The sequence below is a fragment of the Streptomyces sp. NPDC012827 genome (assembly GCF_042900905.1).
Lineage (GTDB): Bacteria > Actinomycetota > Actinomycetes > Streptomycetales > Streptomycetaceae > Streptomyces > Streptomyces gulbargensis.
Genome location: NZ_JBIBBY010000014.1, coordinates 111,417 through 167,919 on the forward strand (window position 1 = coordinate 111,417; position 56,503 = coordinate 167,919).

Here is a 56,503-nt window from a genome sequence, read left to right on the forward strand (position 1 = left end):
TCGTCGAGGGCGATCCAGGCCGGGTCGCGGGTGATGGCGAAGCCCGGGTGGGCGGCGAAGGTGTCCGCCGCGTAGCCGGCGTCCAGGAGCCGGTTGATCTCCAGGCCGCGGCGGAGTTCCGTACGGGTCGACTCACGGCGCGAGTTGGTCAGCCGCAGCCCGAGGGAGAGCTTCAGCATCACCTCGGCGCCGGGCCGGTACACGGTCCGCACGCTGGAGGTCGGCCACCACTCCTCGCCCAGCTCGCCGAGCGGCTCCAGGGCGCCGGAGGCGATCAGCGCCTTGACGCGGGGCCGGTGCAGCAGGTCCCCGGCCTGCCACGGGTGGGCGGGGACGAGGACGCGGCCCGGGTCGGGGCGGCGGCCGGCGAGGTCCGCGAGGAGTTCCACGGTGTCGCGGCCCGCGAGGGAGGGGGCGCCGTCGACCGCGTCGTGGGAGACGACGGAGGCGTCGGCGGAGAACCAGTGCAGGCGGAAGGAACCGCGCAGCTCCGGCGAGAAGGCGGCGGCGTCACGGTCGGAGATGCCGTCGCGGCTCTTGGGCGCCGGGTGGTTGAGGTGGCCGAGGAGCAGGGCCTGTTCGGCGTCGAGGAAGCCGTCGGTGCCCTCGGGCGGGAGCGGCCGGGCCCGGCGCTCGGCGAGGAAGGTGGTGACCCGTCGTACGGACTCGGCGGTGCGCTCGACCAGGTCGGCGACCTCTCCGGCGGGAACTCCGCCGGGCCGGCCGCCGCCGCGTACCGCCGCCTCGGTGGAGAGCAGCGCGACGGCCGTCACCGGGTCGGCGGTGGGGCCGAGCGGGCCGCCGGGGCCCTCCAGGCGGGCGGGGCCGAAGCGGTGCCAGCCGGTGGGCGAGCAGTGGGTGACCTCGGTGACCAGGGCCAGGCCCGTGGTGGGGAGTTCGACCCGGAGCGGTCCTGGGGCGACGGGGGTGCCGGTCTCGCGGAGCCAGCAGCGGAGCAGGGCCTCGACGTGGGCGTGCTCGGCGGCGCCGCGGGCGTCGGCGTCGTGCAGCGGGTCCGGCCGGGTGGTCGCGGCCGGGTCCGCGGGGGCGGGCGGGGACGGGGTGGCTGCCGCCGGGGTGCTGGGGCTCATGCGGCGTCCTCCTGGATCTGTCGTGCGCAGGCGCGGCCGGCGTCGAGGACGGCGTCCACGAGGCCGTCGATGTCGTCGGGGGTGGCGTTGGGGTTGAGCAGGGTGAGTTTGAGGCAGACGCGCGAGGGCGAGCCGGGGCCGCCGGTGCGGACCTCGGTCCGCCCGATGAGGGCGGTGCCCGTCTCCAGGAGCCGGCGGCGCAGGGCGCCGTTGAGCTCGTCGGAGGCCTGGAAGGCGGTGTCGGCCGAGGGGGCCGCGGCGCCGTCGGGACCTTCGTCGGTGGAGCCGGGCGCGCCGGTGTCGGCGGAACCGGTGGTACCGGTGGCGGACCCGGTGGAAGCGGTGACCGCGACGTCGGCGCCGACGGAACCGGCGGAACCGGCCGTGCCGAACCCGCCGGAGCCCGCCCGGGCCGCCGCCGGGTCCTCGCCGGTCCCCTCGGGGGGCCGGGCGTCGGTGCCGCCCGCCGGCCGTTCGGCCGCACCGGCCCGGGGCTCCTTCGGGTCCGCCCCCCGGTGGCGGAAGACGACCGTGGTCAGTTCGGCCGGGGCGACCAGTTCCAGTTCGGGTTCGGCGAGGATCCGCCGCTCGGCGTGGCGGGCCAGGTCGTGGCAGGTGTCGACCATGCGGCCGAGGCCGGACCTGCCGTACGTGAGGAGGGTGGCGGCGGCCTTCACGGCGTCGGGGCGCCGGGTGGTCTGGAGGCTGCGTCCGAGCAGGCCGTCGAAGCCGGCCTCCCCGTCGTCCTCGGGGTTGAGGTAGGCGACCTGGCGGTCGAGCGCGGAGAAGGCTGCCGGGTCGGAGACCAGCAGCACGCTGCAGGCCGCCGGCTGCCAGCCGATCTTGTGCAGGTCCAGGGTGATCGAGTCGGCCAGCTCCAGTCCGGCGAGGCGGCCGGCGAGCCGGTCGGAGAACAGCGCGCCGAAACCGTAGGCGGCGTCCACGTGCAGCCAGACGCCGTGGTCGGCGGCGATCCCGGCGATCCGCGGCAGCGGGTCGACGGAGCCGAAGTCGGTGGTCCCGGCGGTGGCGACCACCGCGACCGGGGTCCGGTCGGGGCCGAGGGCTTCGAGGGCGGCGGCCAGGGCCTCGGGCCGCATCCGCCGCCGCTCGTCGACGGGCACGGTCCGTACGGCGGCCTCGCCCAGGCCCAGGGCCGCGCAGGCCCGGTGGGTGGAGAAGTGGGCGAGCTCCGAGCAGAACACCACGGGCCCGGGCAGGGCGGCCACACCGTGCTCGCGGGCGTCGACGCCGCGCCGCAGGGCGGCGGCGTCCCGGGCGAGCAGCAGGCCCATCAGGTTGGAGAGGGACCCGCCGGGGGTGAGGACGCCGTCGGCGCGCTCGCCGAGGCCGGCGAGGCGGGTGAGGACGCCGATGAGCCAGCGTTCGACGGCGATGGCCGAGGGGCCGGAGTCGTACGTGTCGAGGGAGGCGTTGCCGGCGCTCGCCAGGACGTCGGCGGCGACGGCGACCGCGAGGGAGGGTGGCTGCAGATGGGCGGCGGCCCGGGGGTGGGAGAGGTCGATGCCGTGCTCGGTGAGGAGGGTGGCGAGCCGTTCGAGGGCGGCCTTCTGGCCGAGGCCCTCGGCGGGGAGTTCGGCCGGCCCGAGGGCGCGGGACGCGGCGGCCAGGACCTCGGCGGGGGTGCCCGCCGGTATCGGTCCGTCCGGCCTGCGGGCCGCCGAGGCCGCGTCGGCCGCGCCGGCCAGGGCGGTGAGGACCTCCGCGAGGCCGGTACGGGAACCGGCGAGGGGGACGGCGGCCGCGGGGGGCGCGGCGGGGCCGGGCCGGGTGGCCGGCACGGGGCGCGCGCGGGTGAGTGGGGTCACGAGCGGTACTCCTCAGCCTTCGGCGAGCGGGTTGGGGTGCGTGCCGTTCGGGTACAGCGCGTGGCGCAGGGCGCGGTCGCCGTAGCGGGTGACGACGATCCGGTCGCGGTTGAGCCCGTACCGGGGGATCTCGGGGGTCAGCAGGTCGTACTCGGCGAACCGGTCCTCGAGCTCGGGGAAGCGCTTGCGGAAGCGCTTCTGGAAGTCGAGGATCGTCCGCCGCACCAGGCGCCAGAACGTCTTCTCGGGTACGCCGAGCTGCTCGGCGCAGAGCGGGGCGAGGTAGCGGAAGTGGCCGACGAAGACCTGGTCGACCACGTGCTGCTTGATGATCGAGGGGTGCTTGCGCGGCAGGACGTGGTCGTGTCCGTCGGGCTCGGGTCCGCGCTCGGGTACGTCGGTGAAGGAGACGCACACGTCGTCCACGAAGTCCTTGAGGTACAGGCGGACCGGGACGTCGTTCTCGTCGTAGCCGATGAGGGTGTTCTGGCCGTGCGGGTTGAAGGTGACGCCGTACCGGTAGAGCACGTGCATGATCGGCGCGAGGAGGGTGTCGAAGAGGCGCCGGAGCCAGAGTTCGGGGTCGAGGCCGGAGGAGCGGACGAGTTCGGCGACGAAGGCGTCGCCGGCGGCGTCGACGTGGAGCAGTGAGGCGAAGGTGCGGACGCGCTCGCCGGGGTCCTTGCGGGCGGTGACGGAGTCGCGCCAGATGCAGCCGAGGGTCTCCAGGTGCTGGTAGGGCGCCTCGTCCAGGGTGGAGAGGTAGGGGTGGCGGACGGTGACGGAGGCGACCTCGCCGAGGAAGACGGTGCGGCACTCGTCGGTGAGGTAGGGGTCGCGCTCGACCAGGCCGCGCAGCCACTGGGTGACGACGGGGGCGCCCATGGTGCAGTGCGGCGGGATGCCTCGCCAGACCAGGGTGTTGAGGATCTTCAGCGGGAGTTTGACGTCGTGGCGGGAGGGCTCGGTGACGTTGGCCATGGTGCGGATGGACTGGCCGGGCAGGTAGGCGTCGGGGCTCTCGCCGAGCGGGATGATGCGGCGCTGGGCGACATCGGCGGCGTGCAGGGTCTGGACGGCGTGGTCCCACTGCCAGGGGTGCACGGGCATCCAGACGTACGCCTGGGGGTCGACCCCGGCTTCCTGGAGGACGGTGGTGAACCGGGTGCGGGTCTCGTCGTCCAACTCGGCTTCGAGCACGTCGTTTTCGGACAGTTCCGAAGTGCCGCGGAACTCGGCGAGTCCGCGGTGGACGGCCACCCACCGGAGGGTGAGCGTCTGGGCGGACTCGGGGGCGTACCGCCGGACGTCGGTGGCCGAGAAGCCGATCCTGCCCTTGTTGGCGACGAGGAGGTTGTGTCCGGTCATCCGGCACTCCAGCTCCGTGTGCCCGAGGGCGCGGAGTTCGGCGACGGTCTCGCCGCCGTGGGTGAGGCGGGCCGCGTCGACGGCGAGGGTGGCGGAGAGTTCGGTGAAGTAGGTGGCGACGGTCGAGGCGTCGCTGTCGATCGTGGAGGCGGCCTCCATGAGGAATTTCAGCGCGTCCCACGCGGGTTGGGCGATGCTGTTGCCGAGCATGCTGGTGGCGGTGCGGGTGATCGAGTCGGGGTCGACGCGCAGCCAGCCGAAGGCTCCGGGGGTGGCCCTGAAGGCGTAGGTCGTGCCGCTGTCGAGGTCGATCCGGTAGTCGCCGTCGCCGGTTCCGGTCGCCTTGAGCATGTCCTCGAAGCACCACTCGCCGATGGCCTTGGCGAGAAGGCGCCGGTTGGCTTCGCGCCAGGCCGCGGGGTCCACGTCGGACAGCGCGGGCACGGGGTGGTCGGTGGGGTGGGGCATCAGGCGGCTCCGCAGTCTGTCTGGAATCGATGTGCTCGAACGCCTGGACGCCCAAGCGGGCGCTACATTAGGTTAGCCTTACCTAATGATCAAGGTCAACTTTCAGACAGAGAAGGCCAGTTGTCGACGTCGGCCCGGTGCGAGGTGGACATTCGCCCTCGTCAGCGCGGGGGGCGTGATGATGACCCTCGACGTGACCGTGGTGAACGTCGCCCTCTCCGACGTCGCCCGCGATCTCGACGCCGGGCTGGGCCGGGTGCAGTGGACGGTCTCGGCGTACTCGCTGGCGTTCGGGGCCCTGCTGCTCACCGCCGGCGCGCTCTCCGACCGCATCGGGCGGCGGTTCGTCTTCACGGCCGGAATGGCCCTGTTCACGCTCGCCTCCGCCGCCTGCGGCCTCGCCCCGGACGCGGCCACCCTCATCGCCGCGCGGGCCGCCCAGGGGCTCGGCGGGGCCATGGTGTTCGCGCCGACGCTGGCGCTGATCGCCGCCGCCTACGAGGGCGCCCGCCGCCAGGCGGCCATCGCCTCGTACGCGCTCGTGGCCTCGGCGGCCGGCGCCCTCGGCCCCGTCGTGGGAGGCCTGTTCGCCGAGGCGCTGGGCTGGCGCTGGATCTTTCTGGTCAACGTGCCCATCGGCCTCCTGGTGGTGGCCGGCGCGCTGACCCGGATGCCGGAGTCCGCGGCCACCGGCACCGGCGCGCGGCGGCGTCTCGACCCCCGCGGCTCGCTGCTCGCCGTCGGCGCCCTGCTCGCCCTGCACTACCCGCTCGTCACCGGCCCGGAGACCGGCTGGACCGCGCCGCCGGTCCTCGGCTCGGCGGCGCTCGGCGTGCTCCTCACCGCCGCCCTGGTGGCCGACCAGCGGCGCGGCGGCGGGCTCATCGACATGACGCTGCTGCGGATACGGGCCTTCTCGGGCGCCGCCGTGCTCGGCTTCCTCGCGCGCCTGTCCAGCCTCGGCATGCTGGCCTTCCTCACGCTCTGGCTGCAGAGCACGTACGCCTCCACGCCCCTCGAGGCCGGGCTGTGGCTGCTCCCGCTGACGGGCAGTCTGCTGCTGGCGGGCCTGTTCGTGAACCGGCTGCAGAAACTGTTCCCGCCGGACGCCCTGGTGGCCGCCGGCTTCGCCGCGCAGGGCATCGGCCTGCTGGCCCTGGCCGGCGCGGGGGCGGGCGCGGGAGCGGCGGTCCTGGTGGCCGGACTGGTGCTCCTCGGCGCGGGCGGGGCCGTGATCTTCCCGCCGCTCATGGGGGTGGCGGTCGGAACCGTGCCCGAGGAGCGGGCCGGAATGGCCTCCGGGCTCACCAACGCCTGCTACCCGCTGGGCACCGCGACCGGTGTGGCCCTCTTCGGGGCCGTGTTCGCCGCCCGCCTCGACAGCGCCCTCGCGGCCGGCCCGGCCGGCGCGCCCCCCGTGCGCGAGGCCGTCGAGACCGGCCGCTTCGAGCTCCTCTCCCCCGCCCTCCGGCCCCTCGCCCACGCGGCCTTCTCGGACGCCTTCACCACGGTCTGCCTGGCGGCGGCCGCCCTCTGCGCCCTGGGCGTCGCGACGGCCCGCACCCTGAAGCCCGGCCCCGCCCCCGCCGCAGGCCCGGCACCGGTCGCCCCCGTACGGGCGGCGGAGGCGTCCTGAGCACACGGCCTCGTACGCCGCCGGGCCCGGGCGCTCTCCGGCGTACGCCGCGGGGCGCCCGGGCCCGGTGAGGGGGCCGGGCGCCCCGGCGGAGGGTCCGCGCTTCCCCGTCACGTCCGGCGCAGGAGCCACACCAGGTACGGTGCCCCCAGCAGGGCCGTGACGATGCCCACCGGGATCTCCGTGGGGGCCAGCAGCCAGCGTCCGAGGGCGTCGGCGGAGACGACCAGGACCGCGCCGAGGACCGCGGCCATCGGGATCACGCGGGCGGTGCTGTTGCCGACCACCCGGCGCGCCAGGTGGGGAGCGACCAGACCCACGAAGCCGACCGCGCCGACGGCCGCCGCCGTGCCGGCCGCGAGCACCGCCCCCGCGCCGAGGACCAGGAGCCGGGCGCGGCCGAGGTCGAGGCCGAGGGCGCGGGGCAGTTCGTCGCCGAGCGACAGGAGGTTCACCGGGCGAGCGGCGGCGACCAGCAGGACCGCGACGACCGCCGGGACGGCGAGCCAGCCCAGTGCGGTGAAGTCCCGCCCGTACGTGCTGCCGGCGAGCCAGCCGAGCGCGGACGCGAGGTTCATCTGCGCGCCGACCACCAGGATGTTGACCAGCGCCATGGAGGTGGCGGCGGCGCCGATGCCGACGAGGACGACCCGGGTCGGGTCGATCCCGCCGCGTCCGCCGCTCCGGGTGCCCCGCGCCACGAGGACGACGAGGATCAGCATCAGCACACCGCCGACGGCGGCCGCCGCGGGCAGGGCGGCCAGCGGCGCGGCGGGGACGGCCAGGATGACCGTGATCGCGCCGAGGGAGGCACCGCCGGTGACGCCGACGAGTCCCGGTTCGGCGAGCGGGTTGCGGACGACGGCCTGGACGGCGACGCCCGCAACGGCGAGGCACGCCCCGGCGAGGGCGGCCACGAGGACGCGCGGCAGCCGGAAGGAGATCACCGCTTCGGTGATCTGCTCGGCGGAGCCGGTGAGGGCCGCGCCGAGCTGGCCCCAGCTGACCGGTACGTCTCCGACGCGCAGGGACAGGGCCATGGCGGCGGCGAGGGCGAGCAGCCCGGCGCCGAGCGCGACGGTGTAGCCGGGCGCGCGCCGCCGGTCGGAGACGACGACGGCCGCTCCGGTGTCGGCGTCGCCGGTGCTGACGCGCCGGGCCAGCGCCATGAAGACGGGTCCGCCGATGAGTGCGGTGACGACGCCGACGGGGATCTCCGCGGGCTGGGTGGCGGACGGCGTGACGACGATCTGGGCGGCGGCGTCCGCGCCGAGGACCAGGGTGGCCGCCAGCAGGGCCGCCATGGGCAGCAGCGCGGCGTGTTTGCGCAGGCCGAGCTGCCGCACGATGACCGGGCCGATCAGGCCGACGAAGCCGATGGGGCCAGCGAGGGAGACGGCGGCGGCGGACAGCAGCACGGCGAGGAGGAAGGCGGCGGGGCGGATGCGTTCGACGCGTACGCCCATGGCCTGCGCGGTCTCGTCACCGAGGGCGAGGAGGTCCAGCGGGCGGGCCAGGAACGGGGCGGCGACCGCGCCGGCGAGGACGACCGCGCCGAGGACGAGCGGCCGTTCCAGGTCCGACTGGAGCAGGGTGCCGTTGCCCCAGAAGAAGAGTCCTCGGGTGGCCTGCACGTCGAGCATCTGGAGGAACTCGGCCGCCGAGGTGGCGGCGAGCGCGACGGTCGCCCCGGCGAGCAGGACCCGGCCGGGGGTGAGGACACCGCCGCCGGTGAGCAGGTGGACCAGTCCGACGGCGAGGAGTCCGCCGAGGAAGGCGGCCCCTCCGGCGGGGATCGGCCCGAGGCTCACGCCGGTGAACGCGACGAGCACCACGGCGAAGTAGGCGCCGGCGTTCACGCCGAGTGTGTCGGGGGCGGCGAGCGGGTTGCGGGTCGCCCCCTGGACGAGGGCTCCGGAGACACCGAGCGCGATGCCGACGACGAGGCCGGTGAGGGTGCGCGGCAGCCGGCTGCCGAGGAGGACGTCCCGCGTGCGGGCGTCCCCGTGGCCGAGGAGCAGGTCCAGGATGTCGCCGATGCCCACGCCGGAGACGCCGAGGCCGAGGTGGACGACCGCGACCGCGGCCAGGGCGAGGGACAGGCCACCGCCCACGAGCAGGGCTCGTGGGCGGTGGCCGAGCGGACCGGCCGCGGTGGCCGTGAGTCCTTCCGCGGCCATCAGACCTTCAGGGCCTTGCCGGTCTCGTCCAGGACGTGCATCGCGGACAGCGGTCCGCCGAACAGCCAGGTGCCCGGGTCGAGTGCCAGTGCCTTGTCGCTCTTGACGAAGCCGAGGCCCTTCCAGACGGCGTTGCCCGCGAGGGCGCCGGTGAAGGGGTTGTCGTTGTCGGCGGCGACGTACAGGAAGGTGGCGTCCTTCTCGACCTGCGTGAGGCCCTCGACGCCGACGGTGGTCATGCCCCAGGCGTCGGCCTGGCCCTTCCAGCCGTTCTTGAGGCCGGCCAGGTTGAGCACCTGCGGGGCGATGGCGTCGTCGGTGAGCATGCGGATGGAGGCCGCGCCGTTGGCGGTGAAGCCTTGCGCGAGCGCGTACTTGAGGCCGCTCTTGCCGGCCTTGTCGAGGCGGCCCTTGAGGTCGGCGGCCTTGGCGTCGATCCGCGCGTTGACCTCCGCGGCCTTCTCGGCCTTGCCGACGGCCTTCGCCAGCTCGGTGAAGTTCTTCTTCATCGTGGTCAGCTGGGGCTTGGTGGTGTACGTGAAGGAGAGGACCGGCGCGATGGCCTGGAGCTGCTTGAGATTGGCCTTGGAGCGCTCGTTGTCGATGACGATGAGGTCCGGCTGGAGGGCCTTGATCTTCTCCAGGCTGGGCTCGTTGCGGTTGCCGACGTCGGTGACCTGGGCGGGCAGGGCCGCGCCCTCGGCGGTGATCCAGGTGCCGTAGCCCTTGTTGTCGGCGTTGCCGGCGGGGGTGACGCCGAGGGCGACGAGTTCCTCGGCGTAGGTCCACTCCAGGGTGACGACCTTGGTGGCGGGCTTGTCGAGGCTGACCTTGCCCAGCGCGGTCTCGACGGTGATGCCGCCCTTCGCGGAGGCGTCCCCGCCCGGCTTGGTGTCCGCGGTCTCGCCGACCGTGCCGGAGCCGCAGCCGGCGGCGGCCAGCACGACGGCCAGGACGGTGCCGCCCGTGGCGAGGGCGCGCAGCATTCTCTGCATGGTGGGTCTCTCCTTGTGTACGTACGGCCGTGCGGGGACGGGTCGTTCGGGTACGGGTCTGCGGGCGGGTCCGGCGGTGCGCCGGGCGGTCCGGGGTACGCCGCGGCCCGCCACGGGGCGGGGGCGGGGGCGTACGGCGGGCGCCGGGGCGACCGGTGGCCCGCCGGGCCGGCTCTCCGGCGGGGCGGCTCGGGAAGCCGGGTCAGGGCGAGGCGGCGGAGGCTCCGGCGCGCTGCGGGAAGCAGGCGAGGTAGCCGGTCGACGGGTCGCGGACCACGGTGACCCGCAGCCCGAAGGCGCGCTCGATGACGTCGGAGGTGAGGACGGTCTCCGGGGCTCCGGTGGCGGCGACCCCGCCGTCGGCGACCACGACGACCTCGTCGGCGTAGGCGGCGGCCTGGGTCAGGTCGTGGAGGACGACTCCGCAGGCGATGCCGTGTTCGCGGGCGAGGCGCCGGACGACGTCGAGCACGTCGAACTGGTGCCGCATGTCGAGGTAGGTGGTGGGCTCGTCGAGCAGGAGGACACCGGCCCGCTGGGCCAGGACCATGGCGAGCCAGGCGCGTTGGCGTTCGCCGCCGGAGAGTTCGTCAAGTCGGCGGTCGACCAGGGGGGCGGCGTCGGTGACGTCGAGGGCCCAGTCGATGGCCTCGGTGTCCTCGGCGGTGTGCCGGGCGAGGGCGCCGCGGTGGGCGTACCGGCCGTGCCGGACGAGTTCGCGAACGGTGACTCCGGCGGGTGCCTGGGAGGTCTGGGGGAGGAAGGCGAGGCGCTGGGAGAGTTCCCGGCGGGCGAGGGAGCGCAGGGGCTCGCCGTCGATGCGGGTGTCACCGGCGAGGGGTGGCAGGAGGCCGGCCACGGTCCGCAGGAGGGTCGACTTGCCACAGCCGTTGGGGCCGACGAGGACGGTGATCTCACCGGCGCGTAACGCGAGGTCCACCTGCCGGAGCACCGTGCGGCCGCCGTGCCCGACGTCGAGGCCGTTCGCCACCAGGCGGACGTCGCCCATGGACATCACGCTCCTTCCCCTTCGGCCGAACTGACCGCGCCACCATACAACTTAGGTAAGGCAGACCTTAGGGCTGGTTCCGTGTTCGTCCCGGCTTGTGACCATGTCGAGATCTCCCGCACGACCGCGCGCCCCGCACGCGTCCGCGCGACCCCTTGTCCCCGGTACGGCGGAAGGGGTAGGGCGCGGCGGAGCGTACGGGGCGGTGGTACCCGGTCGGTGTGCTGCGCTCAACTGCGGCGTACGGCCCCGGAGATGAGCTCACCGCCCGGCGCGTGGGCGGGCGCCGCCGCGTGGACGGCCTCCGGAACGGGCGCCGTGCCGTCGCCGGCGACCGGCAGCCGGTAGAGGGCGAAGGCGCGGCCGATCACCGGCTGGGCGACGTTGCGGACGCGTACACCGCCCGCCGTCATGCCGTGTTCGGTGCCGAGGTGGGCGTGGCCGTGGACGGCCAGGTCCGCGCCGGCCCCGTCGATCGCCTCGGCGAGCAGGTAGCTGCCGAGGAAGGGGTGGATCTCCAGGGGTTCACCGGCCAGCGTGTCGGGCACGGGCGCGAAGTGGGTGAGGGCGATGCGGACGGCGCAGCCCGCCGCGGAGAGGTCGCCGAGCGCGAGCGCGAGCCGTTCCGCGCTGAGCCGGGTGGTCCGGACGAAGGCCTTCATCTCCGGTTCGCCGAACTCGCCGGCGCTGCGGCCCACGAAGCCGCCGCAGAATCCCTTGACCCCCGCCACGCCGACCTTGTGCCCGGCGACGGGCAGCACGACGGCGTCCCCCTCCAGGACCGTGATGCCGGCGTCGGTGAGGACCTGGGTGACGGCCGCCTCCTCACCGGAGTGGTAGTCGTGGTTGCCGAGGACGGCGACCACGGGCACACCCGCGTCCGCGACCTCCTCGGCCACCACCCGGGCCTCCTCCACGGTGCCGTGCCGGGTCAGGTCGCCGGCGAGCAGGAGCAGGTCGGCGCGGTCCGGCAGCCCGGCGAAGGCGGGCCGGAGCACCCCGGCGCAGTCGGGCCCCAGGTGGATGTCGCCGACCGCCGCCACCCGGACGACGGCGCCGTGCCCGTCGGAGCGGGCGGTCTCGGACGTGGGGTCCGGGCCGGGGGCGGGATCGTGCGCGGGCCCGGCCCCGTCCGGCGTCGTGGTGAGCGGACGGCCCGGCGTGTCCGGGGTCGTCGGCGGCCTCGTCACGGCAGTTCCTCCCAACGGTCGGGTGCGTCGGCGCAGGCCACGACGAGATCGGCGCGGACCGTGAGGCCCGCCAGCTCCTCGCGGGCCAGGCGCAGGATCTCGTCGCGCCGGGACGCGGTCGGCACGGTTCCGGTCAGCAGCACCGAGGTCCCGCGCTGTTCGACCTGGACGCCGAGCTCGGCCACGTCGTCGGCGGCGAGCCGTTCCCGCAGCCGCGCGATGCGGTACTCGTCCTCGTGGGGCGCGGTGAACTCGATCATCATTCCGGCCCTCCTCCTCCGGCCGGGCGGGGCGCGCCCGGTTCCGCCTGCGCCGCGCCCGCTCCCGGCGCGCCCGCAGGCTCTCCCGCCGCGCCGCCCGCCGGCGGGATGACGTCGAGCAGTTCGAGCAGATAGAGGAAGGCGGCGGCCATCGGCAGGCCCTCCGTCTCCTCGCGCACCCGCTCCCACGTGACCCGCTCGCGCAGGCCGCGGGCGACCGGCAGCAGGGCGCCGAAGTCGCAGTGGTGCTCGGAGAGGGCCGTGAGCCGGCTGATCATGAGATCCGTCGGGTCGATGACGGGCATGTGCACCGAGTCGACGGGCAGCGTCCAGGCGCGTTCGAGCAGTTCGGTGGTGACGGGCCGCCCGGCGAGGGAGAAGATCAGGTCGATCTCCTCGCCGCCGCTGCGCGCCTTCACCAGCCAGTCCTCGGGCGGGTCGATGACCAGGACACCCTTCTCCCGGAGGAGTTCGGTGACCGTGTCGGCGTCCTCGCGGCGCAACACGAAGTCGGTGTCGTGCTGGAGGCGCACGGGGATGCCGTACGCGTACGCGGCCACGCTGCCGACCAGGGCGAAGGGGCAGCCCGAGGTCTTCAGGAGGGCGGCGATCTCCTTGGTCGTCTCCAGGATCGCCTGGGTGTGGTCGGGCGGCAGCACCGGCATGCGGGCCCCCGTCTCCACCACCGCTCCGGCACCGCCGCCGGCGTCGTCCCGCCGGCCGTCGGCGCGTGCCGCGCGGGCGCCGCGACGCCCTGCCGTGAGGTTCATGAGGCCCTCCTCTCGTACCCGGTCACCTTCTGTCGTGGGGGCCGGAGCCCTGCCTGTACCCCGTTCCTCCGGAAGCATCCCCGCGCTCACGCGTCACCCCTCTGTCCCGTCTCGTCCCGGCCCGCGCCGGAAAGGTCGTCGATCGGCACCCGCAGGGCGCTCCTGCCCGCCTCCCAGGCGCCGGTGATGTGCGCGGCCAGATCGTCCTCCAGGAGGCCGGTCGCCTCCACGCCGAAGACGACGTCGCCGGCGAGTTCCGGTTCGTCGGCGAGCAGGCCGCCGACGACCTCGCGCCGAACCAGCTGCTCGTGGACGGCGTCCGCCTCGACGTGCTCGTCGTAGAAGTGCACCGCCGCCTCGCCCGCGCCGATCCGGCGCATCGCGGCGGAGATCCGGGCCGCGGCGGGTGAGGAGGTGATCTCCAGGGCCGCGAAGTGGCCGACCAGGGCGCCGCGGCGGGCCCGGTGGAGCCCGAGGAGGGACATCAGGTTGACCGTGGCCAGCGTCTGGGCGCCCGCCGCCTCCAGGTACCGCCCGTAGGAGGGGTCGAGTCCGAGGTCGCTCATCAGGTCGGCGAAGAGACGGGCGTGCATGGCCTCGGCCCGGCCGCAGCCGAACTCGTCGTACTCGATCGCCACCATGGCCGCCTTGGCCCGTCCCCGCAGCCGGGGCACGACCCACAGGTGGGGGTCGGCCTCCCGGAGCTGGTACACGGAGCGCAGGGCGGCGTACTCGCGCAGCTGCTCCCGCGTGCCGTCGCGCACGAGGTGGTCGGAGACGCCGTGTCCCTCGGCCGGTTCGGTCAGGAGCGCCGCGAAGGCCTCGTCGACATCGGTGAACCGGCCGCAGCGGTCGCGCAGCGCGTCCTCGAAGCGCTCCTCCATGAGGGAGCGCAGCCGCAGCAGGTCCGGGTCCCACTCGACGGCGTCCGGCACCTGGTCGAAGCCCCGGTAGTGCAGTTCGTAGGCGAGGTGCAGCGCCAGCTGCAGGTCCTCCGCGTACGGGTCGGCGCCGACCGTCGACCGGCGGTCCGGCAGGCTCCGGCCGACGCCTCGCAGATAGGCGTGGACGGCCTCGGACAGCTCGCCACGGGGTGGCGGCAGCTGGGGGCGTCCGGTGTCGGCTCGTACTTCCGTCCCTTGTGGGACTGTGATCGTCATGGCAGGCCTCCTCGCCAGGGTGAGGGCGGGTGCCAGGCGGGTGCCCCGTTCCCGGCGGCCTATGCCTGACCGGGGCGGACGGCCTGGCGGGACGGCCGGCATCCGGGCCCCCGGGGGGCCGCCGGTACGGGCGGATCGCGGCCGGGGGCGGTTGCGGGGCGCGACCCCCGGGCAGTCGCTCCGCGTCCGCCGGGCGAGCGGCGGCGTCCGGGAGGCATCCGATGACCGGTGCGAAGGAGAAGGGCCCCGCCGGGCCCGAGGCCTACGACGCGACGCCGTTCCTGCCGGCGCGCGGGGACCTGGAGGCGTACGCGCGGGCGGCGGCCGGGTGCGAGGGATGTCCGCTCCACCGGGAGGCGAGCGGGACGGTGTTCGGCCGGGGAGACCCGCACGCGCGGATGATGCTGGTCGGGGAGCAGCCCGGGGACCGGGAGGACCGGGAGGGGGTGGCGTTCGTCGGACCGGCCGGACGGCTGCTGTCCAGGGCGCTCGGCGAGGCCGGTATCGACGAGGACGGCCTGTACGTCACCAACGCCGTCAAGCACTTCAAGTTCACCCGCGACGAGACGCGCAAGCGGCGGATCCACAAGACGCCCACCGTGCGGGAGACGCTGGCCTGCCGTCCGTGGCTGACGGCCGAGCTGCGGCTGGTCCGCCCGGAACTGGTGGTCGTGCTCGGCGCGACGGCCGGCCGTGCGCTGCTGGGGCCCTCGTTCCGGGTCGGTACGGACCGGGGCGTGCCCCGGCCGCTGCCGGACGGCGACGGCGCGGTCCGGGTCCTGGCGACCGTGCACCCCTCGGCGGTGCTGCGCGCCCGGGACCGCGAGGGGATGTACGCGGGGCTGGTGGCCGACCTGCGGACGGCGGCGGACGCGCTCTGACGTGCCGGGGCACGCACTCCCGCGGCACCCGGGCGGGCGACACTCGCGCCCGTTCGGCCGAGGGTACGCCGCCGGGGCCGCGCGGCCGTGCATGGTGGGGCCGTGACGACCATGTGGAAAACGGCCCCGGAAGGCCGACGGGGCCCGCGCCGTCGCACGGCGTTCACCCGCGCGGCCCTCGGCGCCCTGCTCGTCGCGGCCGTGCTGACCGGCTGCGGGGCCACGGCCCCGCGCGAGGACGGCGCCCGCCGCGCGGCGGGGCGGTTCACGGCCGCGCTCGCCGCCCAGGACTTCGGCGCCGCCTGCGGTCTGCTGGCCCCCGGGAGCCGGGACGAGCTGACCGAGGACGGGAAGGCCCCGTGCGACCGGGCACTGCGCTCCCTGGAGCTGCCGAGCGGCGGCGGGACGCGGGCGGTCGAGGTCCACGGGCGCCAGGCCCTGCTCCGTACCGGCGACGACACGGTGTTCCTGTCCCAGTTCGACGAAGGCTGGCGGATCACGGCCGCCGGCTGCGTACCGCAGCCCGACGACCAGCCCTACCGCTGCGCGCTGAAGGGATCCTGACCATGAAGGCGGTGTTCATCGGCTGTCTGGCCGTCATCCTCGGAGGCCTCGCGTACTTCACCGCGATCGGGGCGATGCAGCGGTGACGCCGGACGGCACGCCCCGCACCGGCCACCACGGCGGCTTCTGGCGGTCGAACAGCCTGACGCTCACCTTCGGCGGCGCCTTCCTGGTCGTCCTCGCCGCACAGGCCGTCGCGGGGCACGCCGAGTTCAACGAGCAGCTCGCCGTCGAGGGGCTCCAGCGGATCGGCCTCGGCCCGTACCTCATGTCCTCGGACTTCGCCGTCGACGTCACCGAGAACTGGCAGTCGGAGTTCCTGCAGTTCTTCCTCTACGTGTACGGGACGGTCCATCTGCTCCAGCGCGGGTCGCCGGAGTCCAAGCCGCTGGACCGGGTGGGTGTCGAGAGCGAACGCGACCAGCGCGTCGGCGAGCACGCGACGCCCGAGTCGCCGCGCTGGGCGGCCGACACGGGCCGGCGCCAGGCGGTGTACGCGCACTCGCTCGGCCTGGTCATGGGCGGCCTGTTCCTGCTGTCCTGGCTGGCCCAGTCCGTCTCCGGGGCCGCCGCGCACAACGGGACGCGGCTGCGGCAGCTCCAGGACCCGGTGAGCTGGTTCTCCTACCTCGGGTCCGCGGACTTCTGGAGCCGGTCCCTGCAGAACTGGCAGTCGGAACTCCTGGCCGTGGCCTCCATGGCGGTGCTCTCCGTCTACCTGCGCCAGCGCGGGTCCCCGGAGTCCAAGCCCGTCGGGTCCCCGCACCACGCCACCGGCGTCGAGGGCTGACGCGCACGGGCGGGGCGGCGTGGAGGCCGCCCGCCCCGCCCGTGTCAGGCGTCGTCGGTACGGCTCGCGTCCGGCGCCCCGGCGGAGGCCTCGGCCCCGTCGGCGTCGTGCGTGCCGCCCGTGTCGTTGCTCTCCTCGTCCTTCGCGTCCTTCCCGGACGTGTGCCGCTTGCCGCGCACCGCCCGCTCCCGGGGGCGGTGGCTCGTGTCGCAGAAGGGCGCGCGGAGGCTGCGCCGGCAGGTGCAGAGGGCGATCACCGGGCGTTCGCACAGGCGCGTCTCGCCGTCGGGGAGCACGATCTCCAGCGGCCCCTCGATGAGGAGCGGCCCTTCGCGCAGGGGGACGGCGCGCGGGACCCCGGGCCGGGACCGCGGCCCGCCGCCGAGGCCCTCGCCCGGCACGGGGCCGGGCGCGGGGGTGCGGGCCCCGTTCACCGCCGTGGGCTCGTCGGGCGCGGTCGTGGGCTCGCCGTCCGCCGACGTGGGCTCCCGGGACGTGTTCATGCCGCCTCCTCGGTCTTCGCCGCCGTGTCCGTCCCGGAGGCCGGTCCGTCGGCATGCGTCCCCCGCCGCGCGGGGTCCCCGTCCCGGGCCGCCTCCGCGAAGCGCTCGGCGCCGACCTCCCGGACGGCCCGGATGACCACCAGTTCCTCGTGGCGCACGCCCGGCGGGACCAGGCCGCGCGCCTCGAACCAGCGCGCGCGGGACGCCATCACGGGCCCGAAGGGCTGATCGCTCCTGGCCGCCACACGGGCCCGCAGCCCCGACCTCTTCAGGGCGTCGAGGCTGGCGTCCACCCCGGACAGGGAGGACTGCACCAGGAGGAGGACGCCGTCGGGGGCCAGAACGGAGGGCGCGGCGCGGCAGATGCGGTCGAGCAGGAGCCGCCCGTCCCGTCCCGCGTCCCAGGCGCGCTCCGGCCCCCGGGCGGGGACGTACGGGGCGTCGGCGGGGACGTACGGCGGATTGACGGTCACCAGGTCGAACCGCTCCCCCGCCACCGGCCGGGTGAGGTCGCCGCGCACGACGCGGACTCGGCACCCGTGGACCCGGGCGTTCAGTCGGGCGGTGGTGACGGCGGCACCGGAGATGTCGACGGCCGTCGTCTCGGCGCCCCTGCGGGCGGCCGCGATGGCGAGGACGCCGGTGCCGGTGCACATGTCGAGCACCTTGTCGCCGGGTCCCACGTCCTCGCGGGCGAGGGTGTCGAGGAGGAGCTCGGTGTCCCCCTGGGGGGCGTACACGCCGGGCGGAGTGATCAGTCGCATCGGGCTCATTCCGCGCGATTACCCGGCGCCGATCGGGACATGCGTGGAGCGACGGGACATGCGTGGTTACGCCGGGAAGGCCCGGGTAGCAGAGTATTCGTCCCGCTACGCCACCGAACGAGGGAGATGAGCACTATGGTGCACGACACGATCCAGGTGGACGCGCCGCTGCGTGAGGTGTACGACCAGTGGACCCAGTTCGAGGAGTTCCCCCGGTTCATGGACGGCGTGGAGTCGGTCCAGCAGATCGACGACCGGCACCTGCACTGGCGGACCAAGATCGCCGGAGTCACCCGGGAGTTCGACGCGGAGATCGTCGACCAGCTGCCGGACGAGCGGATCTCCTGGCGCACCGTCGGAGGTGACGTCAAGCAGAAGGGCGTCGTCACGTTCGAGCCGGTCGACGACACCCACACGCGGGTGACGCTCGCCCTGGACATGGAGCCGGAGGGCTTCGTGGAGAAGGCGGGCAAGGCCCTCGGTGTGGTCGACAGCCGGGTGGAGGGCGACCTCAAGCGGTTCAAGAGCTTCATCGAGGACCGCGACCGGGCGACCGGCGCCTGGCGCGGCCGGCTGCGCCCGGGTGACGCGGACGGCGGTACGGCCGGTGGCGGTACCGCCGCCTCCCCCGGCACCCCGCCGCCGGGCCAGGGCACCCCGCCCGGCTCCTGGCCGGCGTCCTGACGCACGGCCGGGCACGGCGCCGGACGCCCGCCCGCACGAGCCGGCCCGAAGAGGGTCCGGCCACGGGGCCCGGGAGGACACCTGTTCCTCCCGGGCCCCGGGCATGTCCCGAGGCGGGACGGCCCTGGGTGGGGCCGCCGGTCCGGGGTGCGGAGGCGGTCGGTACGGGGTGTGGAGGCGGTCGGTACGGGGCGGCTCCGCGTCCCGGGGCGGCGCGTACGGGCGTTCACGCCGCCCGGCCCTCCCGCGACTCCACCTCCGGCCGGGCCGCAGGTCACGGGGCCGGATGCCGGCCCGGGTCCCGGCGGGACCGGGGACCCGGGGGCCGCCTCGCCGCGCCGCGCGAACCGGCCGCCCGTCGCGTGCGTGTTCCCGTGCCCCCTGGGCAGACGCCGGGCTGAGCCGAGGAGCGTCGCCATGATCCGGTTGTCCGAGGTCTTCTCCTTCCCGCAAGGAGTCCTCACCCTGCGGGCCGTCCGCGCACGCGCCGACACGGGGCCGCGCGGCGGCCCCCGCGAGCCGGTGACGCCGCCGGCCCGGCGGAGGGCGGTGCGTCTCCCGTGAAGGACTTCGAGCTGCTCGGGATCCACCTGCACACGGAGGAGCGCGGCCGGGTGGACGTCCCGTTCGCGGAGACGGGGGAGGCCCCGGCCGTCGAGCTGCCGGAGGGCGCGGTGGTGGGCGTGGGCCTCGTCTTCCGGCTGGGCCGGGACATCGACGGGCTGGCCTTCGAGGACACCCGCGTCCGGGAGGGCAGTGTGCTGGCGCGCACCCACACGGCGCTCGGCGGATTCCGCTCGGGCGGGCCGTACGAGATCCGGCTCTCCGCCGAACGGCTCCCCGTGGGGCGTGCCCACTGCGGCACGTACGAGGTGACGGGCCGCTTCCTGGACGCCGACGGGCAGGAACTCGCGGCCGGGACGTACCGCGTCCGCCTCACCCACGAGCCGGCGGCCGCGGGCGGCGGACATCCGCCCGACGGACCGGTCACGGCGGCCCCGCCCCGCTGACCCACCCCGTCGCCACCCCTTCACCCACCCCGATATACGGGACATATGCATACCGGCGGGGCATCGGGGCACGCGCCTTCATGAGGCGCGAGGGGCGGCGGCCGGATCCGCAGGTGCCACCCCCACGGCCTCGGAAAGGGAGAAAGACATCGTGACGCTCGACGGAAAGAACGTCCTGATCCTCACCACCAACTACGGGACGGAACAGGACGAGCTGACCAAGCCCGCGACCGTGCTCCGCGAGGCGGGGGCCCGGGTGACCGTGGCGGCGCAGAAGGACGAGCCGGTGCGGACGCTGGTCTCCGACCGCGACCCCGGTGAGACCGTCCGGCCGGACACGACCCTGGAGAAGGTCTCGGCGGACGACTTCGACGCCGTGGTGGTGCCGGGCGGCACGCTCAACGCCGACACCCTGCGCACGGACGAGGACGCGCGCCGCATCGTCTCGGCCGTCGCCGGGGCGGGCAAGCCGGTGGCGGCCGTCTGCCACGGCCCCTGGCTGCTGGTGGACAGCGGCCTCGCACGGGACCGCGACCTCACCTCCTACCCCTCGCTCCGGCCGGACCTGGAGAACGCCGGCGCCCGCTGGACGGACCGCGAGGTCGTCGTCGACACCTCCGGCGGCCACACCCTGATCACCTCCCGGAAGCCGGACGACCTGGACGCCTTCTCGGCGGCGATCGTCGACGCGCTGGAGAACGCCGGGAACTGAGACCGGCCGGTCACCCCGGCCGGCACGACACACCGCACGACACACAGCCACCGCAGGCCACGACAGAGGACACGGAAGAGGAGACCCGCCATGGGCAAGGGCGCGATGGACAAGGGCAAGGGCAAGATCAAGGAGACCGTCGGCAAGGCCACCGGCAACGAGAAGATGCAGGCCGAGGGCAAGACCGACCAGATGAAGGGCAAGGCCCGCGAGGCCATGGAGAAGGTGCACCGGGGCGGGACCAAGGCACGTGACGAGATGAAGCGCCGCACGGGCTGACCCCCGCAGAGGCGGACGCCCGGCCGGACCCCTCCCGGCCGGGCGTCCGCCTGTGCGGGGGTCGGCCGCTGCCCGGCCCGCACCCGATGACGAGAGGTTCCCGGCATGCCCGTGGTCGCGGTGCCGGGTGACGGTCTCCGCGAGCCCCCGGCGAAGGAGCGCCGGTCGGCCCCGCCCCTCCCCCGAGGTGGCGCACTTCGCCGCGCGGCCCCGGGTACGGCGGAACGGGGAGGCTCAGGCGGCTCGGTCGTCGTCAACCGCCGCGCCCCGGTTCCTCCGGGAGAGTGCCTCCGATTGCCAGCGGCTTCCGCCGCGCCGTAGGTTCCGACCTGCAACGACACCCCCGATCACCCGACGACACCTCCGGCCCCCGCGACGGGGCCGTCGCCCGCGCGGTCCGCGCGGGGCGGAGCGGAAGGACGTTCCCATGGCTGCCGGCCGGCCCGACGAGGTGCACGAGGAGCAGCAGCCGGCGCGGGCGCTGGGCAGGGCCCTGCGCGACCTCCAGCGGCGCTCCGGCTGCACCTTGCGGTCCCTGGAGACGCGGGTGCGGATCAGCGACTCCTCCCTCTCCCGGTACTTCCGGGGCGCCACCGTCCCCCCGTGGGCGACGGTGCGCGACCTGTGCGTGGCCCTCGGCGGCGATCCCGCCGACTACCGGACGCTGTGGGAGGCGGCCGACCGCGGCCAGCGGATGGCGGCCGGTGCGGGCGGGGCGGCGAGCGCCACGGACGGGGCGGCCACCGGTGCGGGCGGGGCGACGGCGGCGGGTGACGCGGGGCCCTCGGGAGAAGCCCCGCCCCGGGTTCCCGGGCGCCGGGGGCGGCTGTTCGCCGCACTCGCCGGAGGCGTGTGCGGTCTGGTGCTGGGGGCGGCCGGCGCGGTGTGGGTGCTGCCGGTGGATCCGGGAACCGGTGGCGGTGCCACGGCCGCCTTCCACGGGCCCGCGCCCGGCGCGAACCAGCCACGCATCTTCGTCAACCGCGCGACCGGTGCCTGCCTCGACGACAGTCTCGACGTGGGCACCCGGTCGTACGGGTGCAACGGCCTCCCCTATCAGCGCTGGACCGTCGTCCCGGCCGAGGAGGGCGGGGCGCGGCTCAGGAACCACGCCACCGGCCGGTGTCTGGAGCACACCCCCGGCGGTCTCCGGGGCGCGGCCTGCGGCCCGTCCGCCGCCCAGCGGTGGACCGTCGCACCGCGCGACGAGGCGGCGGCCGAGATCAGGAGCGCGGTGGGCCGGCTCTGCCTGGACGACGACGCGGCGGCGGGGCTGCGGGCCGTGCCCTGCGACCGGACCGCCCGTCAGAAGTGGGCCTGACGAGCGGTCCGGCGGAGGGCCGCGGGGGCCTCAGGCCACTTCCACGGCGTCCAGTTCGGTGTACCGCTCGCCCTTCGTGAGGCGCACGGTGTTCCAGCCGGCCCGCAGGTCCACGGGCACCTCACGCGTCCGCCAGGCGTCCCAGCCGGTGTACGGGTAGTCGACCCGGCCCGCGTCGGCGCCGTTCACCGTCAGCAGGTGCGTCGCGGATGCCGGGGCGCCCGCCGCGTCCAGCGACCCGTTGCCGTACCGCACGGCCAGGGTGTGGCGGCCGGCGGAGGCGGCGAAGACCCGGAACTCGACGTGACTGTCCGGGTGGTCGATGTACCCCACGGCCCGGCCGCCCCACGCGTCCCGCGCGTCACGGACACCGGCCCGGTGCACCCCGGCGAGCTCCGCCTCGTGGCGCACCCTGCTGCCGCGCACGACCGGGCGGCCGTCGGCGAACCCGAGGTCGGCGGCGTACAGCACCCGGCGTGAGCGGTCGGCGCCCCGGCCGTGGAAGAGGATCCGGTCCCTGCCGTCGCGGCCGGTCACGACGTCCTGGCCGCCGGGCCCGGCGACGGCGCCCGAGAAGGACTCGGTGGTCATCAGCGGCATGTCGCCCTTCACATAGGGCCCGGTGAGGGTCTCGGAGGCCGCCCAGCCGGTGGCGTACGCGTCGGAGCGGTAGTCACCGGCCGAGTAGAGAAGGACGTAACGGCCGTCGCGGCGGACGAGGGTCGGCGCCTCCACCAGGCCGCCCTCCCAGGGGCGGTCCTGCTTGATCAGCCGGACGGGGTCGCCCATGGTGCGGGTGCCGTCCGGCGAGAGCCGCTGGAGGTGGATCCAGGTGTCGAGGCCGCAGCAGTTGCCGTCGCTCTTCCACAGCACGTAGCGGACGCCGTTCTCGGTGTGGCTGGACGCGTCGATGGCGCCGCCCTCCCCGACGGGGCAGACCAGGGGGCCGTCGCCCGCCGGGCGGAACGGCCCGTCGGGGGTGGCCGCCAGGGCGGTGCCGACGCACTGGCGGCCACCGGCCCGGTCGCGGGCGGTGTACAGCATCGTGTAGCCGTCGCCGTTGTCGAAGACCTCCGGCGCCCAGACGTGGTGCGGCGGGTCGAGCGTGGCCCAGGCGCCCAGCTCGGGGAGCGCGTCACGGGTGTCGACGGTCCAGTGCAGCAGGTCGGTGGAGGTGGCGTGCTGGATGTTCCGGCCGTGGGCGTTGGTGGCGTAGGCGTGGTGGACGCCGCCGACGGTGACGACGTCGGGGTCGGCGAAGTCCTGGTCGAGGACGGGGCTCGTCGGCGCGGAGGCGGCGACGGGGGCGGTGCCCGGCACGGCGGTGGCCGTGGCCGGGGCGGTGGCCGTGGCCGGGGCGGTGGCCGTGGTCGCGGCGGGCAGCGCGGCGAGGCAGACGGCCACGCCCAGCGCCACGGCGGCGTTCCTCAGCCGGCGGCGGGCACGTTCGGGCCGCGCGGCGCGGCGCTCCCGGGCTGGTTCCGGTGGTGCACGGATCGGCACTCCTTCGTTTCGGTGCGGTACGACGTGGGTCACGCGGTGCGCCCCGGTGCATCGGGTGCTCCGGCCGGCCCGGTCGGTGTCGGTTCGCCGCGGTACGGCGCGGGGCGGCGGCGCCTCGGGGCGCCCGGCTCCCGCCCGGTCCGGCGGGACGCGCGGGGACCGGAGCCGGTCGGGGCGCGGCCCCGGGCTCGGCGGCGGTGCGGGCCGCCCGGCTTCGACGCCGCGCCCGGACCCGAGCGGTGGGGCACACCACGAGAACGACGCGGACGCCGTGAGGTGGCGCGGGCGGACCGCGCGGATCGAAGCCGGTCCCGCACCCCCGCGTCCCGGCCGTCCCCGCGTCCCTCCCGCGTCCCGGGACGCCGATGTCCCCGCAGGTCACGGCGGTGGGAATCCCGACTTCGGCGAAGCGGCCGGGACACGGTTGCGCACCGCTTCCCGACCGGCACAGACTGCGGTCGTCCGGTCACGGCACCGCTCGCCACCACGGTCGCGACGGCCCCTCGGACCTCCCCCTCTCCCCTCGCGCCCCGACCCGTGCGCGCTTTCGGCGACGCCGGGCCGTGCGGCCCCGGGGCCGCCCGCCCGCACCCGCATCCCGCTCGATCCCCCAGGAGTCCCCATGTTCCGGAACCGCGGCGCACGCCCCCGCCGTCCCGTCCGCTTCCCCCGCCGCACGCTCCTCGCCGTGGCCGTCGCCGCCGCCGCGACGGCCTTCGCCGCGGCGGTGCAGGCGGACGGGGGCGGCCCGCCGACCGGACGGGCCTCGCCTGCCGTCGCCGGCACGGCGGCGGGCCCCACCGCGGAGGAGCGGCTGCTGCACGACGCCGAGCAGCGCCTGCTGCGCGACTGCATGCGCCGGGAGGGCTTCACGTACCAGGTGTTCGCGCTCGACGAGGAGCCGGGCGTCGAGGCCTTCCCGTACGTGCTGGACGACGCGGCGTGGGCCGGGCGGCACGGATACGGCTCCGCGCTGCGCGAGCAGCGGGCGGCCCGCGCCCGCAGCGACCCCAACCGGGCCTATTTCGCCGCCCTGCCGGCGGACCGCAAGGCACGGGCCCTGGTCGCCGCGAACGGCCCCACGCCGCGCGGCCTCTCCACCGACCTCCCTGGCGGCGGCACCGTGGAGCGCAGTGGTCAGGGCTGTGTCGCCGAGTCGCAGGACCAGCTGTACGGCGACGTCGCCGCCTGGTTCCGGGCCTCGACCCGGGTGGAGGCCCTGGAGCGGATCCGCCGCGGGCGGGTCACGGCCGACGCCGCTTACCGGGAACCGCTCGCCCGCTGGGAGCGGTGCATGCGGGGCGCCGGACACCCGTACACCACCCCGGCGCAGGCCCGCGCCGCCGCACTCTCCCCCGCCCGCCCCCTCGGCACCGCCCGCGAGGTGGCGCTCGCCCTCGCGGAGGTGCGGTGCGGCGCCACGTCCGGCCTCGCCGCGACGGCCCGGCGGCTCGACGCCCGCCACGCCGCCGCCCTGGCCCGCGCGTACCGCGCGGACGTCGAACAGTGGGAGCGGCTGCGGGCCGCCGCGCTCCCCCGCGCGCGCCGGATCACCGGCGATCCCCCACGGGGCTGACCGCCCCGCCCACGACCCCGTCGCGCGCCACCCGGCACGCGACGGTCCCCGCCGCACCGCGACCGCGGAGCGGCCGTCCGAGAACGGAGAACACCGTGCGCCTCACCCGAACCCTCGTCACCGCGCTCACCGCAGGGGCCCTCGCCCTGCTGACCGCCCCGGCCGCCGACGCCGACGCCGCCGCCGCTCCCCCTGCCGCGACGGCTCCGGCCGCCGCGGCGCCCGACGGCTTCCTGTACGCCTGGGAGCACTCGCACGCCGGTGGCTTCCACTGCCGGTGGAACGGCGACAACGGCAACTGGGCCGGCTGCCGCAACAAGGTCTCGGACGTCTGGAACAACGGCTTCCCGGGGCGGGGCGAGGACGTCAAGCTGTTCTACGGCGTCAGCTGGACCGGCTCGTGGGTGTGCCTCCACCAGAGCCACTCCATCCCCGACCTGGGGCTCTCCGGCCTGAGGTTCTTCGGGCCGGGCGCCGGCAAGGGGCAGTTCGTCAACGACAACGTCTCCTCGCACGCCTGGGTGGACGCCTGCTGACGCCGGCACCCACGACGGCGCCGGCCCGGCGGTTCGTCCGCCGGGCCGGCGTTCGTGCCGTGCGGCCGTCAGGCCGCCTCGTACATGTGCGCCCGCCCACCGCGCCACTCCACCCAGGCCGGGTCGTCGAGCAGTTCCTCGGCGTCCGGGACACCGGCGCGGCGCAGGAACTCGATCACATCGGCGTCGCGGTGCGCGAGGCCCGCGATCTCACCGCGCACGGTGACGCGCCGCCCGCCGGTGGCGCTCGGGCGGTGGACGACGACAGGGGCGGTGCTCACGTCTCCAGCGTGCCCTCCGCGCACGCGGGGGGCACCTCGGGACTCAGGACCGCGGTTCACGCGCCACCACCCGGAACGTCTTCAGGGACGGGTCGGCGGCGTCCGGGACGAGCATGCCGTGGTCGGCGCCGCTGCGGAGGTAGTCGACCACCTCGGCGGTGATGACCTCGCCGGGCGTGACCACCGGCACGCCGGGCGGGTACGGGCTGATGGTCTCGGCCGCGATGCGGCCCACCGCGTCCTCCGCCGCCACGTGGTCGGCCTCGCCGAAGAACGCGTCGCGCGGGAGGCGGGCCTGTTCCAGTTCGAGCGCCGGGGGCTCCGGGAGCCGTACGGCGGCCGGGGACGGGCCGTCGATCGAGTCGGCCCGGTCGGCCAGGGCCCGCAGGGCGTCCACCAGGACCTGTTCGGTCTCGTCGTCGTCCGAGTGGGTGATCGAGACGCTGATGCGGCAGGTGTCCGAGCCGCCCACGTCGACGTGGCGTTCGGCGCGCAGCCACTCGGCGGCCCGCATGCCGGTGATCCCGAGCCCCCGTACGTCGATCACGATCTTGAGCGGGTCCAGGTCGGCGGCGAACCCGGCGCCGACCACCTCGCGGCCCATCACGGACAGGCCCGGCAAGGAGTCCGCCGTCCCGCGGATCCGCTGCGCGCGGCGCAGGGCGTCGTCGAGGAGGTCGTGCCCGTGCTGGACCATCTGGCGCCGCCAGCCGTCGAGCGTGGCGTACACCAGGGAGGAGGAGCTGGTCGTGCCCAGCAGGTCCTCGCGCTGTTTGAGCACCTCGGGCGACACCCGGTCGTGCTGGAGGTGGAAGACCGAACTCTGCTCGACCGCCCCTCCCATCTTGTGGACGCTGGTGACGACGAGGTCGGCGTCGGCGTCGATGCCCCAGGCGGGCAGCTCGGGGTGGAACGGCAGGTGCGCGCCCCACGCCTCGTCCACGATGAGCGGCACGTCGAAGGAGTGGCAGGCGTCGGCCACGCCCCTGACGTCCGCGCAGCTGCCCCAGTCGGTGGGGGTGATCAGGAGCATGCCCTTGGCGTCGGGGTGCTCCTTGAGGCGGCGGCGCACGTCGTCGGGCTCCGGCGGGTGGGCGAGGTGCCGTTCGCCGTCGAACTTGGGGTGCACCCAGATGGGTTCCACACCGTTCACCACCACGGCCGCGATCACGGACTTGTGCGCGTTGCGCGACAGGAGCAGCTTCTCGCCGGGTCCGGCGACGGCGAGCATGGCGGTCTTGACGGACAGCGAGCTTCCGCAGGTCGAGAAGAACGCCTGCTCGGCTCCGACGGCGTCGGCCATCAGCTCCTGCGCCTGGCTCAGCACTCCCTGGGACTGGCGCCGGTCGTCGAGCCCGTTCAGCATGAGGACGTCGGCACGGAAGAGGTCGAGGCCGAGGATCTCCGCGACCCTCGGGTCGACGCCGCGGCCCTGCTTGTGTCCGGGAGGGCCGAACACGACGTCCCCCCGGCGCCGGAACTCCTGGAGCGCCTCGAGTACAGGCGCGCGCGAGTGGTCCATGGTGGGTTCCTCCCATTCGACGGGTGTACGGGTCGGTGGACGGCGAGGTCCAACCTCCGGGTCGGCCGCCGCGACCGGCGGCCGAAGGTCAGCCGAGGCGGTCCAGGAGCGTGGCGCAGGCGTCCGCGCAGGCACGGCAGGCCTCGGCGCAGATGCGGCAGTGCGCGTGGGTGGCCGCGTGGCGCTCGCACTCGTCGGCGCAGGCCCGGCAGGCGGTCAGGCAGGCGGTCAGGACCGCGCGGGTGACCTGGGCGTCGTAGCCGGTGTGCCGGGACAGGACGGCCGCCGTCGTCGTACAGATGTCGGCGCAGTCCATGTCGGTGCGGATGCACTTCGCGAGATCGGCGACCATGCCCTCGGACAGACAGGCGTCCGCGCAGGCCGTGCACGCCTGCGCGCAGGCGACGCACTCCTCGATGCAGCGGGCCAGGGCGTCGGTGTCGACGCCGTCGAGACCGGCCGGGTAGGTGTTGAGCATGCCGCGTACCGCTGTCTCCATGAGATGCCTCCGGAGGGATCGGACGTCGGCGGGCGCCGGCCGCCCGCCACGGCGCGCCTACCCCGAACGCACGGGTTCAGCCGGTCCACCTGTCCCTTGTGTCCGTTTCATGGAGGCGCCGGAGGGCCGGGCAGCCGCCCGCCGTGAACGCGGGGGTGGGCCGGGGCGGCGCACTCCCGGGGACGGTCTCGCCGCCCGGCAACGGGTCGTCGCCGCGGACCCCCGGGGCCGGGACGGTTCCGGTTTCCGGTGGAGAAGGCGTACAGCCCGAGCCACTCGACACCGGTCCCCCGGGCCGCTTCGACGACATCGACGACATCGACGACATCGACGACCGAGGTCTTCGCGGGCCGGTGACCCGCCGCCCGGGGAAGTGAACGCCGCCGCGCCCGGCGGCCGTTGCCGTCCCTCACGCAGGCCAGGTGCCGGGGCGCCGCGCGCGAGCCCGGCAGGCGTCCTCGGCGCTCAGGAGAAAAGCCTCAGGATTCGCACAACCATCCGCACGCTCGTGAGTCATGTAAGGCGAGCACGCCAAAGGCGTGTTCGTTTTTTCGTTTCCAGGGGGAATCGCATGCCTCACCACATAACCCTGCGCGCCCGCGCGCTCCCGCTCGTGGCCGCCGCCGGGATGCTCGTGCCCGTCGCGGTGGGCGCCGCGCCCGCGGCCGCCGCCACCGCGCCGCAGGTCAGCTGCACGTCCGGCACGGCCGGGCTCGCCGCCAAGCTCCAGCGGGACATCACCGCCGCCCTCGCCACGCGCTCCGGCACCGTCGCCGTCGGCCTGCACGACCGCACCACGCGGACCACGTGCACCCTGCGCGCCACGCAGGCGTACGACTCGGCCAGCGTCGTGAAGGTGACCGTCCTCGCCGCGCTGCTCTGGGACGCCAAGAAGACCAATCGGTACCTGACCACGCGCGAGACCAACCTCGCGACCGCCATGATCACCAAGTCCGACAACGCGGCCACCACCACCCTGTGGAACCAGCTCGGCCTCACCAAGGTGAAGGGCTTCCTGGCGGCTGCCGGCATGACGCGGACGGTGCCCGGCTCCGGCGGCTACTGGGGGCTCACCCGGATCAACGCCACCGACGAGCAGCGGCTGCTCTCGCTGATCACGGCCCGGAACTCCGTCCTGAGTGACAACGCCCGCGCCTACATCCTCCGGCTCATGGGGAACGTCGTCACCTCGCAGAGGTGGGGGACCCCGGCCGGCGCGCCGTCCTCCGTGTCCGTGCACGTCAAGAACGGCTGGCTGCAGCGCGCCACGCGCGGCTGGCGCGTGCACAGCATCGGTGCGTTCAAGGGCGCCGGCCACGACTACACCCTCACCGTGCTCACCGACGGCAACAGCACGATGACCTACGGCGTGACCACGATCCAGGCCGTGTCGAAGGTGATCCACCGGGATCTGGTCCCGACCGTGCCCACCGCGTCCCGCTACACGCCGACCACCACGCCCCAGGAGGCGTACATCGCGGTGCCCCAGGGCTGACGCGCGGCGGTCGCCGGGCAGGTGATCCGGTCGCCGGGCAGGTGATCCGGTCGCCGGGCAGGTGATCCGGTCGCCGGGCAGGTGATCCGGTCGCCGGGAGGCCGCCACGGGCGGGCCTCCCGGCGAGGCGGCTCAGTGGCGCTCGGGCAGGTCCCGCTCCGCGGGCCGCGGCGCGAGGTCACCGGTGGTGGCCGGGGCGGCGGAGCGCGCGGACGGCGCCGCCGCCGGCTTCTTGCCGCAGAACGCGGGCTCCAGCGTGCCGCCGAGCGCCGTGTTGGCGACGCCGTGGTTCGAGGTGTTCGCCACGGCCGACAGGCTGCGCCGCCCGTCGCGGGTCGAGAAGGCGTACGTGTAGAAGCCCTGCACCGTGCCGGTGTGGCCGTACACCTGGACGCCGCAGGACAGGTCGTAGCGGCGCAGACCGAGCCCGTAGAAACGGGTGTTGGTGGCGTCCGTCGGGGTGACGGTCGTCATGGCCTCCATCATGGCCGGGGACAGCAGCCGCCCGCGCATGAGCGCGCTGGTGAAGGTGTTCAGGTCGGCGGGGCTGGAGATGACGGCCCCGGCGGCCTGCGCCCAGGACACGGTCTGTTCCGTGGAGTCCACGAGCGGCTCACCGGCCGTGTCCGGGTGCAGGTAGCCCCGGACGTGCAGGCCCTTGATGCGGGTGTCGGGGTGGACGTACGAGGTCCTGCGCAGCTTGAGCGGCTTGAAGATCCGGCGCTCGTAGGCGTCGGCCAGGGGGCGGCCCGTGAGCTTCTCGATGAGCATGCCGACGACCACGAAGTTGGCGTTGGAGTACTTGTACGCCACGCCGGGTTCGGTGGTGCGGGGCTCGCTCAGGGAGAGGTCGACGAGCTCCTGGGGGCTGAAGACCCGGTTCCGCACGGCCTCGAAGCCCGGCACCGTGTCGGCGAACATCGCGTTGGTGTAGTCGGCGAGCCCGCTGCGGTGGGTGAGCAGATGACGGACCGTGATGCGGTCGTCGGGGAGCAGTCCGGGCAGGTACCGGTTGACCGGCGTGTCGAGTTCCAGCTTCCCCTCCTGCACGAGCTGGAGGAGGACGACCGTGGAGAACGTCTTGCTGACGCTGCCGACACGGAAGCGCGCGTGGATGTCCATCGGCGCCCCCGACTCCCGGTTCCGGACACCCGCGGTGCGGCTCTCCACCCCGTCGGGACCGGAGAACCGGGCCATCGCTCCCGGAGCGCCGTTGGCCAGGGCCGAGTTGAGCGCGGCGACGACACCCTCCATGTCCGCGGCGGGGGCCGCGGGCGCCGTCGCGGCGGCCGGCGCCGGACGTGCGGTGACGGTGTCGGCGGCGAAGGCGGTGGTGGGGGCGAGTCCCGCCGCGAGGGCGGCGATCAGGGTGGTGGCGCTCATGGTCTGACGTCTGCGCGGCGACAGGGGCACAGTGATTCCTCGGCTTCTGCTGAGCGGAATGGCGCGGCGCACGAGACGGTGCGCCACGGGGCGGGGAACGTGTCACGGTGCGCGTGCGTCCCCGTGCCCAATGACCATGAGGGCCGCTGTCCGGAAAAGGTTCCCGGCACGGTCGGCGAATCCGGTCGGGAGCGGAAGGTCCCGGCCGCGCGCGCAGCGAGCTGCGGCCGCCGGGGCAACCTTGCGTCGTTCGTGCGTCGTAAGCTGGTCGCATGTCCCCCTCCTCCGGCGCCCCGGCCGACCTCGGTCTGACCACCGGCGCGGTGGCCCGCCGTCTCGGCGTCTCGGCGACGACGGTGCGCTCCTGGGACCAGCGGTACGGCATCGGCCCCGCCGCCCGGCGGGAGGGACGGCACCGCCGCTGGGCGCCCGCCGACGTGGCCGTGCTGGAGGAGATGTGCCGGCTCACCGCCTCCGGGGTGCCGCCCGCCGAGGCGGCCCGCGCGGCCCTCGCGTCGCGGCGGCCCGGCGGAGAGGGGCCGGGGCCGGCGCCCGGCGCCTCTCCGCCGGGACCGGACGCGCCTGCCGGGCCCCCGGCGCCGGAGGACGTACGCCGTGTCTCCCGGGGGCTCGCGCGCGCCGCCGTACGACTCGACGGGCCGGCCCTCGACGCCCTGCTGCGGCAGGCCGTGGCGCGGCACGGTCTGGTGCCGGCCTGGGAGGAGGTGATGGTGCCGGCCCTGCACGCGGTGGGGCGCCGGTGGGAGGCGGCCGGGGACCGTTACGTGGAGGTGGAGCACCTGCTGTCGTGGCACGTGTCGACCGCGCTGCGGCAGGTGGTGCCCCCGGGGCGCGGGGCGGCCTCGGACGCGCCGCCGGTGCTCCTCGCCTGCGTACCGGCCGAGCAGCACACGCTTCCCCTGGAGGCGCTGGCCGCCGGTCTCGCGGAGCGGGGGCTGCCCACGCGGATGCTGGGGGCGGCCGTGCCCGCCGAGGCGCTCGACTCCGCCGTGCGCCGGACCGGACCGGCGGCCGTGGTGCTGTGGTCGCAGGCCCGTTCCACCGCCGGTCACGCCCTCGCCCGTCATGTGGCGGGGACGTCGTTCGGGGTCCGGGGGGCGCGGACGCGGCCCCTGGTGCTGCTGGCCGGTCCCGGCTGGGCGGGACGGGCCCCGGAGGCCGGCATGCAGCGCCCCGGCAGCCTGCGGGAGGCGATCGACCTGCTCGTGCGCCGGTACGGGCGGTGAGGCACGGGCGCCCGCTCGGCCGGAGCGCCTGCGCTCGGAGCGCTCCGGGGCGCCGGCGCGAGGTCACCGGGCGGACGGCGGGGCGGTGAGGCTGCCGCGCAGGCGGCGCAGGCCCCGGCGGGCGTGGCTCTTGACGGTGCCGAGGGGCAGCCCGGTGCGGCGGGCGATCTGCGTCTGCGTCAGATCGGCGAAGAAGGCGAGGGTCAGCACGTCGCGCTGGGCGGGCGGAAGGCACGCGAGGGCGCGGGTGATGACGATCCGGTCGAGGACGTGTTCGGGTTCCGCCTCCCTGTCCCCGGCCGGAGGGAGGGCGGCTCCGGCGGCGGCGATCAGGTCGAGCCTGCGGGTGCGGTCGGTGAGCGCGTCGGCGATCTTCCGCCGGGCGATTCCCGTCAGCCACGCGGGGACGGGGCCGCGCTCGGGGCGGTAGCCCGCGCGCCCGCGCCACGCGGCCAGGAACACCTGCTGGGTGACGTCCTCCGCCTCGCGCGGATCGCCCAGGGAGCGCGCCGCGAGGGTGTGCACGAGGCGGCCCCAGCGGTGGTGGGCGAGGGCGAGACAGCCTTCGTCGCCGGCGAGCAGCCCGCGGCCGATCTCCTCGTCGGTCGCCGCGGCCGTCACCGTCCCGTACGGTGCGGGGCCAGGGGTGTCCCGGCGGTCCTGAGGGGGGTGGACGGGCGGCGCTGCTGTGGTCATGACGGGCCTCCTCGCGGGGCGTCGGTGTTCCCGGCCCCTTCACCCTCCGGCCCCTGGCGCGTCCTCCTCAAGCCGCATCGATCATGCGTCGGATCGGCTTCGCCGCTCAGTCCCGTCCTCGCGCGCGCCGGAAGCGCGCCAGCCCCTCGGAGAGGTCCACGATCGGGTCGGGGTAGTCGTACGCGGCGCGGTCGGCGCCCCTGAGCTTCCACGGTTCGTGGACGGAGGCTCCGGGCAGGGCGGCGAGTTCCGGCACCCATCGCCTGACGTACGCGCCGTCGGGGTCGTACCGCCGGCCCTGGAGGACGGGGTTGAGGACCCGGTGCGGGCGGCTGTCGGTTCCGGTGCCGGCCACCCACTGCCAGTTGAGCTGGTTGTTGGCGATGTCGCCGTCCACCAGGAGGCCGAGGAAGTGCCGGGCGCCGTCCCGCCAGTCGAGGTAGAGCGTCTTGCTGAGGAAGGAGGCGGTGAGCAGACGCCCCCGGTTGTGCATCCAGCCCTCGTGGGCGAGTTGGCGCAGGGCCGCGTCCACCACGGGGTAGCCGGTGCGGCCTTCGCGCCAGGCCCGCAGGTCCTCCTCGGCCTCCGCGCCCCGCCGCCAGCGGTCGTTCCGGGGGCGGTAGTCCTCCACGGCCGCCCGGGGCCGTGCCGCCAGCACCTGCTGGTGGAAGTCGCGCCAGCACAGCTGCCGTACGAAGGCGTCGGCACCCGCGCCGCCCCGGGCGCGGGCGCGGTGGAGGGCCTCGGTCGCGGAGACGGCGCCGAAGTGGAGGTACGGGGAGAGGCGGGAGGTCGCGTCGCCGGCGAGGTCGTCGTGGCGGTCCTCGTAGGCGTCGAGGTCCTGGGCCGTCCAGGCCCGCAGCCGCTTGCGGCCCTCGCGTTCGCCGCCGGTGGCGAGGGCCGGGGAGACACCGGCCACGGAGGCGCGGCCGGGCAGCTCCTCGGAGCGCGGCTCCGGGGGCACCCGAACCGTCCGGGGCGCCGGGAGCGGTGCCCGCGGCGGTACGCCGGACCACCGGCGGTGGTAGGGGGTGAACACGGCGAAGTGGTCGGAGCCCTGCGGGGTGACGTCGCCGGGCGGGACCACGGTCGTCACGGCGTCGTGCACGCGCAGGTGCCGGCCGTCGGCCGCCAGGGCGCGCCGCAGCCGGTCCTCGCGGGCGCGGGCGAAGGCGGAGTGCCCGGCGGCCACATGGACCTCGCCGGCGCCGGCCTCCCGGGCGACGGCGCACACCTCGGTCACGGTGTCCCCGTTCCGTACGACGAGTCGTCCGCCGCGTTCGCGCAGACCGGCGTCCAGGTCGGCCAGGCAGTCGGCGAGGAAGGCGAGCCGGTTGGGCACCGCGAAGCCGGCCCGGTCGACGGCCGGGTCGCGGACGAACAGCGGCACGATCGCGTCCGCCGACGTCACGGCGGCGTGCAGGGGCGGGTGGTCGTGCAGACGGAGGTCGGCGGTGAAGAGGACGACGGCGACGCTCATGGCGGTCACTTCCGGGACTCGGTCACCGGGCGGGCCGGGAGCCCGGCCCTGTGGGCTGGTGTGCTGCCTTCCCCCTCTTCGGTCCCCCGGCCCCTCACGGATGCGGGGGCGCGTGCGGGCGGCGGGCCGTGGGACGGGGCGCGCCGCGCCGGGCCGCCCGGTCGCCCCCGCCGCGTTCGGCCGTGCGGGCGATGTTCCTCGCCATGCCGCCGAAGACGACGGCGTGGAACGGGGCCACGCTCCACCAGTACACCTGGCCCCCGAGTCCGTGCGGGTGGAACAGGGCGCGCTGCCGGTAGCGGGACCGCCCGGCGCCGTCCGGTTCGACGCACATCTCCAGCCAGGCCAGTCCCGGGAGCCGCATCTCGGCCCGCAGGCGCAGGAGGCTGCCCCGCTCGATCTCCTCGACCCGCCAGAAGTCGAGCGCGTCGCCGACCCGCAGGCGTCCTGCGTCGCGCCGGCCGCGCCGCAGGCCGACGCCGCCGGCGAGCCGGTCCAGCCAGCCCCGTACGGCCCAGGCCACGGGGAAGGAGTACCAGCCGTTCTCGCCGCCGATGCCCTCGACGACCCGCCACAGGGCCTCCGGGGAGGCGTCGACGGCCCGTTCCCGGACGTCGGTGTAGAGGCTGCCGCCCGCCCAGTCGGGGTCGGTGGGCAGCGGCTCGCCCGGGGCGCCGGGGAGCGAGGCGGAGGACCAGCGGGTGGTGACGTCGGCCTCCTGGACACGGCGCAGGGCGAGCGCGACGGCCTCGTCGAAGGGCATGGGCGTGCCGGGCGGGTCGGGCACGTGGGCGGCGATGTCGTGTTCGGCGCAGACGACCTCGTACCGCAGGGATTCGGCGAGCGGGCGGGCGAGGGAGGCGGGGACGGGGGTGACGAGTCCGATCCACTGGCCGGAGAGGCGGGGGGTGAGCATGGGCACGGGCACGATGAGCCGCCGGGGCAGGCGCGCGACGGCGGCGTACCGCAGCATCATGTCGTGGTAGCGCAGGACGTCGGGGCCGCCGATGTCGAAGGCGCGGTTGACGTCCGGGGGCATGGTGGCGCTGCCGACGAGGTAGCGCAGGACGTCGCCGACGGCGATGGGCTGGACGCGGGTGCCGACCCAGCGCGGGGTCACCATCACGGGGAGGCGTTCGGTGAGGTGGCGGAGCATCTCGAAGGAGGCGGAGCCGGAACCGATGACGACGGCGGCCCGCAGGACGGTGGTGGGGACGCCGGAGCCGAGCAGGATGCGGCCGACCTCGGCCCGGGAACGCAGGTGCGGGGAGAGCTCCTGCTCGGGGATGTCGGCGGGGGTGAGTCCGCCGAGGTAGACGATGCGGCGGACCCCTGCGGCGCGGGCCTCGGCGGCGAAGGTGCGGGCGGCCCGGCGGTCGGTCTCCTCGAAGTCGCGGCCCGCTCCCATGGAGTGGACGAGGTAGTAGGCGACGTCCACGCCGTCGAAGGCGGGCCGCAGGGTCGCCGCGTCGGTGACGTCGCCGCGGACCACCTCGGTCCGGTTCACCCACGGGTGGTCGCGCAGGTGGGCCGGGGTGCGGGCGAGGCAGCGGACGCGGTGGCCCGCGTCGAGGAGCGCGGGGACGAGCCGCCCTCCGATGTAGCCGCCGGCCCCGGTCACCAGGCAGAGGAGCGGCCGGGCCGCGTCGCCGCCGGCCGCCGGGGTGGGGTCGGGGCCGGACGGGGGGCGGGGGTGGTGCGTCGCCATGGGGTCTGCTCCCTTTCGTCCCCGGACGGTGGGGCGGGGTCTCGCGTGGGTGCGGTGCCCCCGGTGATTCTTCTCCCTCTCTTCCGCGCGCGCGGCCCGGGCGGATGCGCCGGACCGCCGTCCAGGGGTGTCTATAGGCTGAACGCGTGGCCAGCGAAGAAGACCGAGACACCCGCCCCGACCCGCACGACGCGCCGGGTGACCTGCAGAGCTTCGCCGTCGCGCTGCGGCGGACGCAGGGCGAGATCAACCGTCTGGTGCACGGCTTCGCCCAGGCGCAGGGGCTGCACCCCACCGACGTACAGGCGCTGGCGGTGGTCCTGGACAGCGAGGAGCCGCTGACGCCGGGGCGGCTGCGGGAGCACCTCGGACTGACCTCGGGGGCGGTGACGGCCTGTCTGGACCGGCTGGAGAGGGCCGGGCACATCCGCAGGACGCGGGAGAGCGCGGACCGGCGGGTCGTGCACGTGCGGTACGAGGACGGGGCGAGGGCGGCGGCGCGGCGGTACTTCCTGCCGCTGGCGGAGGCGACGGAACGGGCGCGGGAGCGGTTCGCCCCGGAGGAGCTGGCGGTGGCGCTGCGTTTCCTGACCGTCCTGAACGAGGAGCTCGGCGCGCTGCGCGTCCCGCGCCGCTGAACCTCCCCCGGCGCGGTGCGTCCGCTCGGCCCGCCGGGACCGTAGAAGGTGGTGCGGGGCCGTTTCTCCCGTGGTCCGGGGCGCCACGCCGGGCACGGGGGCCGCCGTGATAAAAACTCTCTCAATCATTGAGATAATGAACCGTCGAGTCACTCTCGGAGCCCTCATGCCCCGCTCGCCCCGTCCTGACCGTGCGACTCCCCCGCCCCGGACCCGGCTCCTGCTGCCCCTCGCGCTCCTCGCCGTCTGGCTGGTCGTCGGCGGCGCCCTCGGTCCCTTCGCCGGCCGGCTGGGCGAGGTCGCCACCAACGACCAGGCGGCGTTCCTGCCGCGCAGCGCCGAGTCGACCCGGGTCCTGGAGGAGCAGAAGGCCTTCCGCACTTCCGAGGCCGTCCCCGCGATCGTGGTGTGGACGGGCGACGGCGGCGGAGCACTGGAGCCCGGCGCGGCCGGCCGCGCGACCCGGGCGGTCGCCGCGCTCGCCGGCCGGCCGGAACTCGCCGGTCCCCCGTCCGTGGCCCTGCCCGCCGAGGACGGCCGGGCGCTGCGCGCGGTCGTCCCCCTGCGGCCCGGACTCGACGACGCGCTGCCCGACGCGCTCGACGAGATCCGGCGGGCGGCCGGCTCGGTGCCGGGGACCACCGTCCGGCTCGCGGGGCCCGCCGCCACCCAGGCCGACCTGTCCGGCGCGTTCTCCGGCATCGACGGCCTGCTGCTCGGCGTCGCCCTCGTCACCGTGCTCCTGATCCTGCTGGTCGTCTACCGCAGCGTGCTGCTGCCGGTGCTGATCATGCTGGGCGCGGTCTTCGCGCTCGGCCTGGCCTGCGCCCTCGTGTACGTCCTCGCCGACGCGGACCTGGTCCGCGTGGACGGCCAGGTGCAGGGCATCCTCTCCATCCTGGTGATCGGCGCCGCCACCGACTACGCCCTGCTGCTCGCGGCCCGCTACCGCGAGGAGCTCGCCACCCCCGGCGCCGACCGCTTCTCCGCGATGCGCAAGGCGCTTCGCCGCTCCGTCGAACCGATCGTCGCGAGCGCCGCCACCGTCGCCCTGGCCCTGGTGGCCCTGCTGGTCAGCGACCTCTCCAACAACCGGGCGCTCGGCCCCGTCGGCGCCATCGGCATCGTCTGCGCGGTGCTCGGCGCGCTCACCTTCCTGCCGGCGGCCCTGGTCCTCACGGGTCGCGCCGCGTACTGGCCGGCCCGTCCGGCCCCGCAGGACGCCGGTCCGGCGAAGGGCGGCCGGGCCGTCTGGGAGCGGGTGGCCGCCCTGGTCGACCGCGCGCCGCGCCGGGTGTGGGCGTTCACCCTCGCCGGCCTCCTGGCCTGCGCGGCCTTCGCGCCCGCCCTCAGCTCCCGGGGCGTGCCCTTCGACGAGATCTTCGTGAACGACGCACCGTCCGTCGCCGCCCAGGAGACGCTCGGCCGTCACTTCCCCGGCGGCGCGGGCAACCCCGCGGTGATCATCGCCGACGCCGACGCGGCCGGCGAGGTCGTCGCCGCCGCCCAGGGCGTGCCGGGCGTCGTCTCGGCCCACCCGGTGGACGGCGCGGGCCGTCCCGCGCAAGGCGCGCCGCCTGCGGTCGACGGCCGGGTACGGATCGACGCCACGCTCGCGGACGCCGCCGACAGCGACGCCGCGCGCGAGACCCTCCCCCGGCTCCGTACCGCCGTCCACGCCGTCCCCGGGGCCGACGCGCTCGTCGGCGGCACCACGGCGCAGCAGTACGACACCCAGCGCACCGCCGCGAGGGACCGCGCCGTCATCGTCCCGGTCGTCCTGGCGGTCATCCTGGTGATCCTGGTGGCCCTGCTCCGCTCCCTGGTGCTGCCGGTGCTGCTCGTCGCCACCGTGGCGCTCAACTTCGCCGCCACGCTGGGGGTCTCGGCCCTCGTCTTCGAGCACCTCCTCGGCTTCACCGGGACGGACGCGTCGGTGCCGCTGTACGGCTTCGTCTTCCTCGTCGCCCTCGGTGTCGACTACAACATCTTCCTGATGTCCCGGGTCCGCGAGGAGTCCCTCCGCCACGGCGTGGACGAGGGCGTCCGCATCGGTCTGACCGCCACCGGAGGGGTGATCACCTCGGCGGGCGTGGTCCTCGCGGCGACCTTCGCCGCGCTCGGCGTCATCCCGCTGGCCTTCCTCGTCCAGATCGCCTTCATCGTGGCGTTCGGCGTCCTCCTCGACACCCTCGTGGTCCGCTCCCTCCTGGTCCCGGCCCTGGTCCGCGACCTCGGACCGGTGGCCTGGTGGCCCGGCGCGCTGAGCCGCCGCCTCGCGCCGGGCCGCCCCGGTCCGGCCTGACGGCCCGGCGCGGCCCCCCGCTCAGCGGCGGACGGCGACCGCCGCCCGGTGGCCGGACGGCACGGTCACGTCGGTGAGGAGCCAGCCCGGCGGGGCGGAGGGGGTCGGACCTGCACCGACGTACGTGGCCGCGGGGTCGGCGCCGAGCCCCACGCCGAGCCCCTTCAGATACGCCTCCTTCCGCGTCCAGACCCGGGCGAAGGCGGCCGGGCGACGCGCCCCGTCCAGGGCGGCCAGTTCGGCGGACTCGGCCGGGTGGAGCACCTCGGCGGCCTCCGTCACCAGGTGTGGCGCCGGAACCCGTTCGATGTCCACGCCGACCGGGGTCGCCGCGACGGCGATCAGGCTCAGGCCCTCGCAGTGCGAGAGCGAGAAGTGCGGGCCGCCGTCCGCGAGGACGGGCCGGCCGTGCGCGCCGCCGCAGCAGGGGCACGGCGCCCGCTCCACCACCACGGCGCGCGGCGCGACGCCGAGGTGGGCGCCGAGCAGCCGGCGCAGCCCGACGTGCGCGCACAGATAGGTGGCGCGGTCGCCGGGCCGCCGGAACTCCTCGGCGCGGGCCAGCTCGGCCGCGTCCAGGACGAGGGGCGCGTACCGGGCGGCGGTGTCCCGGTGCGTCTCGGTGGGGACCAGCCACAACCCGGGACGGAGCGGCCGGGCCTCGGGCGGCCTGGGCACCGCCGCGGGCAGCGGCGGCAGCGGAAGCGGGGCGGGGTACGGGACGCCTGCGGGCCCGGGGGCGTACAGCGCGGGCGGGGGTGCTGGGGTCAGCGGACTCATCTCTGCCTCACACGGACGTGGCGGTGGTCTCCGGGACGGTACGGACGCGGTCGCCGGTGCTCCGGTCCGCGGCCTTCTCCGTCCCGGCGCGCAGGGCGACGGCCGCGGCGAGCGGCGAGACCAGGGCGAGGGCGGCGCACAGCAGCCAGGTGCCGGTGACGCCGAGGTGCAGCGAGACCGGGGTGAACAGGGCCAGGGACAGCGGCGCGGCTCCGATCCCGGACAGCGCGAAGGTGGACATCGCCGCGCCCATCCTGCCGTCCGGGACGGCCTGCTGATAGGCCGTCAGGAGGGCCGGGCCGTTGAGCCCGGAGAGCACGCCGACGGCGGCGGCCGTGCCGGCGAGGGCGCCCGGGGACGGGACGAGCGCCATGGCGCCCATGCCGGCGGCGAGGCCGGCGCCGGTCGGCACCAGTGTGAACGAGGCCGGCACGCGGTGGGCGAGGGCGGCGCCCAGCGCGGCCGAGGCGAGCGCGCCCGCGCTGAACGCGGCGAGGACGAGGGCGACCGCGCCGACGCCCCAGCCCCGTTCGGCGGCGCGCAGCGGCAGGGCCACCTCGGCCGGCCACAGGAAGGCCAGGTCCATGGCGAAGCAGGCGACGAACATCCACCGCAGGCGCGGGTGGGCCGCCAGGAGCCGGAAGCCGTCACCCGACCGGCGCAGCAGCGAGGGGCCCTGCGGGGCGGGCGCGGGCCGGGTCATGCCGTGCGTGACGTACGCGGCGCAGCCCAGCCACAGGACGCAGCCGGCCGCGGCGCCCGCCATGGCGAACGGCAGCCCGCCGACGAGCACCAGCCAGGCCCCGAGCGGCGAGCCGGCGAGCGGGGCGATGCGCAGCACCATGGAGAAGAGGGAGTTGGCACGCCCCAGGTGCTCCCGCGGCGCCAGTCGCGGCAGCAGGACACCGGCGGCCGGGCCGCCGAGGCCCAGCAGGACGCCGTCGGCGAGGGCGATGACGACGAGCGGCCACAGGGAGTGCGTGGTGGCGGTCACGACGGTCCCCGCCGCGAGCACGAGGACGCGGACGCCGGTGGTGCGCAGCAGCAGGGCGCGGGGGCCGAGCAGGTCGGTGAGCGCACCGCCGAAGAGGAGCAGGAGGGCGCGGGGCAGGGTGGCGGCGAGCGTCACGGCGGTGACGGCGCCCCGGCCGCCGAGCTGGACGGCGGTCCAGCTCATGGCGATGAGCAGGGCGAAGCTGCCCGCCTGGACGGCGGCCTGCCCGACGACCAGACCGACGATCCGTCGCCGGTCGACGCCGCGCTCGACGGGCGGGGTGGGCGGGGTGGGCGTTGCCATGGGGTCGGCTTTCTGTCGGAGGGCGGGCGGAGGCGCGCGGGGCGGGGCGGGGACGGTGCGGGTGGTGGCTCTCAGGGGCGGTGCTCGTGCCCGGCGGCGCGGGCTCGCCCCCTGGTCACGGTCCGGTCCGGCCCCGGGCGCGGCTCCCCGCGGCGGGGGCGGGGACCTGTCGGACGGGCGCGATGTGGGGGCGGGCGGTGGCGCGGAGGCCGGTGGTGACCGCCGCGGCCACCGCGCGGGTGGTGGCCCGGCGCAGGGTTCGGGCGGGGACGTGGCGCGGGGCGCGCAGTTCGACGTGGCCGCCGAGGTAGCCGCGGCCGGCCTCGGTGAGGGCGCGCTGGGCCGTGCGGCGGGCGGTGCCGTCGAGGCCGTACGGGAGGGTGCGCCGGTCGCCGGCCGCCGCGACGGTGATGCCGGGGACCTCCCGTACCGAGAAGCGAGCGCGGACGGCGCGCGCGGGGCGCCGGCGGCGGGCCGGGGTCACGAGGGACGTCCCGCGGTCGGGGTGGGCCACGGGTCCGGGGCCGAGTCCCGGTCCGGGGACCACAGGTCCTCGGGGGTCAGGTCGCCGGGCGTGTACGCGCCGAGGGCGCTGACGAGGAGCCGCAGTTCGAGGGCGAGGGCGTCGACGAGGCGTTCCAGGCCGTGCTCGGGGTCCTCGTCGACGGCGACGAGGGCGGCGCGGCCGAGGCCGACGGCGGTGGCGCCGAGGGCGAGGGCGCGGACGGCCCGGCCGCCTTCCCACACGCCGCCGGTGGCGAGGAGGCAGCCGTCGGGGCGGCCGACGCGCCGCAGGGTCTCGGCGAGGGGCAGGCCGACGTGGTCGAGGAAGACGCCGGGGGCCCAGCCGGTGCCGCCCTCGGCGCCGTCCACGGTGACGGCGTCGGCTCCGGCGGCCCAGGCGGTGCGGGCGGCGTGGCCGATGTCGCGGCCGGGGTGGAACTTCACCCAGGTGCGGGCGCGGGGGAAGTTGTTGCGCATGAAGCGGAGTTGCTGGCGGAGGATCTCCTCGGTGAAGGTGCCGGGGGTGGCGCAGCGCAGCCGGTGGGGGGCGGTCTCGCCGAAGACCTCCCGGACGGTGAAGCGGCGGGCGAGCTGTTCGGCCTCGGCGCGGCCGACGACGGTCATGCCGCCGAGGCCGGGTTTGGCGCCCTGGCCGGTCTTCAGCTCGAAGGCGAGGCGGCCGCTCTCCAGGAGGGGGCGGAAGGAGGGGTCGCTGTAGAGGAGGTTCCACACCTCGGAGTCGGCGTCCTCGGTGGACTGCTGGACCACGATGCCGCCGACGCCGTCGGGCGCGGCCTCCAGATAGGCCTCGACACGGGCGAGGAGCGCGGAGCGGGTGGCGTCTCCGGAGCGGCGGTAGCCGTGGACGGGGACCATGTTCTCGCCGATGACCATGGGGATGCCGAGGCGGGCGGCCTGCCGGCTCGCGTGGACGGCGAGGTCGCCGCTGCCGGCCCGGGTGGAGCCGAAGGCGGAGAGGTACACGGGCAGCCGGGCGGTGAACCCGCCGGCGCGGGTGGTGAGGTCGACGTCGCCGAACTCCGGCTCGCGGGCCAGGTCGATGAGTTTCTCCAGGCGTCGCGGCATGAAGACGGGCGGCACGATCCGCATCCGGTCGAGCGCGTCCCCGCCGGCCGGGGCGGGTGCGGGGCCGAAGAGGTGGCTGCCGTACGCGGCGGGGTCGGGGAAGACGGCGGCGGTACCGTGCCGGGCGCGGGCGCGGACCGCTTCCTCGGGGAAGCCGGGGGCGGTGAGGGCGGCGGTCACGGGGCGATCACCCCGGGGAGCTTCGGGTAGGCGCTGACCTGCCAGAGGGCGTCGAGTCCGGTGAGGAAGCGGACCAGGCGCTGGAGTCCCATGCCGAAGCCGGCGCTGGCGGGGATGCCCTCGCGGGCCTCCTTCAGGTACCAGGCGTACTTGGCGGGGTTCTCGCCGCTCTCCCGCATGCGGGTGACGAGGGTGGCGTAGTCGGCCTCGCGTTCGCTGCCGGAGACGAGTTCACCGAAGCCGTGCGGGGCGATGAGGTCGAAGTTCCGCAGGACGCCGGGGCGTTCGGGGTCCTCGCGGTCGTAGAAGCCGCGCGAGCCCTTGGGGTAGTCGTCGACGAAGAAGGGCCGGTCGCTCTCCAGGGAGAGGATGCGCTCGCCGGTCCAGTCGATCTCGCCGTCGGGGTTCTGCGGGTGGCCGAGGGACAGGAGCCGGGCGACGGCCTCCTGGTGGGTGCGGGTGTCGTACTTGCCGGCGCGGATGTCCGCGAAGTCGGCCTCGGCGCGGCCGAGTCCGGTGAGGAGCTCGGGGACGGCGGTCCACACGTGCTCGGTGACGTGGGTGAGGAGGCCGGCGGCGATCTCCTGGGCGTCCTCGCGGCTCGCGTCCGCGATCTCCACGTCGATCTGGTGGAACTCGACCAGGTGGCGGCCGGTGGTGGCGGTCTCCTCGGGCTCCACGCGGACGTTGGGGGCGATGTAGAAGAGGCGCGGGAAGCCCCGCAGGGAGGCCTGCTTGTAGAGGATGGCGCTGGTCATCAGCTTGTACGGGTGCCCGTAGTAGTCGACGTCCAGGGCCTTGGCGCCACGCCCGCCCGGGTCGGTGACGGGTCCGACGAGCGGTGGCAGCAGCTCGGTGAACCCCTCGCCGCGCAGGTGGTCGCGGGCGGCCTGGAGGACTTCCTGCTGGACGAGCATGGCGGCGCGCAGCCGGGGCGAGCGCAGGTGCTCGCCGAGCGGGGGCGGGGTGCCGGGCGCCGCGGTGTCGGTGGTGGGAGCGGGCAGGTCCATGGCGGGGCTCCTGTTCGTACGGGTCGGGTCGGGCGGGTGGTGGCGCGGGCCCGGTCGGCGGGCCGGCAGGGGGCGAGGGACGAGGGGTCGGCCGGGTGACGAGCGGGGAGAAGAGGTGACGGCCGGTCAGACGGTGAGCGGGTGGGCGTGGTGGTCCGCACGGTGGCCCGTTTCCCCGGCACCGTCCGCGCCCGTCTCCCCGGCACCGTCCGTGTCCGCTTCCCCGCCGTCGTACCGGTCGGCGACGTGGTGGAGGGCGGTGAGCAGGCCGGTCGCGGTGAGCGGGGCCGCCTCGGCGGCGGAGTCGGCGCGCAGCGGCATGGCTCCGGTGCGGGCCCAGCGGAGCCGCCCGGCCGGGTCGATGAAGCCGAGCGAGCGGCCGGGGTTGTCGGGGTGGAGGCAGAAGGGCACGTCGAGCAGGCCGCGTTCGAAGGCGGCGGGCAGGGCGCGGGAGAGGTCGGGGTGCAGGCCGAGGACGGCCTCCACGAGGGCGCGCGCCTCCTGGTACACCTCGCTGTCGGCCGCGTCCCCCGGGGTGGCCGGGGCGCCGGCGAGCGCGGCGGCCGCGGCGGCGGTCTCCAGGGCGCGGACGTTCTCGTCCACGGTCGGGATGCGGTGCGCCTCGGCGGCCGTCTTGACGATGAGCCGGCCGGCCCCGGCCCGTACCGCGAGCCGGGCGGAGGCCTCCAGGAGCCGGGTGGCGCCGCCCTCGGTGCGCGGGTGGACGCCCATGTACGTGTAGAGGACGACGTGCCGGTCGACCCCGGCCGGGAGGAATTCGGCGGCGAGCCGGTCCAGGGCGCGCAGGGCCTCCTCGTCCTGGCCGGGGTGGGTCTGCTGGGCGTAGCTCAGGGAGACGCTGCGGAGCCCGTACCGGACGAAGAACAGGCACTCCAGGACACTGGTGGCGACCAGCAGGCCCGGCGGGCAGAGCTGGCCGAGCAGGCAGCCCCCGAAGCTCTCCAGGTGCGGCGTGCTGCCGGGGCGGGCGCCGGTGACCAGCAGGTCGCAGGCGCGGACCCAGGCGGCGACGGACTCCCGGAGCGGGGTGCGGCCGTAGGGCAGGCAGTACGAGATGGGGCCGCCCTCGGTGGCGTCGAGGCCGGCGGCCGTGAGGGCCCGCACGATGGGCTCGGGGCGGGCGGAGCCGTGCCGTACCTGGACGGGGAAGTCGGCGCCGTGCAGGCCGTCGAGGACCGCGCGGGTGGTCCGCGCGGAGTGCGCGGCGATCGGGTAGCCGTTGAGGCGGGCGCCGTCGGCGACGGCGGCGCGGGCGGCGGCGAGGTCGCCGACGCGGGTGTAGCTGTCGACGGTGAGGGTGCCGGCGGTGTGGGCGGTGGCGGCCCGGGTGCGGGCGAGACCGGCCCGCATGAGGCCGGGGTCTCCGAAGCCCATGCGGGGCTGGACGACGAGCCGGCCGGCGGCGGCGGAGGCCGCCACGAAGGCGCCGAAGGACGGGGGCGTCGTCACGCCGGCACCTCCCTGCGCGTCCCGGCGGCGAGGAAGCCGCGCAGCGCGTCCAGGTCGTCCCCGAGGACGGCGTCGCAGCCGGCCTCCAGGAGGCGTGCGACGTCCTCGTCCTGGCTGCGTCCGGCCACGCCGAGCTTGCCGCCGAGGACGACCGGCAGGGCGGTGAGGGCCGGCTCGGAGCGCAGCCGGCGGACCGCGGTGAGACCGTCGCGGTAGCCGTGGCCGTTGACGCTGCTGAGCACGACCGCGTCGGGCGCGTGCCGGCGGCAGGCGTCCGTGAGCAGCTCGGCGCTCACGCAGGGGCCGAGTCCGACGACCTCGTGGCCGAGTTCCTCCAGAAAGAGCCGGAGGTACACGAGATTCCACGTATGGGAATCCGACGCGGTTCCGCTCAAGAGAATCTTCATGCCTGAAGACTAATTTTCGGCGGGTTCCGGAAGGGGAAGTCCGGGCGGCAGCAACGACCGGCACTTTCCCTCCCCCGGGTATACGACAAAGGCGCCGCGCCCCGCATGCGGATGCGGGGCGCGGCGCCTTTCCGGCGGTGTCGGCCGGCTGTCAGGCGTACTGGGCGACGAGGCTGCGCGGGCGGATGTCGCTCCAATGGGTGGTCACGTACTCCAGGGCTTCGCCCCGGTCACCGGGGCCCCAGACGCTGGTCCAGCCGGCGGGGACGGCGGCGAAGGCCGGCCACAGGGAGTGCTGTCCCTCGTCGTTGACGACGACATGGAACGTTCCCTCGGCGTTGTCGAACGGGTTGGCGGAATCGCTCATGACTGGCTCCTCATTTCCTTCTTCTGCAGGGCGGAGAGCTTCTCCGAGATGATGCTTCCGATAAAAGCGAGTGGTTCCGGTTCGGCCATCCTGAGATGGCCGCATTCCAGGGTGTGGTTCTCGACGATTCCCTCGGCGAAGGGAATCCAGGTGGCCGCGAGAGCGCCTTCCGGCTCCCCTGGGCGGCGGGCGGTGAAGAACAGCACGTCGGTGTCGGCGCGGCCGGGGACGTGCCGGGCCATGAGCCGGGCGTGGTTGTCGGAGGCGGCGACCACGGCCCGGAGTTCGGCGGGGGTGAAGCCGGCGAGCACGGGGTCCTCGCGGCGGATCCGCTCCACCGCCGCGGCGAGGTCTTCGGCGGGGGGCCGGCCGGGCCGGTCCCCCGGCTCCGGGGCGGGGCGGTCCTCGGGCGGCAGGACCGGGACGCTGCCGGGGCCGGTGTGGTGCACGTCCATCAGGGCGAGCAGTTCGACGCTCTCGCCGGCCTCGCGGAGCCGTACGGCCATGGTGTGGGCGACCAGGCCGCCGAAGGACCAGCCGAGCAGCCGGTAGGGGCCCCAGGGCTGGATCTGGCGGATGCGTTCCAGGTAGACGTCGGCCATCTCCTCGACGCTCTCCGGCCGGTGGCCCGGGTCGCTCAGGGCGCGGGCCTGGAGGGCGTAGAGCGGCTGGTCGGGACCGAGGTGCTGGGCGAGGCCCGCGTAGGCCCAGCCGACGCCGGTGCCGGGGTGGACGCAGAAGAGGGGGCGGTGGGCGCCACCCGGGCTCAGGGGCAGCAGCACGCCGAGCGCGGAGGCGGACGCCCCGGCGGCGGGGCCGTCGCCGAACGGGTCCTGGTCGCCGCCGAGGAGACCGGCGGGGGTGGGGGCGCGGAACAGGTCGCGGACGGTCCGCTCGACGCCGAGGACACCGCGCATCCGGTTGACGAGGCGGACGCCGAGCAGCGAATGCCCGCCGAGCGCGAAGAAGTTGTCGTCGACGGAGACCCGGGGCACGTCGAGGATCTCGGCGTAGAGCGCGCAGAGCACCTCCTCACGGGCGTTGCGCGGCGGGCGTCCGCCCGGCGCGGCGGCGGGCGGGCGGGGCGCGGGCAGGGCCGCACGGTCCGGTTTGCCGTTGGCGGTCAGCGGGAGGGCGTCGAGGACGACGACCGCGGCGGGCACCAGGTGGCCGGGCAGCACCCGGCGGGCCTCGGCGAGCAGTTCGGCCTCGGTGACGGTGTCACCGGCGCGCGGGACGGCGTAGGCGACGAGGCTCTTGTCGCCCGGGCGGTCCTCGCGGACCACGACGAGGGCCTGGCCGACGGCCGGGTGGGCGGCGAGGGCCCGCTCGATCTCGCCGGGTTCGATCCGGACGCCGCGCAGCTTGACCTGCCCGTCCGCCCGGCCCAGGAAGCGGAGTTCGCCGTCGGGGGTCCACAGGACGCGGTCGCCGGTGCGGTACATGCGGCTGCCGTCCGCCTCGAAGGGGTCGGGCACGAACCGTTCGGCGGTGAGGCCGGGGCGGCCCACGTAACCCCGCGCGAGGTGCCCGCCGGCGATGTACAGCTCGCCCGGCACGCCGGGCGGGACGGGGCGCAGGGTCTCGTCGAGGACGTGGCTGCGGGTGTTGTCCATGGGGCGGCCGAGGTGCAGGCCGGTGCCGCGCAGCTCGCGCTGCCGCGTGGTGAACCACTGGTTGTGGGAGGCGAAGGTGGTCTCGGTGGGGCCGTAGGAATGGACGAGAACGGTGTCCGGGCAGTGGGTGAGCACGCGCTGGACGGCGGCGGGTGAGGCGACGTCGCCGCCGGTCCAGACCTCGCGCAGGAGGCGGAGGGTGTCCAGGCCCTCGTCGGCCATGACGTGGAAGAGGCCGACGGTGAAGTAGGCGGTGGTGACGCCGTGGTCGCGGACGGTCCGGGCGGTCTCCGCGAGGTCGGTGCCGTCGCCGCGCATCAGGACGAGGCAGCCGCCGGCCAGGAGCGGGGCCCACAGCTCGAAGACGGAGGCGTCGAAGCCGGTCGCGGAGTGCACCAGCATGCGCCGGCCCGGGCCGAAGGAGAGGTCGCGGTCGGCGGCGAGCTCCACCACGTTGCGGTGGGTGACGCCGACGCCCTTCGGCCGGCCGGTGGAGCCCGAGGTGAACATCACGTACATCAGGTCGTCCTCGGAGGCGGCCCCCGCCCCGCCCGGCGCCTCGGCCACGGGCTCCGCCGCCGGCGCGTCCACGAGGAGCACCCCTACGCCCTCCGGCCGGGAGTGCGTACGGTCGGTGGCCACGAGCCGGGCGCCGGAGTCCTCCAGGAGGAGCCGGAGGCGGGCCTCGGGCAGCCGGGGGTCGAGCGGCAGGTAGGCGGCGCCGCACTTGAGGACGGCGAGCGCGGTCACGACCAGGGGGACCCCGCGGTCGAGCAGCACGCCGACGGTGTCACCCCGGACCGCGCCGGCGGCGCGGAGCCGGGCGGCCAGCGCGTCGGCGCGGGCGTCGAGTTCCCCGTACGTGACGGTCCCGGCGTCCGTGACGAGGGCGGGCGCCCCGGGGGTGCGGGCGGCGCGGCGGGCGACGAGGGCGGGGACGGTGCCCGGTTCGGTGACGACGGTGGCGGTGTCGTTGTAGGCGTCGACCAGCTGGAAGCGGTCGGTCTCGGTGAGCAGGGGCAGCTCCCCGAGGCGTACGGAGGGGTCGGCCGCGGCGGCGCGCAGGGTGCGTTCCAGATGGGCGGCGAGGAGGGCGGCGGTGGGGGCGTCGAAGAGGTCGGTGGCGTATTCGAGTCCGCCGGTGAGGCCTGCGGGCCGGCCGTCGGCGTCCCGCCGCTCGTCCAGGGCGAAGGTGAGGTCGAACTTGGTCGTGACGGTGGTCAGGAGCGCGGGCCCGTCCGCCCGGAAGAGGTCCTTCGCGGCGGCGCTGCCCGCGACGCCGCGGGTGTAGTCGTGGTGGAGCTGCACCACGACCTGGGCGAGCGGGTGGTGGGCGGTGGTGCGGGGCGGGTTGAGGTGTTCGACGACCCGGTCGAAGGGGAGTTCCTGGTGGGCGTAGGCGGCGAGGTCGGTGCGCCGGACGCGGTCGAGGAGTTCGGTGAAGGCGGGGTCGCCGGAGGTGTCGGTGCGCAGGACGAGGGTGTTGACGAAGAAGCCGACGAGTCCGCCGAGGAGTTCGTCGTCACGGCCGGCGGTCATGGTGGCGAGGGGCAGGTCGGTGCCGGCGCCGTGCCGGGTGAGGACGGCGGCGAGTGCGGCCTGCAGCACCATGAACAGGGTGGCGCCGTTGTCGCGGGCGAGGGTTTCCAGGGCCTCGTGGGTGGCGGCGTCGACGGTGATCGGGGCGCGGGCCCCGCGGTGGCTCGCCTCGGCGGGGCGGGGGCGGGCGGCGGGCAGGTCGAGGGCGGCGGGGGCGCCGGCGAGGGTCCGTTCCCAGTAGGCGCGGTGGGCGTCGGCCCCGGGGCCTTCGAGGAGCTCGTGCTGCCAGAGGGTGTAGTCGGCGTACTGGACGGGCAGCGGCTCCCACCCGGGGCCGTGGCCCTCGGCACGCGCCCGGTAGGCGGTGGCGAGGTCGGCGAGGAGCGGGCCGGTGGACCAGCCGTCGGCGGCGATGTGGTGGACGAGCAGGACGAGGACCTGCCCGGAGCCGTCGTCGGGGGTGAGGAGCGTGGCCCGCAGCGGGGTCTCCTCGGCCAGGTCGAAGACGTGGCCGGCGGCCCCGGCGGCCTCGGCGGCGAGCGACCCGGCCGGGACGGTCCGGTGGTCGAGGGCGGGGCGGACGCCGGTGAGGACCTGCTGGTGGGGTTCGCCGTCGACGGCCCGGTAGCGGGTGCGCAGCACCTCGTGCCGGTCGGAGAGATCGGTGAGGGCGGTGGCCAGGACGGCCGGGTCGAGGGATTCGGCCGGGCGCAGGACGAGCGGGATGTTGTAGGAGGCGCTGGGGCCTTCGAGGGTGTCGATGAACCAGAGCCTGCGCTGGGCCGACGAGAGGGGGAGGCGGTCGGGCCGGTCGGTGCGCGCCACGGGCCGGGTGCGGGCGGTGGGGGCGGGGGTGCCGTCGGCGCCGGGGGCGGCGGCGCGGGCGGTGATGCGGCGGGCGAGCGCGTCGGGGGTGGGGGCGAGGAGAAGGTCGCGGACCTGGACGTCGGCGCCGAGGCGGGCGCGGATCCGGTTGGCGAGCCGGACACCGCTCATGGAGTGGCCGCCGATGGTGAAGAAGCCTTCGTGGGCGCCGACGTCGTCGAGGCCGAGGACGTCGGCGAACAGGACGCGGAGGGTGTCGACGAGTTCCGTGTCGGCGGGGTCCGGCGTCTCGGGGCCTGCCGGGGCGGGTCCGGCCGCGGCGGCGCGGGTGCGCCTCTCGTCCAGGGCGCGGCGGTCGGCGGCGGGGATCAGCGTCTCGTCCCGTACCGGTGCGCCGGGGGTGTCGGCGGCGGCGCGCAGGGCGCGGTCGAGGGCGGTGAGGAGGAGCCGGGGGACGTCCTCGTCGAAGACGTCGCGGGCGTACTCCAGGGCGAGGCTCAGCCCAGCGGGGGCGCCGGCCGCGTCGCGGTGGTCGACGCAGGCGGCGGTGAGGTCGAACTTCGTGGTGGCGGGGGTGTCGTCGGTGGCGAAGCGGCCCGTCAGGTCGCCGAGGGCGAAGGCGTGCTCGTCGGGTCCCGCCGTGCGCAGGGTGAGCATCACCTGGAAGAGGGGGTGGACGCCGGGCAGGCGGGGCGGGCCCAGCCGTTCGACCAACAGGTCGAAGGGGAGCCCCTGGTGGGCGAAGGCGTCGAGGTCGGTGTCGCGGACCCGGTCGAGGAGGGTGGCGAAGGCGGGTGTGCCGGAGGTGTCCGTCGGCAGGACGACCGTGTTGACGAAGAAGCCGACGAGGTCGTCGAGGGCCTCGTCGTCGCGGCCGGCGACGGGGGTGCCGAGGGCGGTGCGGTCGCCCGCGCCGGCGGCGCGCAGCGCGAGGGCCAGGGCGGCCTGGAGGACCATGAGCACGCTGGCGTCGTGCGCCTCGGCGAGGCGGACGAGCCGGGCGTGGACGGCGGGTTCGAGGACGGTGCTCACCAGGGCGCCGGCGTGGTCGCGGGCGGCGGGCCGGGGCCGGTCGAGCGGCAGGGCGGTGACGTCGGGCAGGCCGGCGAGGGCGGTCCGCCAGTGGGCGAGGCCGCGGGCGGCGGCGGAGTCGGGGTCGCCGGGGTCGCCGAGCACGTCGTGCTGCCAGAGGGTGTAGTCGGCGTACTGGACGGGCAGCGGCTCCCACGCGGGGGCGCGGCCGGCGGCGCGGGCCGTGTAGGCGCGGGCGAGGTCGGCCATCAGGGGGCGGAGCGACCAGCCGTCCCCGGCGACGTGGTGGAGGAGGACCGCCAGGGTGGCGCCGGGCCCGTCCTCGGGAACGAAGAGGGCGACGCGCAGGGGAAGTTCGCGGGCCAGGTCGAAGGTTCCGGCTCTGAAGCGGGCGATCTCGGCGGGGAGTTCGGCGGCGGGCCGGTCGACGGTCCGCAGCCGTACGGCGCCCGCGGCGAGGACGTGCTGGTACGGCTCGTCCTCGGGGGCCAGAAGGACGGTGCGGAGGACCTCGTGCCGTTCGGTGAGGTCGGCGACGGCGGCGGCGAGGGCCGCCCGGTCGGGGGCCGCCTCCAGGTGGAGGACGATCGGCATGTTGTAGGCGGCGGAGGGACCGTCGAGCTGGTTGACCAGCCACAGGCGCCGCTGGGCGTGGGAGAGCGGCACCCGGTCCCCGGCGGGCAGCGGGTCCTCGTGGACGACGGGCAGCCGGGGGTCGGTGGTGCGCAGCACCTTGCGGTTGATCTTGCCGGAGCTGGTGCGGGGCAGGGCGACGACGACCGGGACGGCGGCCGGGACGGCCGCGGCCGGCATCCGCTCGCGCACCCAGGCGCGCAGCTCCTCGGCGCCGGTGCCGCCGTCGGTGACGGTGAAGGCGACGAGCCGCTTGACGCCGTCGGCGTCCTGCTGGGCGACGACGGCGGCCTCGCGGACGGCGGGGTGGCCGGCGAGGACGGAGTCGACGGCCGCCGGGTCGATGCGCTGGCCGCCGATCTTCACCTCGTCGTCCAGACGCCCGTGGTAGAGGATCTGCCGGTCGCCGGAGAGGCTGACGAGGTCTCCGGTGCGGTAGGCCCGTTCGCCGTCCAGCTCGGTGAAGCGGCGGGCGTTCAGTTCGGGGCGGTGGAGGTAGCCACGGGTGAGACCGCCGCCGAGCAGCCACAGCTCGCCGGCGACGACGGCGGCGCGGACACCGGCGAGGGGCCGCCCGATGGGGACAGGGCCGGTGGTGTGCCGGGTGAGGTCGGCGACGGTGGCGACGACGGTGGTCTCCGTCGGCCCGTACGCGTTGAGCAGCCGCACCGAGTCCCCGACGAGGCCGCGCCACTGGGCGATCCGCTCGGGCAGGGCGGCCTCGCCGTAGATGATGACGGTGCGCAGGCAGGCGGGGAGGCGGACGGAGCCGGTGGTGAGGACGTACACCAGTTCGTGCCAGTAGGCGGCGGGCAGGTCGAGGAGCGTGACGCCGTGCCGCGCGCAGCCGGCGAGGAGTTCGCCGACGTCGAGCATGTCGTCGGTGCGCAGGACGAGGGTGCCGCCGGCACCGAGGGTCGTGAAGATCTCCTGGATGCTGGCGTCGAAGTGCAGGGGACTGAACTGCAGGACCCGGGAGTCGGCGTCGATGCCGTAGGCCGGGGTGGCGCCGGCGATGAAGTGGGCGAGGGAGTCGTGGGCGACGACGACGCCGTTGGGGGTGCCGGTGGAGCCGGAGGTGTAGATGACGTAGGCGGCATCCTCACCGGCGCCGGGTCCGTCCAGGACGAGTTCGCCGTGGCGGGCGACCTCGGCCGGTGCGGGGGCGGTGTCGCCGCAGGCGTCCCGGAGGATGGCGGCGTTGCGGGTGTCGGGCGCCTGGATGTCGAGCGGCAGGTAGGCGGCCCCGGTGGTGAGGACGGCGAGGAGGCCCACGATCGCGTCGGTGCCGCGCGGCCGGTGGAGGGCGACGAGGCGGCCGGGTCCGGCGCCCCGGGCGGCGAGTACGGCGGCCCGGGCGCGGACGGCGGCGCCGAGTTCGGCGTAGCTCAGCCGGGCGCCGCCGTGGACGAGGGCCGTGGCCTCGGGGCGGGTCCGCTCCTGCCGGGCGATCAGGTCGAGCACGGGCGGGGCGGTGGCGGGAGAGGGTCCGCCGTCGAGCAGGTCGTCCGTTCTGGGGGTCATGCCGAGTTCCTCCGGTAAGGGGCAGAGAGACCGGGGCGAACGGTTCCTCTCGCCTCCGTGCCCTCCACGCTAGGGGCGGGCCGGGGCCGTCCGGGGCAGGAGACGCGGCAGCTCCGGGCGGCAGAAGGAGCCGCCCGGAGCTGCCGGTCGCGGGTGCGGAGGGGGTACGGGTCAGGGGGCACGGCGTGCGCCGGCGTGGGTGCGGCGGGCGAGGGCGGGGGCCCGGCCGGGGGCGCCCGGGGACGGCGTACGGGAGGCGTCGCGCGCCCCGGGCGTCTCCCCTGCCGCGTCGGCGAGGCGGCGGGCGAGCGTGGCGGCCGTCGGGTTGCGGAAGACGTCCTTGAGGGTGAGGTCCTGGCCGAACTCGCCGCGGATGCGGTTGAGGAGCCGTACGGCGAGGAGCGAATGGCCGCCGTTCTTGAAGAAGTTGTCGTCCCGGCCGACGGCCCGCCCGCCGAGCACGTCCCGGAAGAGCGCGAGGAGCCGTTCCTCCCGGGCGTCGGCGGGCGCGGTGATCTCCGTGTCCCGCGCCGGCCCTCGGAGGGCGCCGGTGTCGACGGTGACGCGGACGGGGGTGAGGTACTCGGGCAGCCGCCGCGCCGCCCAGGTCAGCAGCTCCGCCTCGGTGGTACGTGCGCCGGGCGCGCGGGTGACGGTGGCGTGCAGGCGGTCGTCGTGGACCTCCAGGCTCGCCCCGGTCACCGCCGGGTGGGCGAGGAGGGTCTCCTCGACGCGGCCCGGTTCCACAGGGTAGCCGCCCGCGGTGAGCGTGGCGACGGGCCGCAGGGTGCCGTCGGTGGCGACGTACGCCCGCCGGCCGGTGGCGCGAGGGGTGCCGTCCGGGTCCGTGCTGTGCAGTGCGCCGGGCACGCGCACGGGGGCGGGGCGGCCCCGCTCGTCGAGCACGGTCGACCCGCCGCCGGGCGCCGCCGTGCCGTGCGGGTGGCCGGTGGGCGGGACGTCGGCGTACACGGGCTCGGAGAGGGCGCAGCCCGGGTCGGCGGCGAAGGCGTCGAGGGTCTCGGTCAGGCGCCGGGCGAGGAGCCGGGCGGTGTCCGGGTCGTAGAGGGCGGTGGCGTACTCCAGGGCGCCGCGCAGCCCGCCGGGGCCGCCGTCGGCGTCGGTCAGCTCGGTGAGGGCGAAGGTGAGGTCGCTCTTGGCGCCGGTGCCGGTGAAGGGGACCGGCTCGCCGTCGAGGACGGACGGGGTACGCCGGGCGGCCGGGCCGCCGGCCGCGTGGACCTGGAGCATCACCTGGACGAGCGGCGCGTGCGCGGCGGAGCGGTGCGGGCTGAGGTGCTCGACGAGCCGGTCGAAGGGCAGGTCCTGGTGGCTGTAGGCGGCGAGCCCGGCGTCGCGGACCCGGCGCACGAGGTCCGTGAAGGCGGGGTCACCGGAGGTGTCGGTGCGCAGCACCAGGGTGTTGATGAAGAAGCCGACGAGCGGGTCCAGGGCGTGGTCGGTGCGCCCGGCGACGGTGGTGCCGAGGGCGATGTCCGTGCCGGCGCCGTGCCGGGTGAGGAGGGCGGCGAGGGCGGCCTGCACGACCATGAAGAGGGTGGCGCCCTGGGCGCGGGCGCAGCGCAGCAGGGCGCGGTGGGTGGCGGCGCCGACCTCGAAGGTGGTGACGGCGCCGGCGCCGTCGCTCTCCGGGGGCCTGGGCCGGTCGGTGGGCAGGGCGAGCAGCGGCGGCATGCCGTCGAGCGCGCCGCGCCAGTGGGCGAGCTGCTCGGCGGCGACGCCGTGGGGCCCGTCGAGGAGTTCGCGCTGCCAGAGGGTGTAGTCGGTGTACTGGACGGGGAGCGGCTGCCAGTCGGGGGCGCGGCCCCCGACGCGGGCGCGGTAGGCGGTGTCGAGGTCGGCGAGCAGGCAGGACGTGGACCAGCCGTCGCCCGCGATGTGGTGGACGAGCAGGACGAGGGTCTGGGGGGCGGGGGCGCCGGCGGTGCGGGTGGTGCCGGGGGCGCCGGGGATGCCGGCGGTCGCGGTGGCACCCGGCGTACCGGTGGGTCCGGTGGTCACGGCGGTCCCGGTGGTGCCCGGCGCCCCGGTGGTCCCGGCGGTCCCGGTCCGATCGGCCGGCCCCGTGGCCCCGGCGGCCGCCGTCGTCCCGGCCGTTCCGGCCGTCGCCCCGGTGTCGGTGACGAGCGTGGCCCGGAAGGGCGGCTCCGCGGCGAGGTCGAAGACGTACCCCGCGGCCGCGTCGACCGCCGCCCGTACCGCCTCCGCTCCCCCGGCGCGTACCAGGTCGAGGACGGGCGCCCGGTCCTCGTCCAGCACGACCTGGTACGGCTCGCCGTCCGCCGAGCGGTGGACGGTGCGCAGCACCTCGTGCCGGCGGGAGACGTCGGCGAGCGCGGCGGCCAGGACGGCCGGGTCGAGGGGCCGGCGGAGCCGGATGACGACCGGGATGTTGTAGGTGGCGCCGGGTCCTTCGAGCCGGTCCACGAACCACAGGCGCCGCTGCGCGGCGGAGAGCGGGAGCCGGGCCGGGCGGAGGGCGGCGGGCACGGGGCGCAGCGCGGGCCGCGCGGGTCCGGCGCCCCGCTCGTCGAGGCGGCGCAGCAGCTGCCGGGGGCTCGGGGCGAGGAAGACGTCGCGGATGGCGGCCTGGAGGCCGAGCGCCGCGCGCACCCGGTTCGTCAGCTTGCCCGCGAGCAGCGAATGGCCGCCCAGCTTGAAGAAGTTGTCGTCGGGGAGGACGTCGTCGCGGTCGAGCACCGCGGCGAAGAGGCCCCGGAGGATCTCCTCGCGGGGGTCGGCGGCGGGCGTGCCCTCCGGCCGGCCGCCGCCGGACGCACCGGCGGCGGCGCGCGCCTTCTCCGCCTCGGCGCGGGCGGCGGCGAGGGCCTCGTGGCGGCCGTCGAGCGCGCGCCGCTCCTCGTCCGTGGCCGGGGCGGCCGCGCTCACGGGCGTGTCGCCGGGGTGCCGGGCGAAGGCCGTGAGGGCGCGGCGGAAGAGGCGGAGGAGGAGGCGGGCGGTGTCCTCGTCGTACAGGTCGGTCGCGTACTGCAGGGCGAGGAGCAGGCCGCCGGGTTCGCCGCCGGTGCCGGTCCGCTCCTGGCAGTGGAAGCTCAGGTCGAACTTGGCGGTGGCGAGGTCGGTGTCGGCCGGCACGGCCGGGATGCCGCCGATCTCCGTCCGCGTCTCCTGCCTGGCCCCGGTGGCGAGCATGACCTGGAAGAACGGGTGACGGCCGAGGGAGCGTTCGGGGTTGAGGTCCTCCACGAGGAGGTCGAACGGCAGGTCCTCGTGGGCGAAGGCCGCCAGGTCCGCCTCCCGCACCCGGCCCACGAGCCCGGCGAGAGTGGGTTCCCCGGAGAGGTCGGTGCGCAGGGCGAGCGTGTTGACGAAGAAGCCGACCAGGTCGTGGAGCGCCTCCTCGGGCCGGCCGGCGACGGGGGTGCCCACCACGAGGTCGGGGCCCGCGCCGGCCGCGCGCAGCGCGAGCGCCAGCGCGGCCCGTACGACCATGAAGAACGTGGCCCGTTCGGCGCGCGCCACCGCGGTCAGCGCCCGGTGGGCCGCCGCGTCCAGTTCGTCGGTGACGCTCGCGCCCCGGTGGGTCGGTTCGGTGGGCCGGGGCCGGTCGGCGGGCAGCCGGGTCTCGGCCGGGATGCCGTCGAGGGCGGCACGCCAGTGGGCGAGCTGTTCGTGGGCGGTGCTGCCGGGGTCCCGCGGGTCGCCGAGCATGTCCCGCTGCCACAGCGCGTAGTCGGCGTACTGGACGGGCAGCGGCTCCCAGTCAGGGGTCCGGCCGCCGGCCCGGGCCCGGCAGGCGGTGTCGAGGTCGCGCAGGAGGAGCCCGGCGGACCAGCCGTCGGTGGCGATGTGGTGGACGGCCAGGACGAGGACGGCCGGGTCCTCGCCGGGGGTGGTGAAGAGGGCGGCGCGCAGCGG

The 56,503-nt window shown here is 76.0% G+C and carries 46 protein-coding genes and 1 pseudogene (2 of these 47 only partly in view); 16 read left to right on the top strand and 31 right to left on the bottom strand.

What is annotated here, in order from left to right; all coding sequences use genetic code 11:
- The 3 genes in view from ACFY60_RS28050 to ACFY60_RS28060 are tightly spaced (at most 12 nt apart) and all read right to left on the bottom strand, a layout consistent with a single transcriptional unit that may run on beyond the window.
- Positions 1-1,091 carry the 5' portion of an IucA/IucC family protein gene (locus tag ACFY60_RS28050; RefSeq protein ID WP_388616374.1) on the bottom strand. Its footprint begins 733 nt before the window's first position, so the window shows 1,091 of its 1,824 coding nt (coding positions 1-1,091); it begins with the start codon at positions 1,089-1,091; the stop codon falls past the left edge of the window.
- Positions 1,088-2,920 carry a pyridoxal phosphate-dependent decarboxylase family protein gene (locus ACFY60_RS28055; protein WP_388616377.1) on the bottom strand — a complete coding sequence of 611 codons (1,833 nt, stop codon included), beginning with the start codon at positions 2,918-2,920 and terminating at the stop codon, positions 1,088-1,090. The genes ACFY60_RS28050 and ACFY60_RS28055 overlap by 4 nt, the downstream gene beginning before the upstream one ends.
- Positions 2,921-2,932: 12 nt before the next feature.
- Positions 2,933-4,756 (bottom strand): IucA/IucC family protein, encoded by a 1,824-nt coding sequence (locus ACFY60_RS28060; protein ID WP_388616379.1) that lies wholly within the window; start codon positions 4,754-4,756, stop codon positions 2,933-2,935.
- Positions 4,757-4,934: 178 nt separating this feature from the next.
- Here ACFY60_RS28060 and ACFY60_RS28065 point away from each other — a divergent pair, with 178 nt between their 5' ends.
- Entirely contained in the window at positions 4,935-6,392 is a 1,458-nt protein-coding gene (locus ACFY60_RS28065; RefSeq protein ID WP_388616382.1) for an MFS transporter, read from the top strand.
- A 110-nt stretch (positions 6,393-6,502) separates the two neighbouring features.
- Here the strand turns inward: ACFY60_RS28065 and ACFY60_RS28070 are convergent, their stop codons facing one another.
- The 7 genes from ACFY60_RS28070 to ACFY60_RS28100 all read right to left on the bottom strand — a co-directional run bounded on the left by ACFY60_RS28070 (position 6,503) and on the right by ACFY60_RS28100 (position 13,956).
- The gene (locus tag ACFY60_RS28070) at positions 6,503-8,572 is read right to left on the bottom strand and encodes an iron ABC transporter permease (RefSeq protein WP_388616385.1); all 2,070 of its coding nucleotides are present in this window, start codon (positions 8,570-8,572) and stop codon (positions 6,503-6,505) included.
- Complete coding sequence (locus ACFY60_RS28075) at positions 8,572-9,567, bottom strand: ABC transporter substrate-binding protein (protein WP_388616388.1); 996 nt, start codon at positions 9,565-9,567, stop codon at positions 8,572-8,574. The genes ACFY60_RS28070 and ACFY60_RS28075 overlap by 1 nt, the downstream gene beginning before the upstream one ends.
- A gap of 202 nt (positions 9,568-9,769) precedes the next feature.
- Positions 9,770-10,576 carry an ABC transporter ATP-binding protein gene (locus tag ACFY60_RS28080; protein ID WP_309051637.1) on the bottom strand — a complete coding sequence of 269 codons (807 nt, stop codon included), beginning with the start codon at positions 10,574-10,576 and terminating at the stop codon, positions 9,770-9,772.
- Between the two features lie 230 nt (positions 10,577-10,806).
- On the bottom strand, positions 10,807-11,619 hold the full coding sequence (locus ACFY60_RS28085) for a metallophosphoesterase (protein WP_388616508.1): 813 nt from the start codon (positions 11,617-11,619) through the stop codon (positions 10,807-10,809).
- A gap of 143 nt (positions 11,620-11,762) precedes the next feature.
- The gene (locus ACFY60_RS28090; protein WP_388616391.1) at positions 11,763-12,029 is read right to left on the bottom strand and encodes a BON domain-containing protein; all 267 of its coding nucleotides are present in this window, start codon (positions 12,027-12,029) and stop codon (positions 11,763-11,765) included.
- On the bottom strand, positions 12,026-12,796 hold the full coding sequence (locus tag ACFY60_RS28095; RefSeq protein WP_388616394.1) for a nucleotidyltransferase family protein: 771 nt from the start codon (positions 12,794-12,796) through the stop codon (positions 12,026-12,028). Before ACFY60_RS28095 ends, ACFY60_RS28090 begins: the two co-directional genes overlap by 4 nt.
- 86 nt (positions 12,797-12,882) lie before the next feature.
- Positions 12,883-13,956, bottom strand: a complete 1,074-nt coding sequence (locus tag ACFY60_RS28100) for an iron-containing redox enzyme family protein (RefSeq protein ID WP_388616397.1) — start codon at positions 13,954-13,956, stop codon at positions 12,883-12,885.
- Between the two features lie 221 nt (positions 13,957-14,177).
- Between ACFY60_RS28100 and ACFY60_RS28105 the strand changes: the two genes are divergently transcribed.
- The 3 genes from ACFY60_RS28105 (at position 14,178) to ACFY60_RS28115 (ending at position 16,191) form a co-directional block, all read left to right on the top strand.
- Positions 14,178-14,837 (top strand): UdgX family uracil-DNA binding protein, encoded by a 660-nt coding sequence (locus ACFY60_RS28105; RefSeq protein ID WP_388616400.1) that lies wholly within the window; start codon positions 14,178-14,180, stop codon positions 14,835-14,837.
- 111 nt (positions 14,838-14,948) lie between these two features.
- Entirely contained in the window at positions 14,949-15,401 is a 453-nt protein-coding gene (locus tag ACFY60_RS28110; protein ID WP_388616511.1) for a hypothetical protein, read from the top strand.
- A gap of 82 nt (positions 15,402-15,483) precedes the next feature.
- A complete protein-coding gene (locus ACFY60_RS28115) occupies positions 15,484-16,191 on the top strand; it encodes a DUF6766 family protein (RefSeq protein ID WP_388616403.1) in 708 nt (235 codons plus the stop codon).
- 44 nt (positions 16,192-16,235) lie between these two features.
- On the opposite strand, the gene ACFY60_RS28120 is transcribed toward ACFY60_RS28115, so the two are convergent.
- Together ACFY60_RS28120 and ACFY60_RS28125 are read right to left on the bottom strand one after the other, a co-directional pair.
- A complete protein-coding gene (locus ACFY60_RS28120) occupies positions 16,236-16,694 on the bottom strand; it encodes a CDGSH iron-sulfur domain-containing protein (RefSeq protein WP_388616405.1) in 459 nt (152 codons plus the stop codon).
- Positions 16,691-17,458 (bottom strand): HemK2/MTQ2 family protein methyltransferase, encoded by a 768-nt coding sequence (locus ACFY60_RS28125; protein WP_388616408.1) that lies wholly within the window; start codon positions 17,456-17,458, stop codon positions 16,691-16,693. Before ACFY60_RS28125 ends, ACFY60_RS28120 begins: the two co-directional genes overlap by 4 nt.
- A gap of 126 nt (positions 17,459-17,584) precedes the next feature.
- On the opposite strand from ACFY60_RS28125, the gene ACFY60_RS28130 reads away from it, so the two are divergent.
- The 6 genes from ACFY60_RS28130 (at position 17,585) to ACFY60_RS28155 (ending at position 21,464) form a co-directional block, all read left to right on the top strand.
- The gene (locus tag ACFY60_RS28130; protein WP_388616410.1) at positions 17,585-18,142 is read left to right on the top strand and encodes an SRPBCC family protein; all 558 of its coding nucleotides are present in this window, start codon (positions 17,585-17,587) and stop codon (positions 18,140-18,142) included.
- 417 nt (positions 18,143-18,559) lie between these two features.
- Positions 18,560-18,706, top strand: a complete 147-nt coding sequence (locus ACFY60_RS28135; RefSeq protein ID WP_388616413.1) for a hypothetical protein — start codon at positions 18,560-18,562, stop codon at positions 18,704-18,706.
- A complete protein-coding gene (locus ACFY60_RS28140; RefSeq protein WP_388616416.1) occupies positions 18,703-19,152 on the top strand; it encodes a hypothetical protein in 450 nt (149 codons plus the stop codon). Before ACFY60_RS28135 ends, ACFY60_RS28140 begins: the two co-directional genes overlap by 4 nt.
- A 151-nt stretch (positions 19,153-19,303) precedes the next feature.
- The gene (locus ACFY60_RS28145) at positions 19,304-19,864 is read left to right on the top strand and encodes a type 1 glutamine amidotransferase domain-containing protein (protein ID WP_388616419.1); all 561 of its coding nucleotides are present in this window, start codon (positions 19,304-19,306) and stop codon (positions 19,862-19,864) included.
- Between the two features lie 90 nt (positions 19,865-19,954).
- The gene (locus tag ACFY60_RS28150; protein ID WP_388616422.1) at positions 19,955-20,143 is read left to right on the top strand and encodes a CsbD family protein; all 189 of its coding nucleotides are present in this window, start codon (positions 19,955-19,957) and stop codon (positions 20,141-20,143) included.
- A gap of 427 nt (positions 20,144-20,570) precedes the next feature.
- Positions 20,571-21,464 (top strand): RICIN domain-containing protein, encoded by an 894-nt coding sequence (locus ACFY60_RS28155; protein WP_388616424.1) that lies wholly within the window; start codon positions 20,571-20,573, stop codon positions 21,462-21,464.
- 30 nt (positions 21,465-21,494) lie between these two features.
- Here ACFY60_RS28155 and ACFY60_RS28160 read toward each other — a convergent pair whose 3' ends face one another.
- Positions 21,495-22,880, bottom strand: coding sequence for a family 43 glycosylhydrolase (locus tag ACFY60_RS28160; protein ID WP_388616427.1), 1,386 nt, complete (start codon positions 22,878-22,880; stop codon positions 21,495-21,497).
- A 709-nt stretch (positions 22,881-23,589) separates the two neighbouring features.
- On the opposite strand from ACFY60_RS28160, the gene ACFY60_RS28165 reads away from it, so the two are divergent.
- Complete coding sequence (locus tag ACFY60_RS28165; protein WP_388616430.1) at positions 23,590-24,543, top strand: hypothetical protein; 954 nt, start codon at positions 23,590-23,592, stop codon at positions 24,541-24,543.
- Between the two features lie 95 nt (positions 24,544-24,638).
- Positions 24,639-25,079, top strand: coding sequence for a hypothetical protein (locus ACFY60_RS28170; protein ID WP_388616432.1), 441 nt, complete (start codon positions 24,639-24,641; stop codon positions 25,077-25,079).
- Positions 25,080-25,147: 68 nt separating this feature from the next.
- Here ACFY60_RS28170 and ACFY60_RS28175 read toward each other — a convergent pair whose 3' ends face one another.
- From ACFY60_RS28175 to ACFY60_RS28190, 4 genes and pseudogenes are all read right to left on the bottom strand, one after another.
- The gene (locus ACFY60_RS28175) at positions 25,148-25,360 is read right to left on the bottom strand and encodes a hypothetical protein (protein ID WP_388616435.1); all 213 of its coding nucleotides are present in this window, start codon (positions 25,358-25,360) and stop codon (positions 25,148-25,150) included.
- 43 nt (positions 25,361-25,403) lie between these two features.
- A complete protein-coding gene (locus ACFY60_RS28180) occupies positions 25,404-26,882 on the bottom strand; it encodes an aminotransferase class I/II-fold pyridoxal phosphate-dependent enzyme (RefSeq protein WP_388616438.1) in 1,479 nt (492 codons plus the stop codon).
- Positions 26,883-26,970: 88 nt separating this feature from the next.
- Entirely contained in the window at positions 26,971-27,381 is a 411-nt protein-coding gene (locus ACFY60_RS28185) for a four-helix bundle copper-binding protein (RefSeq protein WP_388616440.1), read from the bottom strand.
- Positions 27,382-27,608: 227 nt separating this feature from the next.
- Positions 27,609-27,833: pseudogene (locus ACFY60_RS28190) on the bottom strand (undecaprenyl diphosphate synthase family protein); the annotation flags it as partial.
- A gap of 119 nt (positions 27,834-27,952) precedes the next feature.
- On the opposite strand from ACFY60_RS28190, the gene ACFY60_RS28195 reads away from it, so the two are divergent.
- Complete coding sequence (locus tag ACFY60_RS28195) at positions 27,953-28,876, top strand: serine hydrolase (protein ID WP_388616443.1); 924 nt, start codon at positions 27,953-27,955, stop codon at positions 28,874-28,876.
- A gap of 132 nt (positions 28,877-29,008) precedes the next feature.
- On the opposite strand, the gene ACFY60_RS28200 is transcribed toward ACFY60_RS28195, so the two are convergent.
- Positions 29,009-30,259 carry a serine hydrolase domain-containing protein gene (locus tag ACFY60_RS28200; RefSeq protein ID WP_388616445.1) on the bottom strand — a complete coding sequence of 417 codons (1,251 nt, stop codon included), beginning with the start codon at positions 30,257-30,259 and terminating at the stop codon, positions 29,009-29,011.
- Positions 30,260-30,531: 272 nt separating this feature from the next.
- Here ACFY60_RS28200 and ACFY60_RS28205 point away from each other — a divergent pair, with 272 nt between their 5' ends.
- The gene (locus ACFY60_RS28205; RefSeq protein WP_388616448.1) at positions 30,532-31,506 is read left to right on the top strand and encodes a MerR family transcriptional regulator; all 975 of its coding nucleotides are present in this window, start codon (positions 30,532-30,534) and stop codon (positions 31,504-31,506) included.
- Between the two features lie 63 nt (positions 31,507-31,569).
- Here ACFY60_RS28205 and ACFY60_RS28210 read toward each other — a convergent pair whose 3' ends face one another.
- The 3 genes from ACFY60_RS28210 to ACFY60_RS28220 form a co-directional block, all read right to left on the bottom strand.
- On the bottom strand, positions 31,570-32,202 hold the full coding sequence (locus ACFY60_RS28210; protein ID WP_388616450.1) for an RNA polymerase sigma factor: 633 nt from the start codon (positions 32,200-32,202) through the stop codon (positions 31,570-31,572).
- Positions 32,203-32,308: 106 nt separating this feature from the next.
- Positions 32,309-33,682, bottom strand: a complete 1,374-nt coding sequence (locus ACFY60_RS28215) for a cryptochrome/photolyase family protein (RefSeq protein WP_388616452.1) — start codon at positions 33,680-33,682, stop codon at positions 32,309-32,311.
- 94 nt (positions 33,683-33,776) lie between these two features.
- The gene (locus ACFY60_RS28220) at positions 33,777-35,390 is read right to left on the bottom strand and encodes an SDR family oxidoreductase (protein WP_388616453.1); all 1,614 of its coding nucleotides are present in this window, start codon (positions 35,388-35,390) and stop codon (positions 33,777-33,779) included.
- 146 nt (positions 35,391-35,536) lie between these two features.
- Here ACFY60_RS28220 and ACFY60_RS28225 point away from each other — a divergent pair, with 146 nt between their 5' ends.
- Both ACFY60_RS28225 and ACFY60_RS28230 read left to right on the top strand, forming a co-directional pair.
- Entirely contained in the window at positions 35,537-36,028 is a 492-nt protein-coding gene (locus tag ACFY60_RS28225; protein WP_388616455.1) for a MarR family winged helix-turn-helix transcriptional regulator, read from the top strand.
- A 166-nt stretch (positions 36,029-36,194) separates the two neighbouring features.
- Positions 36,195-38,333: an MMPL family transporter gene (locus ACFY60_RS28230; RefSeq protein ID WP_388616514.1), complete on the top strand. Its 2,139-nt coding sequence runs from the start codon at positions 36,195-36,197 to the stop codon at positions 38,331-38,333.
- A 21-nt stretch (positions 38,334-38,354) separates the two neighbouring features.
- Here ACFY60_RS28230 and ACFY60_RS28235 read toward each other — a convergent pair whose 3' ends face one another.
- From ACFY60_RS28235 to ACFY60_RS28280, 10 genes are all read right to left on the bottom strand, one after another.
- Positions 38,355-39,113: a 4'-phosphopantetheinyl transferase family protein gene (locus ACFY60_RS28235; RefSeq protein ID WP_388616457.1), complete on the bottom strand. Its 759-nt coding sequence runs from the start codon at positions 39,111-39,113 to the stop codon at positions 38,355-38,357.
- Positions 39,114-39,120: 7 nt separating this feature from the next.
- A complete protein-coding gene (locus ACFY60_RS28240; RefSeq protein WP_388616460.1) occupies positions 39,121-40,410 on the bottom strand; it encodes an MFS transporter in 1,290 nt (429 codons plus the stop codon).
- Between the two features lie 115 nt (positions 40,411-40,525).
- A complete protein-coding gene (locus ACFY60_RS28245; protein WP_388616462.1) occupies positions 40,526-40,894 on the bottom strand; it encodes a hypothetical protein in 369 nt (122 codons plus the stop codon).
- On the bottom strand, positions 40,891-42,180 hold the full coding sequence (locus ACFY60_RS28250) for a glutamate synthase-related protein (RefSeq protein WP_388616464.1): 1,290 nt from the start codon (positions 42,178-42,180) through the stop codon (positions 40,891-40,893). Before ACFY60_RS28250 ends, ACFY60_RS28245 begins: the two co-directional genes overlap by 4 nt.
- Positions 42,177-43,190 (bottom strand): asparagine synthetase A, encoded by a 1,014-nt coding sequence (locus ACFY60_RS28255; protein WP_388616467.1) that lies wholly within the window; start codon positions 43,188-43,190, stop codon positions 42,177-42,179. The genes ACFY60_RS28250 and ACFY60_RS28255 overlap by 4 nt, the downstream gene beginning before the upstream one ends.
- 126 nt (positions 43,191-43,316) lie before the next feature.
- Positions 43,317-44,660 (bottom strand): methylaspartate mutase, encoded by a 1,344-nt coding sequence (locus ACFY60_RS28260; RefSeq protein WP_388616470.1) that lies wholly within the window; start codon positions 44,658-44,660, stop codon positions 43,317-43,319.
- On the bottom strand, positions 44,657-45,067 hold the full coding sequence (locus ACFY60_RS28265; protein WP_388616473.1) for a cobalamin B12-binding domain-containing protein: 411 nt from the start codon (positions 45,065-45,067) through the stop codon (positions 44,657-44,659). Before ACFY60_RS28265 ends, ACFY60_RS28260 begins: the two co-directional genes overlap by 4 nt.
- 151 nt (positions 45,068-45,218) lie before the next feature.
- Positions 45,219-45,434, bottom strand: a complete 216-nt coding sequence (locus ACFY60_RS28270) for an MbtH family protein (RefSeq protein ID WP_388616475.1) — start codon at positions 45,432-45,434, stop codon at positions 45,219-45,221.
- Positions 45,431-52,603: an amino acid adenylation domain-containing protein gene (locus tag ACFY60_RS28275; RefSeq protein ID WP_388616478.1), complete on the bottom strand. Its 7,173-nt coding sequence runs from the start codon at positions 52,601-52,603 to the stop codon at positions 45,431-45,433. The genes ACFY60_RS28270 and ACFY60_RS28275 overlap by 4 nt, the downstream gene beginning before the upstream one ends.
- A 171-nt stretch (positions 52,604-52,774) precedes the next feature.
- Positions 52,775-56,503 carry the 3' portion of a condensation domain-containing protein gene (locus ACFY60_RS28280; protein ID WP_388616482.1) on the bottom strand. 318 nt of this gene lie beyond the right edge of the window, so 3,729 of the gene's 4,047 nt are visible here — the last part of the coding sequence; its start codon lies beyond the right edge, outside the window; its stop codon occupies positions 52,775-52,777.

Excerpts from the sequence above, each read along its gene's own strand:
- ACFY60_RS28265 (WP_388616473.1), bottom strand. The coding sequence starts at position 45,067 with ATGAAGATTCTCTTGAGCGGAACCGCGTCGGATTCCCATACGTGGAAT.
- ACFY60_RS28205 (WP_388616448.1), top strand. The coding sequence starts at position 30,532 with ATGTCCCCCTCCTCCGGCGCCCCGGCCGACCTCGGTCTGACCACCGGC.
- ACFY60_RS28125 (WP_388616408.1), bottom strand. The coding sequence starts at position 17,458 with ATGCGACTGATCACTCCGCCCGGCGTGTACGCCCCCCAGGGGGACACC.
- ACFY60_RS28130 (WP_388616410.1), top strand. The coding sequence starts at position 17,585 with ATGAGCACTATGGTGCACGACACGATCCAGGTGGACGCGCCGCTGCGT.
- ACFY60_RS28255 (WP_388616467.1), bottom strand. The coding sequence starts at position 43,190 with ATGGACCTGCCCGCTCCCACCACCGACACCGCGGCGCCCGGCACCCCG.
- ACFY60_RS28110 (WP_388616511.1), top strand. The coding sequence starts at position 14,949 with ATGTGGAAAACGGCCCCGGAAGGCCGACGGGGCCCGCGCCGTCGCACG.
- ACFY60_RS28220 (WP_388616453.1), bottom strand. The coding sequence starts at position 35,390 with ATGGCGACGCACCACCCCCGCCCCCCGTCCGGCCCCGACCCCACCCCG.
- ACFY60_RS28180 (WP_388616438.1), bottom strand. The coding sequence starts at position 26,882 with ATGGACCACTCGCGCGCGCCTGTACTCGAGGCGCTCCAGGAGTTCCGG.
- ACFY60_RS28215 (WP_388616452.1), bottom strand. The coding sequence starts at position 33,682 with ATGAGCGTCGCCGTCGTCCTCTTCACCGCCGACCTCCGTCTGCACGAC.
- ACFY60_RS28070 (WP_388616385.1), bottom strand. The coding sequence starts at position 8,572 with ATGGCCGCGGAAGGACTCACGGCCACCGCGGCCGGTCCGCTCGGCCAC.
- ACFY60_RS28165 (WP_388616430.1), top strand. The coding sequence starts at position 23,590 with ATGTTCCGGAACCGCGGCGCACGCCCCCGCCGTCCCGTCCGCTTCCCC.
- ACFY60_RS28060 (WP_388616379.1), bottom strand. The coding sequence starts at position 4,756 with ATGCCCCACCCCACCGACCACCCCGTGCCCGCGCTGTCCGACGTGGAC.
- ACFY60_RS28195 (WP_388616443.1), top strand. The coding sequence starts at position 27,953 with ATGCCTCACCACATAACCCTGCGCGCCCGCGCGCTCCCGCTCGTGGCC.
- ACFY60_RS28105 (WP_388616400.1), top strand. The coding sequence starts at position 14,178 with ATGACCGGTGCGAAGGAGAAGGGCCCCGCCGGGCCCGAGGCCTACGAC.
- ACFY60_RS28090 (WP_388616391.1), bottom strand. The coding sequence starts at position 12,029 with ATGATGATCGAGTTCACCGCGCCCCACGAGGACGAGTACCGCATCGCG.
- ACFY60_RS28235 (WP_388616457.1), bottom strand. The coding sequence starts at position 39,113 with ATGAGTCCGCTGACCCCAGCACCCCCGCCCGCGCTGTACGCCCCCGGG.
- ACFY60_RS28150 (WP_388616422.1), top strand. The coding sequence starts at position 19,955 with ATGGGCAAGGGCGCGATGGACAAGGGCAAGGGCAAGATCAAGGAGACC.
- ACFY60_RS28120 (WP_388616405.1), bottom strand. The coding sequence starts at position 16,694 with ATGAACACGTCCCGGGAGCCCACGTCGGCGGACGGCGAGCCCACGACC.
- ACFY60_RS28075 (WP_388616388.1), bottom strand. The coding sequence starts at position 9,567 with ATGCAGAGAATGCTGCGCGCCCTCGCCACGGGCGGCACCGTCCTGGCC.
- ACFY60_RS28135 (WP_388616413.1), top strand. The coding sequence starts at position 18,560 with ATGATCCGGTTGTCCGAGGTCTTCTCCTTCCCGCAAGGAGTCCTCACC.
- ACFY60_RS28095 (WP_388616394.1), bottom strand. The coding sequence starts at position 12,796 with ATGAACCTCACGGCAGGGCGTCGCGGCGCCCGCGCGGCACGCGCCGAC.
- ACFY60_RS28230 (WP_388616514.1), top strand. The coding sequence starts at position 36,195 with ATGCCCCGCTCGCCCCGTCCTGACCGTGCGACTCCCCCGCCCCGGACC.
- ACFY60_RS28065 (WP_388616382.1), top strand. The coding sequence starts at position 4,935 with ATGATGACCCTCGACGTGACCGTGGTGAACGTCGCCCTCTCCGACGTC.
- ACFY60_RS28275 (WP_388616478.1), bottom strand. The coding sequence starts at position 52,603 with ATGACCCCCAGAACGGACGACCTGCTCGACGGCGGACCCTCTCCCGCC.
- ACFY60_RS28185 (WP_388616440.1), bottom strand. The coding sequence starts at position 27,381 with ATGGAGACAGCGGTACGCGGCATGCTCAACACCTACCCGGCCGGTCTC.
- ACFY60_RS28210 (WP_388616450.1), bottom strand. The coding sequence starts at position 32,202 with ATGACCACAGCAGCGCCGCCCGTCCACCCCCCTCAGGACCGCCGGGAC.
- ACFY60_RS28240 (WP_388616460.1), bottom strand. The coding sequence starts at position 40,410 with ATGGCAACGCCCACCCCGCCCACCCCGCCCGTCGAGCGCGGCGTCGAC.
- ACFY60_RS28080 (WP_309051637.1), bottom strand. The coding sequence starts at position 10,576 with ATGGGCGACGTCCGCCTGGTGGCGAACGGCCTCGACGTCGGGCACGGC.
- ACFY60_RS28200 (WP_388616445.1), bottom strand. The coding sequence starts at position 30,259 with ATGAGCGCCACCACCCTGATCGCCGCCCTCGCGGCGGGACTCGCCCCC.
- ACFY60_RS28270 (WP_388616475.1), bottom strand. The coding sequence starts at position 45,434 with ATGAGCGATTCCGCCAACCCGTTCGACAACGCCGAGGGAACGTTCCAT.
- ACFY60_RS28100 (WP_388616397.1), bottom strand. The coding sequence starts at position 13,956 with ATGACGATCACAGTCCCACAAGGGACGGAAGTACGAGCCGACACCGGA.
- ACFY60_RS28155 (WP_388616424.1), top strand. The coding sequence starts at position 20,571 with ATGGCTGCCGGCCGGCCCGACGAGGTGCACGAGGAGCAGCAGCCGGCG.